We start from the raw sequence: 57,376 nt of genomic DNA, 5'->3' as shown, positions 1-57,376 counted from the left end.
CTCGGTGAGCGCGGCCACGGGGTGCCCGCGCACCTGCTCGTCGGTGATCTCGACGTCGGGGTTCTCGCTCCGGCACGGGTTCACCCGCGCCTGGGCCGCCCTCGCCTCCTCCTGGAAGGAGTCGGCCAGCAGGTGGCTGTAGGCCGCCCAGTACGGCGAGACCGCCGGCGCCTGCCAGGCGTAGACCACGTGCAGGCGGGCGCGGCGCGCACGGGCCTGCTCGACGGCGTACGCCATGGCCTGCCGCGACCCCGCCGAGCCGTCGTCGCCGGCCACCACCAGGTCGTGCCGGACGGCGACCACCCCGCGGACGACCACGACGGTCCCCGCGGCGTGCCCGGCCACCGCCCGGCCAACCGACCCCAGCACCATGCCGGCGAAGCCGCCCATGCCCCTGCTGCCCAGCACCAGGCTGTCGGCGGTGGCCGATTCGACGATCAGCGCGTCGATCACGTTGCCCGCCAGCATCTCGGCGGTGACCTCGACGCCCCCGCCGATCGCGCGGGCCCGGCCGGCGGCGGCCTCCAGCGCGCCCAGGCAGTACCGGGCGCCGTCCGCGCCGAGCACCCACTGCTCGCACACGTGCACGAGCCGGAGCGGCAGCCCTCTGCGCTGGGCGTCGCCGGCGGCCCACTCCACCGCGGCGGTCGATGACGCGGAACCGTCCACCGCGGCCACGATCCGTCCGCGCATCTTCCCTCCTTCGCGCCTTCGACATCCCCATACCCGCCATAACGGATATAAGGGGCGCAAACACACCAAAAGTCGCCGCCGTCCTCTCCAACTTCGGGACCCGGCGCGTGACGGGCAAGCAGGCTAGGCCAAGAGTTTCCTCCCCTGTGGGGCTCGTCCCGCCGGTCCGGGGAAGGCTCATCCGCGCAGGTAACCGGACAAAATTCGCTCCCGGAGGCGGCAGTGATCGACGCCCACGCCGGCCGGCCCGTGCTCGTCGGGTACGACGACTCGACCGAGAGCCGCCACGCGCTGCACTGGGCGGTCGCCGACGCGCGCCTGCGCGGGCTGCCCGTCCTGGTCTGCCACGCCCTGCACTGGCCCTACGCCCCCAGACCCGTCGCCCAGGAGATCATGCGGCACGTCGAACCGGTGGCGCTCGGCGTCGTGGACGAGGGCGTCCGGCGGGCCAGGGAGCTGGCGCCGGAGCTGGACGTGCAGCCGCTCCTGGGCCGGGGCACCCCCTCGGCGGTGTTGCTGGAGGCCGCGCGCGAGGCGGAGCTGACGGTGCTCGGATCGCGCGGGCAGGGCGGGTTCGAGGGCCTTCAGGTGGGGTCGGCCGCCGTCCAGGTGCCCGCGCACAGCGTCACGCCGGTCGTGGTCGTCCGGCCGCCGCTCCAGCCGCCCACCCGCCAGGACGTCAGGATCGTGGCCGGCCTGGACGGCTCACCCGCCAGCCTGGCCGCCTTCGACCTCGCCCTGGACGAGGCCGCCCTGCGCGAGGGCACCGTGACGGCCCTGTGCTGCTGGGCCGACTGCGGGTCGTCGTCCTGGCAGGAGCCGCTGCCCTTCGTGGACTCGCACGCGCTGCGCAAAGGCGCGGAGAACCGCTTCCGCGAGGTCGTCTCCCACCTGGCCCGCAGACGCCCCGAGGTGACGGTGGTCACCGAGTTCCTGACCGAACGCCCCCAGCGCGTGCTGATCGAGGCATCCAAGGACGCCACGCTCCTCGTGCTCGGCAACCGGGGGAACGAGGCCCCTCCCTGCCTGCTGCTCGGAGCGGTGACGCAGGCCGCCCTGCTGGAGTCCAGGTGCCCGGTCGCGGTGGCGCCCGCGGCCGTGCTGAACCCGCGGCTGCCGCCCGCGTCCGGGTGACGCGGGCAGCTCAGAGGCGGTCGCCCGGCACCACCGCGACCGGGCAGGGCGCGTGCTGCGGAAGAGAGCTCGCGGTGCCGAGATGCGCGGCCCGCGGCCGGCCGACCACGACCAGCGTCGCCCGCTCGTGGGGCTCACCCTGCTCCACCTGGACCTCCGGGCGGCGAGCCGCCCACTCCCCCAGGTCGGCGGAGGCCGCGAGCGGCAGCCCGCGCAGGGCCGCCTCGGCGAACGCGAACTCGACGACCGCCGCGTCCGGCTCCCGCTCGGCCAGGACGACCGGGCCGGGACGGGTGGCCTTCGGCAGCGGCCCCGGCCCGCGTACGACGATCACCGGGCACTCGGCGTGCGCGGCGGCGTACCCGGCCACCGAACCGACCACCACCCTGGGCAGCGCGCTCAGCCCCCGCGAGCCGACCACGACGAGCGTGGCGTCGGCGGACAGCTCCACCAGCCGCTGGGCGGCCGGGCCCTCGTACAGGTCGGTCTCCACGCGGACGCCCGAACTGGTGGAGCGGGCGCACTCGGCGCCGTGCCACAGGACGTGCTCGGCCGCCTTGCGCAGATGGGCCTTGGCCTCCTCCTCCGCCTCGCCGTACGGCCATTGCCAGGCGTGGACGACGGTCAGCGGCAGGTTCCTGAGCTCGGCCTCGTCCAGCGCCCAGTCCAGGGCCTGGACGGAGAAGTCCGAGCCGTCGTAGCCGAGCACGATGCGATCCATGTCCGTGATCCCTTCAGACGTCGCCAGCCTTCAGCCTCGGTCCCGCGAGGCCGGCCGCCCGTGGTGCGGCGGCCCGTCTTGACGGGACCTTGGCCCTCCTTTTCCGGCCGCGCGGGCCGGCGTCCTTCGCGCGTCACCAGGTCCAGTCGCGGACGGCGGGGGCGTCCTCGCCGTGCTCGCGGGTGTACGCCCGCGCTCGCAGCCGCTCGTCGGCCATGCGCTGGCGCAGGTGCGCCTGGGTGGCGCCCAGGCCGGGCACCCGGTCGATGACGTCGATGACCAGGTGGTAGCGGTCGATGTCGTTGAGCATGGCCATGTCGAACGGCGTGGTCGTGGTGCCCTCCTCCTTGTAACCGCGCACGTGGATGTTGGCGTGCCCGGTGCGGCGGTAGGTCAGGCGGTGGATGAGCGAGGGGTAGCCGTGGAAGTTGAAGACGACCGGCCTGCCGGTGGTGAACAGGGCGTCGAACTCGGCGTCCGGCATGCCGTGCGGGTGCTCCGACGGCGGTTGCAGCCGCATCAGGTCCACCACGTTGACGACGCGCACCTTCAGCTCGGGCAGGTGTTCGCGCAGGATGGCCGCGGCGGCCAGCGTCTCCAGGGTGGGCACGTCGCCCGCGCAGGCCAGCACGACGTCGGGCTCCGTGCCGTCGTCGGTGGAGGCCCACGGCAGGACACCGAGGCCGCGGGTGCAATGGGCGATCGCCTCGTCCATGGTGAACAGGTCCAGCACCGGCTGCTTGCCCGCGACGATCACGTTGACGTAGTCGCGCGAGCGCAGGCAGTGGTCGGCCACCGACAGCAGGGTGTTGGCGTCCGGCGGCAGGTAGACCCGCACGACCTCGGCCTTCTTGTTGACCACGACGTCGAGGAAGCCGGGGTCCTGGTGGCTGAAGCCGTTGTGGTCCTGCCGCCACACGTGCGACGAGAGCAGGTAGTTGAGCGAGGCGACGGGCCGCCGCCAGGGGATCCTCTTCGCCGACTGCAGCCATTTGGCGTGCTGGTTGAACATGGCGTCGATGATGTGGATGAACGCCTCGTAGCAGTTGAACAGGCCGTGCCGGCCGGTCAGCAGGTAACCCTCCAGCCAGCCCTGGCACAGGTGCTCGCTGAGCACCTCCATCACCCGGCCGCCCGGCGCCAGGTTCTCGTCCGTGGGCTCGACCTCGGCGTTCCAGGCCCGCGTGGTCGTCTCGAAGACGGCCTGCAGCCGGTTGGAGGCGGTCTCGTCCGGGCCCATCAGCCGGAAGTCGTGCGGGTTGGCGGCGATCACGTCCCGCAGGAAGGCGCCCAGCACCCTGGTCGGCTCGGTCGACTGCGCCGCGGGCGACTTGACCTCCACCGCGTGGTCGCGGAAGTCGGGCAGCGCCAGCGGGCGCAGCAGCTCGCCGCCGTTGGCGTGCGGGTTCGCGCTCATCCGCAGCGGCCCCTCGGGGACCGTCCCCAGCAGGACGGGCGCCGGGCGGCCGTCGGCGTCGAACAGCTCCTGCGGCCGGTACGAGCGCATCCACTCCTCCAGCATGGCCAGGTGCGCCGGGTTGTCGCGGACGCCCGACAGCGGCACCTGGTGGGCCCGCCAGGTGCCCTCGACCGGCTTGCCGTCCACCTCGCGCGGGCCGGTCCAGCCCTTCGGCGTGCGCAGGACGATCATGGGGAGGCGCTCCAGGCGGCCCTCCTTGTAGGCGGCGATCTCGTCGAAGACGGTGTCGAGCGTGCGCGCCATCTCCTCGTGGTCGGGGCCGACGAGGTGGGGGCGGTAGCCGTACCCCTCCATGAGCTTGACCAGCTCGTCCTGCGGGATGCGGGCCAGGACGGTCGGGTTGGCGATCTTGTAGCCGTTCAGGTGCAGGATCGGCAGGACGACGCCGTCGCGGTAGGGGTCGAGGAACTTGTTGGAGTGCCAGCTGGCGGCCAGCGGGCCGGTCTCGGCCTCGCCGTCGCCGACGACGCAGGCGACCACCAGGCGCGGGTTGTCGAAGGCCGCGCCGAACGCGTGCGCGAGCGAGTAACCCAGCTCGCCGCCCTCGTGGATGGAGCCGGGCGTCTCGGGCGCGACGTGGCTGGGGATGCCGCCGGGGAAGGAGAACTGCCGGAACAGCCGGCGCATCCCGGCGGCGTCCTGGGAGACCTCGGGGTACTTCTCCGAGTAGGAGCCCTCCAGCCAGGCGTGCGCGACGGCGGCGGGCCCGCCGTGGCCGGGACCGGCGACGTAGATCATGTCCTGCCGGCGTTCGGCGATGATCCGGTTGAGGTGGGCGAAGCAGAAGTTCAGCCCAGGGGTGGTGCCCCAGTGGCCGAGCAGCCGCGGCTTGACGTGCTCGGGGCGCAGCGGCTCGGTGAGCAGCGGGTTGTCCAGCAGGTAGATCTGTCCCACGGACAGGTAGTTCGCCGCGCGCCAGTAGGCATCGATGTGCTGCATCGTCGTCATGATGACGATGATTTCCGGCTGCGCTCCCGCGCCCTAGGGACCTTGGTCCCCTTCTCGGGGGGCGGAGGGCGGACGTCCGGCGGCGAGGGCGGCGGCCACCGTGCTGAACCGGTGGGCCCTGCGGTGCGTCGGGTGGGCGGCGGTGCGCCCGCCCCCGGCCAGGGTCTCCGGGGCGGCCCGGTAGAAACGGCGCTTGGCCAGCTCGACGAGGGCCAGGTAGGCGACCACCATCAGGCCCAGCACCGCGAAGAACGGGCCGGGCAGCGGCTGGAAGCCCAGGGCGCCGGCCAGCGGGGTGACCGGGATGACCGCGCCGAGCACCACGACGCTCAGGGCGGCGACCGTCAGCGGCAGGCTCGGACGGCTGCGGAAGAACGGCACCCGCCTGGTCCTGATCGCGAAGACCACCAGTACCTGGGTGGCCAGGGACTCGACGAACCAGCCGGTGCGGAACAGCGGCGGCCCGGCGTGCAGGACGCCGAGCATGACGGCGAAGGTGGCGAAGTCGAACAGCGAGCTGACCGGCCCGAAGAACAACATGAACCGCCGGATCGACGACACGTCCCACCGGGACGGGCGCCGCAGCTGCTCGGGATCGACGTTGTCGGTGGGGATGGCGAGCTGGCTGGAGTCGTAGAGCAGGTTGTTGAGCAGGATCTGGGACGGCAGCATCGGCAGGAACGGCAGGAACGCCGAGGCCGCGGCGGCGGAGAACATGTTGCCGAAGTTGCTGGACGTCCCCATCAGCACGTACTTCATGGTGTTGGCGAAGATCTGCCGGCCCTGGATGACGCCGTCGGCCAGGATGGCGAGGTCCTTCTCCAGCAGCAGCACGTCGGCGGCGTCCTTGGCGACGTCGGTGGCCGCGTCGACGGAGATGCCCACGTCGGCGGCGTGCAGCGCGAGCGCGTCGTTGACGCCGTCGCCGAGGAAGGCCACGTCCAGGCCGTTGCGCCGCTGGGCCCGCACGATGCGCGCCTTGTGCTCGGGGCTGACCCGGGCGAACACGACGGCCTGCTCGATGAGCGCGGCCAGCCGGGAGTCGTCGGCGTCCTCGACGTCCTGGCCGGTCAGCACCCGCCCGCCGGGCAGGCCGAGATCGGCGCACAGCTTGGCCGCGACCGCGGGGTTGTCCCCGGTGAGCACCTTGACGGTGATGCCGAGCCCGGCCAGGCGGCGCAGCGCCTGCTCGGCGCCGGCCTTGGGCGGGTCGAGGAAGACCAGCAGGCCGCGGAAGGCGAGGTCGTGCTCGTCGGCCTGGCTGAGGGTCGTCCGGCGGGCGGCGTCGCCGGTCAGCCGCCGGGTGGCCACCGCCACCACCCGGTTGCCGGCGGCGAACTCGGCCTCCAGGACGGCCCTGGCCCGGTCGGCGACCGAGGTGCAGCGCGCCAGCACGGCCTCCGGAGCGCCCTTGGTGACGATCATCCGGCCGTCGTCGTCCTCGACCAGGACGGAGGCGGTTCTGCGTTCGTGGTCGAAGGGCACGACGGCCAGGCGCCGGCCGGGCGGCCCGGGCCGGAGCGCGGCGGCGGCGGGCGCCTCCCACAGGGCGACGTCCAGGGGGTTGCCGCTCGCCGAGCGACCCGGTTCCCCGTCCTGGCCGCTGACGACGGCCTCGTTGCAGAGCAGGCCCAGCTCCAGGACGCGGTCGTCGGGGCTGCCGTCCGGCCCGAGTGAGCGCGTGAAGCTGATCCGTCCCTCGGTCAGGGTTCCGGTCTTGTCGGTGAACAGCACGTCGATGTCGCCCAGGTCCTCGATGCAGACCAGCCGCTTGACCAGCACCCGGTGCCGGGCCAGCCGGTGGGTGCCGGCGGCCAGGCTGGTCGAGACCACGGCGGGCAGGAGCTGCGGGGAGATGCCGACGGCGATCGCCAGCGAGAACAGCAGCGCGTCCAGCACCGGGCGGTGCAGCACGAGGTTGACGACGAAGATCCCGGCGGTGAGCGCGGCGGCGACGCGCACCAGCAGCATGGAGAACCGGCGCAGCCCGATCTGGAACTCGGTGTCCGGATGACGGTCGCCGAGCCGGAGCGCGATGCGCCCGAACTCGGTCCGTCCGGCGGTGGCCACCACCACGCCGGTGCCGGACCCGGCGTGCACGACGGTGCCCATCAGCGCGCAACTGGCCAGCTCGGCCAGCGCGCGGTCCGGGGCGACGGGCTCGACGGCCTTGGTCACCGGCAGCGACTCGCCGGTCAGCACCGACTCCTCGCACTCCAGCCCCGCCGACGACACCAGCCGCAGATCGGCCGGGACGATGTCGCCCAGCCGCAGCGTGACGACGTCGCCCGGGACCAGCGTGACCACGTCCACCAGCCGGGGACCGCCGTCCCGCAGGGCCAGGCAGCGGTGCCGGATCTGGGAGTGCAGCGCCTCGGCGGCCTTCTCCGCCCGGTACTCGTTGAAGAAGCCCAGCCCGACCGACACCGTCAGGATCACGCCGATGATGATCGCGTCCGTCGACTCGCCGAGGAAGAACGACGCGGCGGCGGTGACCGCCAGCAGGATCAGCAGGGGCGAGCGCAGCTGGCGGGCCAGCACCGCGACCCGCCGGGCCCGGTGGGTGCGCAGGGAGTTGGGGCCCACGGCGGCCAGGCGGCGCTCCGCCTCGGCCTGGCTCAGACCGCCGCCGGTGGCGCCCAGCCGGGCCATGACGTCGTCGACCGGCAGCGCGGCCGCGACCGCGACGTCCAGCGCGCCCTCTCCGGTCATGTCACTGTCCGGGCCGTCCCGCCCGGCCTCCCCCTGGTTCTGGTAACCGGCCCGTCGCCAAGACAAAGGCAAAGGCGCTCCACGCCCGTCCCAACGCCCGTCCCGACGCCCGTCCCGACGCCCGCCGACGCGGCGACGTGCCGTCAGTCCCGCGGCCGGACGACCGCCACCGGGCAGCGGGCGTGGTGCAGCACGCCGCGGCTGACCGACCCGAGCAGCGCCGATCCCAGCCCGCCGCGCCCGTGCGACCCCACCACCAGCAGGTCGGCGTGGTCGGAGGCCGCGGTGAGCGCGTCCACGGGGTGCGCCGACGGCGTCTCCCGCACGACGACGACCTCGGGGTAGTCGGCGGCGAACACGTTCACCCGATCGTCGACGACCTGCTGCTGTGCGGCGCGGACCTCGTCCATGGCGTAGGCGGCCTCCGGCGCGAACGCGTGCACGGGCAGCTGCCAGGCGTGCAGCACCCGCAGCGTGGCGGCCCGCAGCCGGGCCTGCTCGAAGGCGTGGGCCAGGGCGGGCTCGCACTCCGGCGAGTCGTCCACCCCGGCCACCACCTCGCCGCGCACCTGCTGCCGGTCGCCGCGCACCACCACGACGGGACAGCGGGCGTGCCCGGCGACGTGCGTGCTGACCGAGCCCAGCAGCGCGCCGGCGAACCCGCCGAGGCCGCGGCTGCCGAGCACGATCTCGGCGGCCTCCTTCTCCTGCCCGCGCAGCACGACCGCCGGCAGACCTTCGACGTCCTGCGTCGTGACCTCGACGGACGGCTGCCGTTCCCGGGCCAGCGCCTCGGCCTCCCGCAGGATCCGCTCGCCCTCGTCCGCCGGCAGGTCGGGCGCCCAGCCCGGGGAGAACCGGTGGATCTGGTACGGCGTGCGGTCCACGGCGTGCACGATCCGCAGCGGCAGCCGCATGCGGAAGGCGTCGTCGGCGGCCCATGCGACGGCGGCGCGCGAGGCCACCGAGCCGTCGGCTCCAACAACGATCATGATGTTCCCTCCTTCGTCACCTCCCATGAGACCCGGCCTCCCGCTGTCCCTCGCAGAGCCGAAGGTCGGCCGGGCCAGGGCCGAAGGGCCTTCCCCGATGCCGTCCGGCGAGGGCGGGCGGCCTCGACGGCGTCCCGCCGTCCGTCGCCGCGGCCTGCACCACGACCACGGGACACGGCGGCAGGCGCAGGCACGACAGCAGCACCGCGCCCAGCCGCCCGTCCCCGGCGGGCCGCGCGGCGGAACCGAGCACCAGCAGGCCGGCCCCGCGCGCCTGGTCCGCGAGCGCCGTCTCCGGGCGGCCCCGCACGAGCCGCGCCTCGACGGCGACGCCGGGGAACCGGTCCATGACCAGGGCCACCGCCTGATCGAGCACGGCGCTCGCACGCGCCTCCTCGAACCCGGCGGGCCGGGACGGGCAGGGCGCGTACGGCGCCCTGTGCTCGATCGAGGACTCCCAGGCGTGCACCACGACCAGCCGCGCCCCGCGACGGGCCGCCTCGTCGGCGGCCCACAGCAGCGCGGCCACGCAGTCCTCGGTGCCGTCGGTCCCGGCCACGATCAGGCGAATGCTCATATCTCCACGATCCGCCCGCACGACCTGGGCGGAACAGGGCCGAAGGCCCCGCTTCCGGTGACTTTCGACCCTGCCGCCGTCCGGCCGGTGTCCGGAGGCTGGAGGGGCGGGGAGACCTGCACGTTTACCGCCCTGAGCAGGGCGAAGACTAGATCCTGAAGACACCTCGCAGCGATTCCGCCGGCCCGAGGGCCACGGCGGGCAGGAAGGACATCCACGTGACGCCCTCGTCCTCTGGCCTGTCGTCGGCGGAGGCAGCCGTCCGCCTGGAACGCGACGGCCCCAACCTGCTCCCGCGCAAACCGCCCACCCCGCTGTGGCGGCGCGTCGTCACCCAGCTCCGCGATCCGCTGATCATCGTGCTGCTGATCGCGGCGGCGCTGACCGTCGGCACCGGCGACTGGACGGACGCCGCGGTGATCGCGCTGGTCATCGTGGTCAACACGGCCGTCGGCGTGACGCAGGAGGTGCGCGCCGACCGCGCCATCACGGCCCTGGCCGAGCTGGCCACCCCCGAGGCCCGCGTGGTGCGCGACGGCCACCAGCGGCGGATCCCGGCCGGTGACGTCGTGGTCGGAGACCTGCTGGTGCTCGCCGAGGGCGACATCGTCCCGGCCGACGCCGAGGTGGTGGAGTCGGCGGCGCTGCTGGTCGACGAGTCGGCGCTGACGGGCGAGTCCGTCCCGGTGGACAAGGACGCGGGCGCGGCGGTCTCCTCGGGCACCGTCGTGGCCCGCGGCAGGGGCCGGGCGGTGGTCACCGCGATCGGCGCGGCGAGCGCGAGCGGGCGCATCGCCTCCCTCATGGTCAAGGGGGCCGGGCTCACGCCGCTGCAGCGCCGCCTGGTCGGGGTCGGACGGCTGCTGGCCGGTGTCGCGGTGCTGCTGTCGGCGCTGGTGCTGGTCCTGGGCCTGGTCCGCGGCCAGCCGGTCGAGCTGATGGTGGTGACCGCGATCAGCCTGGTGGTCGCCGCCGTGCCCGAGTCGCTGCCCGCGGTCGTGACCCTGAGCCTGGCCCTGGGCGCCCGCCGGATGGCTGCCCGTGACGCGCTCGTCCGCAACCTGCCCGCCGTGGAGACGCTGGGCTCGGTGACGGTGCTCGCCACCGACAAGACGGGCACCCTCACCGAGGGCCGGATGGTCGCCCGGCACCTGTGGACCCCGGCGGCCGAGGCCGCGGTCACCGGCTCCGGCTACGCGCCCGACGGCAAGATCACCGGCGGGGACCCGGACGAGTTCGCCGAGCTGCTGACCGCCGCGGCGCTGTGCAACGACGCCCGCCTGCGCCCGCCCCAGGAGAACGGGGAGGAATGGACGGCGCTGGGCGACCCCACCGAGGCCGCGCTGCTGGCCGCCGCCGCCCGGCTCGGCCTCGACCGCGCGGACCTCCAGGAACGGTTCCCCAGAATCGCCGAGCTGCCCTTCGACAGCGACCGCAAGCGGATGAGCACGGTGCACCTGCTGCCGGGCGGCGGCGTCCGCCTGATCTGCAAGGGCGCCCCGGAGGCGCTGCTGCGCCCGGACGTGCTGGCCGACGACCCGGAGCTGCCGGCCCGCGCCGCCGAACGCGCCGACCGGTTCGCCCGGGACGGCTACCGCGTGCTGGCGGTCGCCGCCGCCGACCTCGACGCCGTCCCGCATCCCGTGCGGGAGGACGGGCTGAGGCTGCTCGGGCTGGTCGCGATCCTCGACCCGCCGCGTGAGGCGGCGGCCGCGGCCGTGGCCGACTGCGCGCGGGCCGGCATCAGGACGGTCCTCATCACCGGCGACCATCCGGGCACCGCCCGCGCGGTCGCCGCCGACCTCGGCATCATCCGCGTCGGCGACCGGGTCGTCGACTGCCGCGAACCCGGCGCATTCGACAACGGCCCGGCCGGCGTCTACGCGCGGGCCACCCCCGAGCAGAAACTCGACATCATCGAGAGCCTGCGCACCCGGGGCGAGGTCCTGGCGATGACCGGCGACGGCGTCAACGACGGCCCGGCGCTGCGCCGCGCCGACATCGGGGTGGCCATGGGCAGGCGCGGCACCGAGGTCGCCCGGCAGGCCGCCGACCTCGTGCTCGCCGACGACAACCTGGACACCGTCGTGGCGGCCGTCGAGGAGGGCCGCCGGGTCTACGCCAACATCCGCCGGTTCCTGGTCTACGGCCTGTCGGGCGGCGCGGCGGAGATCGCGGTGATGGTGCTGGGCCCGTTCCTCGGGTTGCCGCTGCCGCTGCTGCCCGCGCAGATCCTGTGGATCAACCTGCTCACCCACGGCCTGCCCGGCGTGGCGCTGGGCGGGGAGCCGACGGTGCCGGGAACCATGTCGCAGCCGCCGCGTCCGCCGGGTCAGAGCATCATGGGGGCGGGCCTGTGGCAGCGGGTCGTCCGCATCGCCGTGGTGCTCACGGCCGTCACCCTGGGCGTCGCCGTCTGGGGGGCGATGACCGGGCGGCCCTGGCAGAGCATGGCCTTCTTCGCCCTCGGCGCCACCCAGCTCGGCGTGGCGCTGGGCACCCGGACGCGTCCCGGCACCCTGGCCAACCCGATGCTGCTGCTCGCCGTGGGCGGCGCGTTCGTCCTGCAGCTGGCCGGGATCTACCTGCCGCCGCTGCGCGAGCTGCTCGGCACCCGGCCGCTGTCGCCGGGGGATCTGCTGGTCGTCGTCGCGCTGTCCACGCTGGGCTACGCGGCCGCCCGCCTGGACCGGATCCTGCACCCGTCCCCCACTCCCGCGCAGGACTGAGAACGGCGCCCGGCGGAGAACCGCCGGGCGCCGTTTCAACAGTCGTCAGGACGCGGGCACCGGGAAGGACGCCGCCAGGCTCTCGCCCCACTGCCTGGCCCGCTCCAGCTCGCCCGGCACCAGCGGCCCCTGCGTCCCGGTCACGTAGAAGCTGCACGGCGGCACGGCGAGCCGGACGCCGAGGCGGCGCAGCCGCTTGGCGACCGCCCGGCCCGCCGAGCCCGGCAGGCGGGGCTTGGCCACGCGGGTGTCGAACGCCGCCGAGCAGAGCCCGGCCGACGACGTGCTGAGCGTGGCCAGCCACTCGCGCACGCCCCTGCCGCGCGACACCAGCGGCCCGGCGGCCTGCTGGGCGGCCGACTCGCGGGTGGAGGCCCGGCTCATGGAGAAGGCGTGCGTCGGGCCGCCCACCACCAGGAGGGTGACCTCGTCCCCCACGTGCGCGGGGGCCGAGCCGACCTCCGCCACCTCGGCCCGCATCCGGGTGGCCAGCCCCTCGGCCACGGCCTGGGCGATCCGCTCGGTGTTGCCGTACATGGACTCGTAGACGACCAGTGCCTTCATCTCACGCCTCCCGCCGTTCCGGCAGGATGGGTTCGAGGTGGAACATCCCGGTCACCACCTCGCTCGGCTCGGGCCGCGGCGCGATCCGTCCGGCGACCGCCGACAGGACGTCCCGGGCGGTGATCAGGCCCACCAGGCCGTCGTCGGACAGCACGGGCACGGCGTCCACGTCGGCGTCCAGCATGGCGGCGGCGACCCTGCTCAGCGGGGTGTCCGGCCCCACCCGGGGCGTGCGCGCGCCGCCGAGCAGGTCCCGCACCTCGCGGCCGGCCTGCTCCTGCGGCCCGCCGGACCAGGACGCGGCCAGGCACTCCCTGGTCAGGATGCCCAGCAGCCGCCCTCCGTCGAGGACCGGCAGGTGGTGCACGCCGGCCCGGCGCATCAGCTCCCAGGCCATCAGCGGCGACTCCTCGGCCTTGACGGCCACCAGGACCCGGCTCATGACCTGTCCCGCCGTCGGCGACCCGTTCATGACCTGTCCAGCCGTCGATGACCCGTTCATGACCGCTCCTCCGCGTCCGGCCGGACCACGGCGACCGGGCAGGTCACGTGGTGCAGCACGCCGTGGCTGACCGAGCCGAGCACGGCGGAGGCGAACCCGCCCCGGCCGCGCGAGCCCACGACGACCAGGTCGGCCGATCCGGCCGCCTGCATCAGGGCGGTGACCGGGTGGGCGCACGGCTGCTCGTCGGTGATGACCAGGTCCGGGTTGGCCTCCCGCCAGGGCACGACCCGCTCGCGCGCCGCGCCGGTCTCCTCGCGCATCAGGTCCTCGATCAGGCTGTTGTACGTGACTGCGTACGGGGAGAAGACGGGCATCTGCCAGGCCGAGACCACGTGCAGCCGGGCGCCGCGGGCCCTGGCCTGCTCGACGGCGTACTCCATGGCCGCCTGCGCGTCCTGCGACCCGTCGTAGCCCACCACCACCCTGCCGTGCTCCGCGACGGCGGCGGGGGCGCGGACGACCACGACCGGCCCGGACGCGTGCCCGGCCACCGCCAGGCTCACCGAGCCGACCGTCATCCCGGCGAACCCGCCGAGCCCCCGGCTGCCCAGCACCACTCCACGGGCCGTCGCCGACTCGCGGATCAGCTCCCCGGCCACGTTCCCGGACAGCAGCTCCGTCGTCACCTTGACGTCGCCGGCCAGCGCGCGGGCCCGGTCGGCGGCCTCCGCCAGCAGGCGGGCGCAGTGCTCGGCGTTCGCTTCGTGCAGCCACTGCGGGCCGACGTGCACGAGACGCAGGTCCAGGCCCCGCCGCCGCGCGTCGGCGGCCGCCCATTCCACCGCTCCGGTCGCCGGGACGGACCCGTCCACACCGACGACGATGTGAGTGCTCATCGCGCATCTCCTTCACCGGTCGAAGCTCTCACCCTCAGGCTCCTACGGGCGGCGGCGCGGCGCCGGAGGAGGAAGTCCCGCCCGGCAGGGCCGTTGGTCCTCATCGGCGTCGCGGGGAGAAGATCTGGCACGATCCGGTCACGCCATCGGCTCACCCTCCCCACGCTCTGTAGTGTCGATGAGCGCCCCCTCCTCGCGCAGTAGCCCGCTCAACGTGAGGACGTCCTCATGACCGAAGAAGCGGTTCCCCCCGTCGCAGCGCCCGCCGCGCCCGCCCGCACCGGCGACCTGCTGGAAAGACCCCAGCTGGCGGAGATGTTCGCCCTGGCCAAGAAGTTGGACGGCACCTGGCCGGTCTTCGCTCGGAGCCTGGATCCCGCCGACGACCCGGCATCCCTGCGCGGCCGCTACCGGGCGGTGGCCGCGTCCACCGCCCGCTGGTCGGTGCGGCGCAAGCACGTCGAGGACTGCGTGAGCGCCTGGGTCCTGCTGCCCATGCTCGGCGCGGCCGTCGTCTTCGTGGTCTCGGTGTTCTCCGTCACCTCCGTGCAGAAGATCTTCCTGGCCGTCGTGGGTCTCACGGTCTTCATCTGGGGCTCCGTCTGGGTCGAGAACCGGCGGCATCGCCCGCTCTTCCGCTACCTCCTCGACCCGCTGATCACCATGCTGGGAATCGGCTGCTTCCCGGCCGCCCTGTACCTCCGCCACGCCACCGGCCCGGCGTGGGCGGTCGACCTGGCGGGCCGGGCATGGATGCCGATCCCCCAGAGCATCGGCACCGTCTGCTGCGCCCTGGTCCTCGGGATCATCCCGGTCAAGGCGGTGATGTGGCAGTGGGACCGCGAGTCCCGCGCCTCGCCCACCGAGCCGCTCTTCGAGCAGCTGGCGGCCATCCTGGCCCGCGCCGAACCCGACCGCCGCGGGCAGCTCCCGCCGGGGACGCGCAGGGAGATCCTCGCTCTCCTGGGCAAGGTCTCCTTCCTGCTGCGGGTCGGCATCCCGACCGCCGCCCGCGGCGGGACGCCGCTGACCAGGGCCGTGGTCCGCGCCCGCGCGGTCGAGGCGTCCAGGGCCGTCATCGACCTCCAGCTGTGGGTGGCGCTGCCGTCCCCGACCGCCTTCGACGACCTCCGCACCCGCGTCGCCGAGCTGACCCGCACGGTCATCACGGGCGAGTACGACCGGCTCCCCACCCGCGACACCACCCCGGAGGAGACCCGCCGGACGTGGCACGCCCGCGTCCTGGAGACCGTCCGGACCCTGGTCATCGCCCTGCTGCCGGTGGCCGGCCTGGTGGCCGCCGACCGGCTGGGCCTCAGGCTCCCGGCCCCCTTCGACGACGGCGCCATGATCGCCGTCGTGGCCTGGGCCGTCGTGCTCCTCCTGGGGTTCCTCGACCCGAACTTCGCCTCCCACCTCGCCGCCGCCCGCGACATGACCACGCTCCCGACGTTCAACCGGAACACCGACAAAGGCGCGTAGCGCGGCCCGGTCCCGTCAGGAGGACGTCAGCCGCGCGAGCGTCTGGTGGGCGATCTCCCACTCCTCGTCGGTGGGGATGACGAGCACGGGCACCTCGGCGCCGGGGACGGACACCGCACGCTCGCCGGACGCCCCCGCGGCGTTGAGCACGGGGTCCACCGCGATGCCGAGCCGCTCCAGCCCCGCCAGGCAGGCGGCGCGGGTGGCGGCGTCGTGCTCGCCGACGCCGCCGGTGAGCACGATCGCGTCCACCCGGCAGCCGAGCAGCGCGTGGTAGGCGCCGACGTACTTGCGGATGCGCCGGGTGTAGATCTCCAGGGCCAGCCTGGCCTCGTCGTCGTCGCGGGCGCGTACCTGGCGCATGTCGCCGGACCCGGTGAGCGCGAGCAGGCCGCCGCGGTGGCTGAGCTCGTGCTCCACCTGCTGGGCGTCCAGGCCGCCGGTGCGGGCCAGGTACGCGGCCAACGCCGGATCGACGTCGCCCGAGCGGGTGCCCATGACCAGCCCTTCCAGCGGCGTCATGCCCATGGAGGTGTCGACGCTGCGCCCGCCGGAGATCGCGGTGGCGCTGGCGCCGTTGCCGAGGTGGAGCACGATCAGGTTGAGCCCGGCGAGGTCGCGGCCCAGGACGGCGGCGGCGCGGCGGGAGACGTACGCGCACGAGGTGCCGTGGAAGCCGAAGCGCCGCACGCCCTGCGCCCGCCACTCGCGCGGCACCGCGTACGTGTACGCCTCGGGCGGCAGCGTGCGGTGGAACGCGGTGTCGAACACGGCCACCTGCGGCACGTCAGGGAACACCTTGAGCGCCAGCCGGATGCCGGTCAGGTTGACCGGGTTGTGCAGGGGCGCGAGCGGGGCCAGCTCCTCGATCGCGGCGATGACGTCGTCGTCGATCAGCACCGCGTCGGTGAACCGGGTGCCGCCGTGCACCACCCGGTGCCCGACCGCGACCGGCGCCGGCTCGGGCCCGGCGGCGGCGAACGCCGCCAGCATCGCCTCCAGCCCGTCCCCGTGGCTGGGGAAGGGACGTTCCCGGACGTACGGCGGCCCGTCCCCGCCGTGGTGCGTGATCCGCCCGCGGTCCTCGCCGATGCGCTCGACCAGCCCTCGGGCGGCGCGCTCGCGGGTGTGCGGATCGACGAGCTCGTACTTGATGGAGGAGGATCCCGTGTTCAGCACGAGAATGGGGTCGGCCATGCCCATGACCCTAAGTCCGTTCCGGGGGTCGGGTGGCGGCACGGATCTCGTTCGGGACTTCCGGCCCTACCGGCCCGGTCGCGTCCCGCGTTGTGATGGGAGAGCCACGAGGCCGCCACCCCGGACGGAGCGGGCCGTGGGACGACCGTCGTGGCAAGCTGACCTGGAAGACCGACGACTTCGAGTGGGAGGCCAGACAGCGATGCTCGTCCGCGAGGTCATGAGCAGCCCGGCCGTCACCGTCCGCGACACCGATCCGGTGCGGCGGGCCGTGCGGGTCCTGCACGGCCACGACATCACCGCCGCGCCCGTCGTCGGCGACGACGGCCGGCTCGTCGGCGTGGTCAGCGAACTGGACCTGCTGCGGGGGGAGTTCGAGCCCGATCCCCGCGCGACCGTCCGCCCGGCCGCGCCGGCCGACGAGCCGCCGCCCCGCCAGGTCATGGACGTCATGAGCCGCGACGTCGTCACGGTCACCGAGACCACCGACGTCACCGTCGCCGTCGATCTCATGGTCCGCGAGCGGGTCAAGAGCCTGCCCGTCGTGACCGGCGGCCGGATCGCCGGGATGGTCAGCCGCCGTGACCTGATGGCCATGCTCGCCCGCCCCGACGAAGACCTGCGCCAGGCGGTCGAGGCCGCGCTGCGCGAGCAGTACCCGGCGGGCCCGAGCTGGGACGTCTCCGTCCGCGACGGCGTGGCCGAGCTGCGCGGGCCGTCCCGGCAGCAGGCCGACCACATCGCCGGCGTGCTGGCCCGCACGGTGCCCGGCGTCGTCCGGGTCAGACATGTCCGGCCGTCGCCGTGAAACGGGCCGTCAGTGTGAAACTGGCCGTCGCCGTGAATCCGGCCCGCACGGTCAAGACCGCCGTCGCTGTGACGACCGGCCGTCCATGACGTGGTCGCCTTCTCGGCCGGGTCAGCCGACCAGCACGTCGTCGCCGGCGCCGACGCCGATCGCGGCCAGGCCGTCGCGCATCGACCGCGGGGTGACGTCGTCGTCGAAGCGACGCCGGTCGACGACGCGGCCCGTGCGGGCGTCGAGCTTGACCAGTGTCGTCGTGTCCTCGGCGACGTAGGTGTGCACGCCGTCCGTCAGCACGGTGCCATCGCGCGCCGCGTCCAGGTCACGCCGCCAGGTGAGCGCGCCGTCGGCGATCCGGTAGGCGGTCACCGCGGTCTTCGAGCGCACGGTCAGCAGCTCGTCCGACACCCCCCATGGCGTTCCCGTACGGGTTGTCCCGCAGCCCCGCCGACGGGACGCCCTCGCCGCGGACCCCGAGGCCTGCGTCCCCCGTGGGGCAGGAGGCGGACGATCCGGAGGGGAAGGACCAGCGGCGACCAATGCCGCAGAACCGAAAGATCACCCGGCTGCCGCCAGTTCCGGACGCCCACCCCTGCAAGGGGCTCGGTGGCCTGCCCGGGGCTGTGATCCGGGTCGTTTGTGTCCGCCCCAGGGGCAGGGTCCATACTCGGGCGGTGTCCGATCTGATGACCACTGGACAGTTCGCCGCGCGGTCCAACCTGACGCTCAAGGCGCTGCGGCTCTACGACGCCAAGGGGCTGCTGCCGCCCGCCGAGGTCGATCCCCGCACCGGTTTCCGCCGTTACGGCCGGGCGCAGCTCGCCGTGGCCCGGCGCATCACGCTGCTGCGCGCCATCGACATGCCGCTCGCCGAGGTCGGCAGGGTGCTGCGGCTGGACGGCCCCGCGGCGGTCGAGGCCATCGCGAAGCACTGGAGTCACCGCGAGGAGCAGTGGCGGGCACGTCAGTCGCTGCTGACCTACATCCGGCAGGTCTTCCTGGAGGAGGCGACCCCCGCGTACGAGGTGCGCCTGCGGGACGTGCCCGAGCAGCGCGTGATCTTCATCCACGGCCATGCGCGCGCCTCCGGCCTGGCGGACTTCATCACGGACGCCTCGGCCGCGCTCTTCGCCCACCTGGGGGCGGCCGGCGGCTGCCTGTCCGGGCCGCCGTTCGCCGTCTTCCACGGCACGGTGGGCGAGGACTCCAACGGCCCGGTGGAGGTGTGCCTGCCGACCGGGAGCCCGATCGAGCCCGCCGGCCGGATCGGCGTCCGGCTGGAGCCGTCCCACCGGGCCGCGTACGTCGAGGTCAGCAAGGAGCGGTCGCACTACCCGGCGATCCTGCCGGCGTACGACACGCTCAAAGCCTGGCTGGACGACCACGGGCTGGTCCCGGCGCTGTCCATGCGCGAGATCTACCACCCGAACCGGGAGACGGCGGCCCCGGCGGAGCACGTCACCGACGTGGTGGCCCCGTTCGCGCCGCCCTCCTGAGCGACGGCCCTCGGCGCGGCTCGGGCCGGGCCGCGCCGAACAGCCAGGGTCATCGTGTCCAGGTCCGCCTCTGGTTGGTTCCGTCGGAGTCTCGCTTCATGGTTCCGCCCGTTCGTGTGTCAACGCCAACAAGTCGCGGTGCCCGCGGGACGGAGCAAATACGAGCCCGACGACCCCGTCAAGAGGCCCCGAAGCCCGAAGCGCCCGAAACGCGCCCTCACCTCGGACCGGCCGCCGCCCGCCCCCGTGAAACTTTCACGACCCGTCGGCCGAAAACTTTCGACAGCTAGCGGCCCTGGATGACATGCCCACACCAGCAAGACGGCTCCGAAAGTTTTACCCGAATCTTGACAACTTTCGGCGAGATCCACACACTGAGTGCCCGAGCCCGGCTCCCCCTACCCGCTCCCGAACGCCCTGGGCGCACCCCTCCGAAGTGCGTCCGCACGACCTTCCCCCCCATGATTCGCGTACGGAGGCTCAAGCATGCGTGTCAACGCCATGTCCCCACCGACCGCCGGACGGCCGCTCCGCGCGCGCCGCCGGGCGCTGATCACCGGCGCACTCGGCGCGCTCGGCCTGCTCACGGCACTGGCGACGGCGATTCCGGCCGATGCCGCGGCGAGCACGCTCGGCGCGGCCGCCGCGCAGAGCGGCCGCTACTTCGGCACCGCCATCGCCGCGGGCAAACTCGGCGACTCCGCCTACACGACGATCGCCAACCGCGAGTTCACCATGGTGACGGCCGAGAACGAGATGAAGATCGACGCCACCGAGCCCAACCGGGGGCAGTTCACCTTCACCAACGGCGACCGGGTCTACAACTGGGCCGTGCAGAACGGCAAGCGGGTACGCGGCCACACCCTGGCCTGGCACTCCCAGCAGCCCGGCTGGATGCAGTCGTTGTCGGGCAGCTCGCTGCGCCAGGCGATGATCGACCACATCAACGGCGTCATGTCCCACTACAAGGGCAAGATCTACGCCTGGGACGTGGTCAACGAGGCCTACGCCGACAGCGGCGGCGGCCGGCGCGACTCCAACCTCCAGCGCACCGGCAACGACTGGATCGAGGTGGCCTTCCGCACCGCACGCGCCGCCGACCCGGCCGCCAAGCTGTGCTACAACGACTACAACATCGACAACTGGACCTGGGCCAAGACGCAGGGCGTCTACAACATGGTCAAGGACTTCAAGGCCCGGGGCGTGCCGATCGACTGCGTCGGCCTGCAGTCGCACTTCAACGGCAACAGCCCGTACAACAGCAACTACCGCACGACCATCCAGAGCTTCGCCGCGCTCGGCGTGGACGTGCAGATCACCGAGCTGGACATCCAGGGCGGCTCGGCCACCACGTACGCCAGCGTCGTCAACGACTGCCTGGCGGTGCCGCGGTGCGCCGGCATCACCACCTGGGGCGTGCGCGACACCGACTCCTGGCTCGGCTCCGGCGCCGCCGCGCTGCTCTTCGACGGCAACGGCAACAAGAAGGCCGCCTACACGGCCGTGCTCAACGCGCTGAACGGCGGCGGCACGACACCGCCGCCCGGCGGCGGCGCGGGGCAGATCAGGAGCACGGCCGCCGGCCGCTGCGTGGACGTGCCCGGCTCCAGCACCACCGACGGCACGGCCGTCCAGCTCTGGGACTGCAACGGCCAGAGCAACCAGCAGTGGACCCAGACCTCGGCAGGGGAACTGAAGGTGTACGGCAACAAGTGCCTGGACGCCGGAGGCACGGGCAACGGCGCCAAGATCCAGATCTACTCCTGCTGGGGCGGCGACAACCAGAAGTGGCGCGTCAACACCGACGGCACGATCGTGGGCGTGCAGTCCGGGCTGTGCCTGGACGCCGTGGGCGGCGGCACCGGCAACGGCACGGGGCTGCAGCTGTACACCTGCTGGGGCGGCAGCAACCAGAAGTGGACCTACAACGCGGGCGCCGCGTGAGCGTCACCGGCCCGTCGCGCCGGGGCCCGGCACCCCGGCGCGACCTCGCCCGCTGACCACCCCCTTCCCCGGCCCGGCGAGGCCGGGGAAGGGGGCCCGGGTGACGCCCGTGAAACTTTCATGGTGACGGGCCGTCTCCTTGGAGACAGAACTCCAGGCGGGAAGGCACGCACAGGACGAAGCCCGGCTCGGCCGGCAATCCCCTCGTTGACACCGGAACGGACCGTCGGTTGTACTCCCTCACTACGGAGTAGTCCCATCGGCAAGACGATGTTAGCGCTAACAGTCCCATTCAGCCCAAGGAGCCCCGACATGTCACAACCGCCGGCACGGGACACGACGGTGACCCGATCGGCTAGTTGTTAGCGCTAACAACGCCGGCCGAAAGACCAGGCAACGGCCCTTCGAAGGCCCTGACCTGCTGCCCCCGTGACCGGCCCCGGCCGTTCACCGCCCCCCATCCCAAGGAGCTACGCATGTCCTTGAGCCGCCGTCAGCTCTTCCAGGCCACGGGCGCGACCGCCGCGCTCTCCGTCGTCGGTCAGATGGCCGGCGCGTCCCCCGCCCTGGCCGCAGTCCCCTGGAGCAGGCCCGACCTCGGCGTCTCAGCCTACGAGTTCGACCTCGGCCAGGTCCGGCTGACCTCCGGCCGCCTGCTGGACAACCAGAACCGCGCCCTCGCCTACCTGCGCTTCGTCGACGTCGACCGGCTGCTGTACGTCTTCCGCGCCAACCACCGGCTGCCCACCGGCGGCGCCGCGCCCAACGGCGGCTGGGACGCGCCCGGCTTCCCCTTCCGGTCGCACGCGCAGGGCCATTTCCTGACGGCCTGGGCGCAGGCGTACGCCGTGCTCGGTGACACCGCCTGCCGCGACAAGGCGCGCTACATGGTGGCGGAACTGGCCAAGTGCCAGGCGAACAACCCGGCCGCCGGGTTCACCGGCGGTTACCTGTCCGGTTTCCCGGAGTCGGACTTCACGGCCCTGGAGAACCGCACGCTGACCAACGGCAACGTGCCCTACTACTGCGTCCACAAGACCCTGGCCGGGCTGCTGGACGTCTGGCGGCTGATCGGCGACACCCAGGCCAGGACCGTGCTGCTCGCCCTGGCGGGCTGGGTGGACGCCCGGACGTCGCGGCTGTCCGCCGCCCAGGCGCAGGCCATGCTCGGCACCGAGTTCGGCGGCATGAACGCCGTGCTGACGGACCTGTACCAGGCGACCGGCGACCCCCGCTGGCTGGCCACGGCCCAGCGGTTCGACCACGCGGCCGTGTTCGACCCGCTGGCCGCGAACCAGGACCGGCTCAACGGCCTGCACGCCAACACCCAGGTGCCCAAGTGGATCGGCGCGGCCCGCGAGTACAAGGCGACGGGCGCCACCCGCTACCGCGACATCGCCGTCAACGCCTGGGCCATCACGGTCGGCGCGCACACGTACGTGAACGGCTCCAACAGCCAGGCCGAGCACTTCCGCGCGCCCGGCGCGATCGCCTCCTACCTGACCAGGGACACCGGCGAGGCGTGCAACACCTACAACATGCTCAAGCTGACCCGGGAGCTGTGGCTGCTGTCCCCCGACCGGGCCGACTACTTCGACTACTACGAGAACGCCCTGCTCAACCACCTCCTCGGCCAGCAGAACCCGGCCGACGCGCATGGGCACGTCACCTACTTCACCCCGCTCAACCCCGGCGGACGGCGGGGCGTCGGACCGGCCTGGGGCGGCGGCACCTGGAGCACGGACTACGGCACGTTCTGGTGCTGCCAGGGCACCGGGATCGAGACCAACACCAAGCTCATGGACTCGATCTACTTCCACGACGACACCACCCTGTTCGTCAACCTGTTCGTGCCCTCCGTCCTCGACTGGAGCCGGCGCGGCATCACGGTCACCCAGACCACCTCCTATCCGGTCAGCGACACCACGTCGCTGCAGGTCACCGGCAACGTGAGCGGATCGTGGACGATGCGCGTCCGGATCCCGGCCTGGACGCAGGGCGCGACGATCAGCGTCAACGGGGTCCGGCAGGACATCGCGGCCGCGCCGGGCAGCTACGCCGGCCTCACCCGGTCGTGGTCGTCCGGCGACACCGTGACCGTGCGCCTGCCCATGCGGGTGGTCATGAAGGCCGCCGCGGACAACCCCGGCGTGCAGGCCGTGACCTACGGCCCGGTCGTGTTGTCGGGCGACTACGGCGACACCGTCCTGTCGTCGGCCCCGGCCCTGAACCCCTCCTCGATCACCCGGACCGGCGGCTCCTCCCTGGCCTTCACGGCCACGGCCGACGGCGCGCCGGTGCGGCTCGGGCCCTTCCACGACGCCACCGGCCACAACTACGTCGTCTACTGGAACGTCCAGGGCGGGACCGGCACGGCGAGCTTCCGGCTGGTCAACGCGGCCAGCGGGCTCGTCCTGGGCATCAGGGACATGTCCACCGCCGACGGCGGCGCGGCCCTGCAGTGGACGGACAGCGGCACCGCCGACCACGACTGGGTCCTGATCGTCGACGGGAACGCCCTGCGGTTCCGCAACGCGCACAGCGGCAAGGTGCTCGGCGTCGAGAACATGTCGACCGCCGCGGGCGCCCGGGTGCTCCAGTGGGGCGACACCGGCACCGCCGACCACCGCTGGACGGTCACCGACGCCGGCGACGGCTCCGTCAAGATCCGCAACGTCCACAGCTCCAAGCTGCTCGGCATCCTGAACGGCTCGACCGCGAACGGCGCCCAGGTGGTCCAGGACGCCGACGACGGCAGCCCGGACAACCAGTGGCGGTTCCTGCCGAACGGCGCGCGGCGCCTGCAGAACGTGGGCACCGGGATGGTGCTCGGGGTCACCGGCATGTCCACGGCCGACGGCGCGCTCGTCGTCCAGTGGGGCGACAACGGCACCGCCGACCACCTGTGGACCGCCATCAACGACACCGGCGGCTACCTGCGGCTGCGCAACTCCCACAGCCAGAAGGTGCTGGGCGTGGAGAACATGGGCACCGCCGCCGGGTCGCGGGTCGTGCAGTGGGCCGACAACGGCACCGCCGATCATCGCTGGCGGCTGCGCCACGGGTCGGGCGCCGCCTTCCGCGTCCAGTGCGCGAGCGGCGGGCGGGTCCTCGGCGTCGCCGGCGCGTCCCAGGGCGCGCAGGTCGTGCTCGCCGACGACAACGGCTCGGACGACAACCTCTGGAGGTTCCTGTGAGACGTGTCCTCGCGGCCGTCACGGCCCTGCTTCTCGTGGGCGTGCTGCTCACCGCCCAGGAGGCGTCGGCCGCGACGGTCGACACCAACGCCTGGTACGTCCTGGTCAACCGCAACAGCGGCAAGGCCCTGGACGTCTACAACCTGTCCACCGCCGACGGCGGCCGCATCACCCAATGGACCAGGAACAACCAGAACCAGCAACAATGGCAGTTCGTCGACTCAGGCGGCGGCTACTACCGCATCAAGTCCCGCCACTCCGGCAAGGTCCTGGACGTCTACAACTTCTCCACCGCCAACGGCGGCCCCATCGTCCAATGGACCGACCTCAACGGCGCCAACCAGCAATGGAAACTCGCCGACAGCCCCGACGGCTACGTCAGACTCATCTCCCGCCACAGCAACAAGGCCCTGGAGGTCCAAGGAGCCTCCACCGCCGACGGCGCCAACATCGTCCAGTACGACGACTGGGGCGGCGCCAACCAGCAATGGCAACTCGTCCCGGTCAGCGGCAACGGCGGCGGCAATTACGCCAATCCGGTCGTGTGGCAGGACTTCGCCGACGGTGACATCGTCCGGGTGGGCGACGCCTACTACTACTCGGCCTCGACCATGCACTACTCGCCGGGCGCGCCGATCCTGCGTTCGTACAACCTGGTCGGCTGGGAGTACGCCGGGCATTCCGTGCCGAGGCTCGACTTCGGCTCCGGCGCCTACGACCTCAACGGCGGCCGGGCGTACGTGAAGGGCATCTGGGCCTCGGCCTTCAACTACCGGCCCGGCAACGGCACCTTCTACTGGCTCGGCTGCGTCGAGTTCAACCGGACCTACGTCTACACCGCCTCCGCCGTGGACGGCACGTGGACCAAGCGCTCACAGATCAACAACTGCTACTACGACGCCGGCCTGCTGGTCGACTCCGACGACACCATGTACGTCGCCTACGGCAACAGCACCATCAGCGTGGCCCAGCTCTCGGCCGACGGTCTCAGCCAGGTGCGCGCGCAGCAGGTGTTCCAGACGCCGAGCAACGTCGGCACCCTGGAAGGATCCCGCTTCTACAAGCGGAACGGCTACTACTACATCTGGCTGACCCGCCCCGCCAACGGCCAGTACGTGCTCCGCTCGACCTCGCCATGGGGCCCGTACGAGATGCGCCAGGTCCTGCTCGACCTGCCCGGCCCCGTCGCCGGCGGCGGCGTCCCGCACCAGGGCGGGCTCGTCCAGACGCAGAACGGCGACTGGTACTACATGGCGTTCGTCGACGCCTACCCCGGCGGACGCGTCCCGGCTCTGGCGCCGATCACCTGGACCGGCGACTGGCCGGTCGTGCAGACCGTCAACGGCGGCTGGGGCGTGAACTACCCGAAGCCGAACATCCAGACCAGCCGGACCGTGACGTCCATGATCGGCCCCGACGCCTTCACCTCGGCCACGCTCGGCCCCCGCTGGGAGTGGAACCACAACCCCGACACCAGCCGCTACTCCACCGGCAACGGCCTGCGCCTGCAGACCGCGACCGTCACCGGCGACCTCTACGCCGCCCGGAACACGCTGACCCACCGCATCCAGGGCCCGTCCTCGACGGCGACGATCGAGCTCGACCCCTCACAGATGGCCGACGGCGACCGCGCCGGGCTGGCGATGCTGCGCGACCAGTCGGCCTGGATCGGCGTCAAACGCGACAACGGCGTCAACCGGGTCGTGATGACCAACGGCCTGACCATGAACGGCTCGTGGCAGACCACCGGCACCGGCGTCGAGGCGGCGAGCGCGAACGTCCCGGGCGGCCGGATCTGGTTGCGGGTCACCGCCGACATCCGGCCCGGGTCCGGCCGTCAGGCCCGTTTCTCCTACAGCACCGACGGCAGCACCTTCGTGGGCCTCGGCCCGGCCTTCACGCTGAACAACGCCTGGCAGTTCTTCATGGGTTACCGCTTCGGCATCTTCAACTACGCCACCAAGTCCCTCGGCGGCGCGGTCACCGTGCGCCGCTTCGACCTGACCACCCCCTGACACGGCATCGGAGCACATGGTGAAACTCAGTCCCCTGACCGTCCTCGCAACGGTGGCCGCGTTACTGGCGAGCCTGCTGGTCGCCGTCCAGCCCGCCGACGCGGCCACCGTCGACACCAACGCCTGGTACGTCCTGGTCAACCGCAACAGCGGCAAGGCCCTGGACGTCTACAACCTGTCCACCGCCGACGGCGGCCGCATCACCCAATGGACCAGGAACAACCAGAACCAGCAACAATGGCAGTTCGTCGACTCAGGCGGCGGCTACTACCGCATCAAGTCCCGCCACTCCGGCAAGGTCCTGGACGTCTACAACTTCTCCACCGCCAACGGCGGCCCCATCGTCCAATGGACCGACCTCAACGGCGCCAACCAGCAATGGAAACTCACCGACAGCCCCGACGGCTACGTCAGACTCATCTCCCGCCACAGCAACAAGGCCCTGGAGGTCCAAGGAGCCTCCACCGCCGACGGCGCCAACATCGTCCAGTACGACGACTGGGGCGGCGCCAACCAGCAATGGCAACTCGTACGGACGGACGGTGGCAACCCCGGCATGTGTGACCTCCCCTCGACCTACCGCTGGACCTCGACCGGCCCGCTGGCGACCCCGAAGGCGGGCTGGGTCTCGCTCAAGGACTTCACCGTCGCCCCCTACAACGGGCGGCATCTGGTCTACGCCACGACCCACGACACGGGGACGAAGTGGGGGTCGATGAACTTCAGCCCGCTCGCCAGCTGGTCCGACATGGCCTCGGCCACACAGAACACGATGTCCTTCTCAGCCGTCGCCCCCACGCTCTTCTTCTTCGCCCCCAAGAACGTCTGGGTGCTCGCCTACCAGTGGGGCGGGCCCGCCTTCTCGTACCGGACCTCCACCGACCCCGCCAACCCCAACAGCTGGTCGGCGCCGCAGACGCTCTTCTCCGGCAGCATCTCGGGGTCCGGGACGGGCCCCATCGACCAGACGGTCATCGGCGACAACACTGACATGTACCTGTTCTTCGCCGGGGACAACGGCAAGATCTACCGGGCGAGCATGCCCATCGGGAACTTCCCCGGCAGTTTCGGCACGGCCTCGACCGTGGTCATGAGCGACACGACGAACAACCTGTTCGAAGCCGTCCAGGTCTACAAGCTCCAGGGCCAGAACCGGTACCTGATGATCGTCGAGGCGATCGGCGCGCAGGGCCGCTACTTCCGCTCGTTCACCGCCACCAGCCTGAACGGTTCCTGGACGCCCCAGGCCGCGACCGAGGGCAACCCGTTCGCCGGCAAGGCCAACAGCGGCGCCACCTGGACGAACGACATCAGCCACGGCGAGCTGGTCCGCACCGGCGCCGACCAGACGATGACCGTCGACCCGTGCAACCTGCAACTCCTCTACCAGGGCCGCAGCCCCAGCTCGGGCGGCGACTACGGCCTCCTGCCCTACCGGCCGGGGGTGCTGACACTGCAGCGCTGACGCCGTGAGCCGGTGACCCTCGCGGCTCCCACCTGAAATGCCACGGGCCCACCCCTCCGCCGAGGGGTGGGCCCGTGACGGGTCCGAGCTACCTGAGCCAGGCGTTGCGGCGGACGATCGGCAGGTTGCCCAGCCCGAGCGTGGCGCCCGCGCCGGCCATGGCCAGGCCGATCAGGACGATGGCGTAGACGATGTGCTCGTCCAGGAACGGATTGTTGGCCAGCGGGAGCTCGGCCGCCCACATCAGGGTCAGCATGAGCGTGCCGGCGACCGCCGCGATCCGGGTGCCCACGCCCAGCACCAGCGCCAGGCCGATGCCGGCCAAGCCGGCCATGAACAGCCAGTCCACCCACGCCTGACCCGCCAGGGTCGAGAACAGGCCGCCCAGCGCGTTCTCGCCGGTGCCCTTGAGGAAGCCCGTCGTCGGGCTGCCGCCCGCGATCCACGCCTTGCCCGCCGGGGTCGCGAACCCCCACCCGAACGTCTTGTCCAGGAACGCCCACAGGAAGATCCAGCCGATCGCGATCCGGGCGACGGCCCAGACGTAGTCGACCGGGGTACGCGCCGCCTGCACGGGGGCGACGTCCATCACGGGCCGGTTGATGGTGGTGGCCATGGCGGGCCTCCCTTTCGGTGGGGGGTGTACGTCCTTGTCTCACCCCTATTCCACTGCGGGCGCCCGCTCCCGGTCAGTGTCGTACGCCCCTCGCTGGAAGGACCTTGGTCCTCAGGGCCGTCCGTTCCGTGGCCGCCCGGCCGGGCCCGGTCCTTCGGCTGCCGGAGGTGGGACTTTGGGCCCTGTCCCGGTGGCCGGCGTTCTCGTAGCTTCGCTTCGGGGGCATCGTGCTTCCGCTGACGAACGCCGGCCACCGGCCGCCCGCCGAAGGTAAGGAGACGGACATGGGTTCTCAGGCGCGGCCTGGCACGGGCAGGCGGGCGGTGCTGAAGGTCGTCGGCGACCTGGACCTGGCCACGCAGGCGGGGTTCCGCGCCCGGATCGCCGCCGCCCTCGCCGAGCAGGGCACGCGGCTCGTCCTCGACCTCAGCGGGGTGACCTTCATGGACGCCCGCGGGCTGGCCGCGCTGGTGGCCGCGCGCGACCTGGCGGCCGCCCGCCACGGCAGCCTCCGGCTGACGGGGGTGACGCCGGCCGTCCTGCGGTTGCTGGAGGTGACCCGGCTCGACCGGACCTTCTCCCCGGTCTCCCTCGCGGACGTCCGCCCCGCCGCGTGAACGGCGCTCAGCGGGGTGTGCGGGTCTGTTCCCAGCGGTGCAGCAGGCCGGGCAGCTCGGCGAGCAGGAACCGGTAGAAGTCGCGCATCTCGGCCAGCCGGGTGTGGACCGGGTCGCCGGAGGCGGTGGTGGCGACGCCGGTCTCGGCGAGCGGCAGCGGGAATCGTTCGAGCACTTCGGCGAGCTCATCGCGGAGATCTTCAAGCTGGCGGCGCTGCTGGTGTTCGGAGCGCTGATCACGCCGTCGCTGCTGGGCTCGGTGGGCTGGCAGGGGTGGCTGTTCGCGATCCTGGCTCTGATGGTGGCGCGGCCGGCGGCGATCTGGCTGTCGTTCCTGCGTTCCGGGCTGACGGTGCGCGAGCAGGCGGCGGTGGCGTGGTTCGGCCCGAAGGGGTTCGCCTCGGTGGTGTACGGGCTGCTCGTGCTCGCCTCCGGGATCGCCGCCGCGCAGCAGGTGTTCCAGATCGTCGCCGTCACCATCGTGGCCTCGATCCTGCTCCACTCCTCCACCGACATCGTGGTGGCCCGCGGCTTCGACGACGAGCACGACGTCCCGGCCTGGTTCGGACGGCTGCGCAGACGCGACCAGCCGCCCTGAGACGCCTTCGCCCGCAAGAGCGGGAGATCGCCGCTATCGCAGGCCCGTGAGCAGCGCGTCGAGGCCCGCCTTCACCGCGGAGGCCGTACGGCCCCGGTGGACGACCAGGTTGGCCGCGACCGGCGCGAGCAGGGCGTCGGCGAGGAAGCCCGCGTCCGCCTCCGGCTCGATCTGCCCGATCAGCATGACCAGGTGCTGGTGGTACGCCTCGTAGGCCCCGCCGAAGCGGGTGAACTCCCCCGCGGTCTCGGCCATCAGCAGCAGGTCAAGCTGGGCGAAGGTGCGATCGGTCAGCGCGTGCAGGAAGGCGCGTAGCCGCTCGATCTCCGGCGCCCCGGGGCCCAGCGGCGGCGGGCCGGTCAGGAACGCCTGCTGGAACTCGCGTTCCTTCTCGTCGATGAGCGCGTACGCCAGGCCCGACCTGTCGCCGAACCGCCGGTACAGGGTGCCGATGCCGACGCCCGAGGCGGCCGCGACGTCGGCCATCGCCAGCCCCTTCATTCCCGCGGTGGCGACGATCTCCGCGGCCGCCGCGAGGATCTTCGACCGGTTCCTGGCGGCGTCAGCCCGTTCCTGTGCCACGGGTTCACCTTATCGGCTGGAAAAACGGAACTGGTTCCGTATATCCTCAACCGGAATCAGTTCCGTATAGTGGAGGACACATGCTCGACGGCAAGGGCGTACTCGTCACCGGCGGCAGCAGGGGCATCGGCGCGGCCATCGCCCGCCGCCTGGCCGCGGCGGGCGCCGATGTGGCGATCACCTACGCGACGGCGGCGAGCCGCGCGGAGGGCGTGGTGAAGGAGATCGAGGCGCTCGGCCGGCGCGGCCTGGCCATGGCCGCCGAGGCGACCGACGCCGAGGCGCTCCAGTCGGCCGTCGCCCGCACCGTCGCCGCCTTCGGCCGGCTCGACATCCTGGTGAACAACGCCGGAATTGCGCCCTTCGGCCCGCTGGAGGACGTCTCCCTGGACGAACTCGACCGCACCCTCGCCATCCACGCCAGAGCCGCCTTCGTCACGTCGCAGGCCGCCGCACGTCACCTGCGGGCCGGCGGGCGGATCGTGAACATCGGCAGCAGCCTGGCCGAACGCGTCCCCTACCCCGGCTGGACCCTGTACTCGATGAGCAAGTCCGCGCTGATCGGCCTGACCAAGGGCCTCGCCCGCGATCTCGGCCCCCGTGACATCACGGCCAACCTCGTCCACCCCGGCTCCACCGACACCGAGATGAACCCCGCCGACGGCCCCGACGCCGACGCCGAACGCTCCTACACCGCCCTCGGCCGCTACAGCACGCCGGACGACATCGCCGCCACCGTCCTCCATCTGGCGGGCCCCGCCGGCCGCACCATCACCGGCACGTCCATCACCGTCGACGCCGGCACGACGGCCTGACCTGCGACGGCCACTCGATGGCGGCGCGGCGAAGCTAAGGCTGCGGGGTCCGCTGCTGCGATCTCACCCGGGCGGTGAAGGCCTCGATGGCGTCCACGAGCGCCTCGAAGCGGACCGAGTGGTACAGGTCGAAGGCGTGGTTGCCGCCACGCAACTCGGCGTAGACGACGGGGGCGGCCGACGTACGGCGGAGCTGGTCGGCGAAGTGCCTGGCCTCGGCCACCGGCACCAGCGGGTCCAGATCGCCGTGGGCCACGAAGAACGGCGGCGCGTCCGCGGTGGCGTGGGCCAGCGGCGCGGACTGCGGGTCCCCGTCGAAGTAGGTGCCGTACCAGCCGTTCAGGTAGACGGCGCCGGTCACGGAGGTGTCGGCCTGCTCGAAGCCCGGCTGGTAGGCGGGGTCGTTGGGGGTGAGCGCGGCCAGCGCCGCCATGTGCCCGCCCGCCGAGCTGCCCGCGACGAACAGCGTCGCGGGGTCGGCGCCGTACTCGTGGCCGTGCTCGCGCACCCAGGCGATGATCTTCTTGAGGTCGATCAGGTGGTCCGGGTGCTGGGACTGGGGCCGCAGCCGGTAGTTGGCGCTGACGCACACCCACCCCTGGGAGGCGAGCCGGTAGAGCAACGGCAGCGACTGGCTGTTCTTGTGGCCGCTGTCGTAGTGGCCGCCGTGCAGGTGGATCATGACGGGCGCGTCCTGCGGACGCGAGCGGTGGTGGTAGACGTCGAGCAGGTTGCGCCGGCCTGCTTCGCCGTAGGACAGATCGGCCACCCGGCGGACGTCCGCGCGGCGCTTGAGGATGGGCAGGAACAGGATGCGACCCCACGGCGGACGACGGCGCAGTCCGGCGGCGAGGTCGGCGTCGATGGCGGCGCGCCAGCCCACGCCCAGGCCGGCGTCCATCGCGCGCCAGATCCTGGCCCGCTCCCCCAGGCCGCGGCAGGCGATGGCGGTGAGCCCGATCGTCGTCACGGCGGCCAGGGCGACGACCGCCCAGCCGCCCGGCGTGCGGATGTCCCCCTCGGCGAACGCCAGCGCCGTCGGGGCCAGCAGCAGCCAGAAGAAGGCCGCGAACGGCAGTTCGTTGGCGGCCAGCCCGAAGAAGTAGCTCACCCGGCCGAGCGCGCTCCACCCCGGCAGCGGCCGCAGCGCGAACAGCGTCCCGATCGCGACGAGTGCCACAGGGATCAGATATCCGACGGGCACCGAACCTCCAAAGCCGCACGTTTTTCGAACGCGCCAAGCCTCTCCCGCCCGGCCGCCCCGCATCTACGACGGATCCGATAACGTCCTTTAACCCTGAGATGAAGAATGCGGAGGCCCGCCCGTGGAGATGCGGGAGATCGAGATCTTCCTGACGCTGGCCGAGGAGCTGCACTTCAGCCGTACGGCCGAGCGGCTGGGCATCAGCCCCGCCCGCGTCAGCCAATCGATCAAGAAGCAGGAGCGGCGCATCGGCGCGCCCCTGTTCGACCGCACCACCCGAGCGGTCCGCCTCTCACCGCTCGGTGAGCAGCTGTACCAAGCGCTCAAGAGCGGCCACCGGCAGATCACGCAAGGGATCGCGACCGCTCAGGCCGCCGCCGACGGCACCGCGGGCACACTGACCCTCGGCACGATCGGCCCGCTCTCCACGCAGATCAAGGACGTTCTCGACCTGTTCCTCGCCCGCCACCCGAACGCCCGGCTCCAGCACCGCGAGATCCAGCCCGCCTCTCCGCTGGACCTGCTGAAGTCGGGCGAGGTGGACGTGGCGCACCTGTGGCTGCCGATCCGCGAGCCCGACATGACCATCAGACCGACCTCGCACGCCTCCGACGTGGTGTTGATGGTCTCCGCCGACCACCCCTACGCGGGACGAGACTCCATCTGCCTGGAGGACCTCGGCGACTGCACCGTGGTCGAGGGCCAGTCGATCCCCTCCTGCATGGAGGAGGTCTTCAACCCGTACCACACCCCTTCCGGCCGCCCCGTCCGCCGCGGGCACAAGGTCACCACCTGGCAGGAGACCCTCAGCGCCGTCGCCACGGGTCAGGCCACCGCCGGGGTCACCGCCGAGGCCGCGGCCTTCTACCCCTGGCCCAGCCTCGCCTTCGTCCCGATCCGCGACGCTCCGCCGTGCCGGTGGGCGTTCGCCTGGCGTACGGCGGCCGAGACCCCGCTCATCCGCGCCTTCGCCCGAGCAGCGGCCGACACCTCATGAGGGAGCCCGCACGGGGCGCGGGCTCAGGACAGGGGCACCTGCAGGGGGCGCCAGGTGGCCACCTTGACGGTCAGCGCGTCAGCCTGGGCGGGCAGGGCGTACAGCGACCAGAACTCCCTCGTCTCCCCCGCCTCGAAGTTCATCGCCGACAAGGCCACCCCTGAGGTGTTCGTGCATGCGCAGTACGTGCCCGGCTCCTCCCCCTCGGCCACGATCACGCGGGCCGGGCGGTACAGGCGGCGCGCGGCGGGGTCGGTCACCTGGATGTTCGTCGCGGCGTGGTGCTTGAAGGCGTTCCAGTCGTCGGCCCAGTTGAGGTCGTGGTACCACGCCTCGCCGTCACCCCGGTTGGTGATCGTGTAGCGGAGCAGGCCCAGGTCACCGGGCATCCGGCGGAAGGACGTCACCTTCAGGTCGAAGGGCACCCCCTTCGCGCGCACGGTCGCCGTCGTCCCCTCGCCCTCGGGCAGCGGGGACGCCGTGGTGCCGGCGGCCGGCACGTCAGCCGGCGCGGGCTTGGCGAACGTGATCGTCACCCGGCGGTTGCGGCGCCGTCCCTCGTCGGAGCTGTTGCTGTACAGCGGGCGGCGGGAGCCGTATCCACGGGCCCTGAACGTCACCTGGTCGCGCGTGATCAGAGGCATGAGGGCCCGGCGCACCGCCTCCGCGCGGCGGCGGGACAGCGGCTCGTTGACGGCGTCGGTGCCGGAGGAGTCGGCGTGGCCGTCGACCTCGATCGTCGTGTCCGCGGACGCGTCGATGAGCTTGGCCGCCTTGGCCAGCACCGTGCGGGCGCGCGGCGTGAGCGTCGCCTTGTTCAGCGCGAACAGCACGTCGGAGGAGAGGCTGACCTTGAGGTCGGCGCCGTCGTCGGTCGTCTCCTCGGTGCGGTCGAGCGACTGCGACGGCGTCTCGATGAGGTGGCTGACGGTCTCGACCTGGGACGCGTCAGGGTCGGGCAGTTGCTGACCGGGCGGCGGCATGGGCGGGTCGTCACTGATCGGGACGTCGACCATCGGCGGGCCGATCGGTGTGACGATCGTCGTGGTCGCCGGGTTGCCGGACGGCGCGGGCAGCACGGCGTAGACCGTCAGCGACTCGCCGGGGTCGATGATCGCTTCGAGGTCGTCGCGGTCGGGGTCGCTGCACAGGCATTCGCCGTCGGTGGGCTTGTACGGCATGAGCCATCGATGGGCCGGGGCGTCGAGCACCGCGATGCCGGCGGGCCCGCGCCACTTGAGCGGCCGCATCGGGTCGGCGAGCGGCGCCTGCCAGTGCAGCGGCTTGCCGGTGCCCGCGGACAGGCGCAACTGCACGATCAGGTGCTTGCCGCCGACGCGGTTGAGCCCGACGAGTTCGGCCTTGTAGTTCGGCTCGACGGTCCCCTGGACGGTGGCCAGCGCGGGCCGGGTGTCGCCGCCGCCGGACGTCGCGCTCACACTCGCGGAGGGCGAAGGAGCGCCGGCCGAAGGCGCGGGAGGCGGTGGGGTGGTCCCGCTCGCCGAGGGCGCGAGTGGTGGCTGACCACATCCGGCGGCTGTCAAGGCGACGGCGGCCAGGGCCATGATCCGGATACGCATGCCGGGCATTGTGCCATGACCACCCCAAAGGCGATCAGTCAAGGACAGCGTGGACGGACGCGCGCTCCTCGCCGAGCACCCTGGACTGGCCTCCATCGCGCGCCCGGTCACGGGCGGCGCAGCGCTCCTCCGCTCTACCGCGGCGGCGGAACACTGACCAGGTCGTCGTGGTCGGCGGTCACCTCGCTGGTGACGTCGACGACGCCCTCGACGGCGCGCACGGCCTCCACCGCCGCGATCGCCTGCGACCGGCGTTCCACGCGCCCGCCGAGCTTCACCACGCCCTGCTCGATCTCCACGGAGATCGCCCCGGACGCCGGGAGCACGGCCCGGACCTCGGCCTCCAGCTCCGCCCGCGGACGGGCGAAGACGCGCAGCACGTCGCGCTGGTGCAGGGTGCCGACGATGCGCCCGCTCGCCGGGTCGATCACCGGGAGCTGCTTGATGCGCCGGTCGTGCATGATCCGGGCCGCCTCGCGCACGGACGTGCCCGGCGTGACGGTGATCGCCGGGGTGGACATGAGCCGGGCCGCGGTGACGGCCGTCGCCCGGTGGTGCTCGTCCCGCCGGCGGTGGGGTTCGTACATCGACACGCTGTGCCGTACCGGGTCGATCTCCTTGAGCAGCAGGTCGTCCTCGGAGACCACGCCCACCGGGCGCCGGTCGGCGTCTATCACGGTGACCGCGCCCACCGCGTACCGTTTCATCGCGTTGAGGACGTCGGCGAACGACGCGTCCGCCAGCACGGCGATGGCCACCCGGCCCATGACGTCCTTGACCTCGATCGACATGGTGTACCTCCTTGCCACTCTCTCTCCATACTGCGCCTGTCCGGAGCGGTCCACGCAGGAGCGAACGTCCCCGGCGGCGGGGCCGAAGGCACTCACGTGACGGGGCTTTCGTCCCTGCGTGCCCGGCACGGCCCACGGTGACGGCGGAACGCCCACCCCGGGGTGCGGGGTGGGCGTCCGCGTCCGGGCACTACCTGAGCCAGGCGTTGCGGCGGACGATCGGCAGGTTGCCCAGCCCGAGCGTGGCGCCCGCGCCGGCCATGGCCAGGCCGATCAGGACGATGGCGTAGACGATGTGCTCGTCCAGGAACGGATTGTTGGCCAGCGGGAGCTCGGCGGCCCACATCAGGGTCAGCATGAGCGTGCCGGCGACCGCCGCGATCCGGGTGCCCACGCCCAGCACCAGCGCCAGGCCGATGCCGGCCAGGCCGGCCATGAACAGCCAGTCCACCCACGCCTGACCCGCCAGGGTCGAGAACAGGCCGCCCAGCGCGTTCTCGCCGGCGCCCTTGAGGAAGCCCGTCGTCGGGCTGCCGCCCGCGATCCACGCCTTGCCCGCCGGGGTCGCGAACCCCCACCCGAACGTCTTGTCCAGGAACGCCCACAGGAAGATCCAGCCGATCGCGATCCGGGCGACGGCCCAGACGTAGTCGACCGGACGGCGGCCGGCGGCGGTGATGCTCGGGTAGGTGACGGGCCTGTCGATCGTGGCGGCCATGACGATCCCCTTTCAGCGATGGTTCGTCGTTCTCTTCCGCGCCTCCATCGCACCGTTTTCCGCGCGCCGCGGGCAGTGTCCTACGACCGTCGGTCGAAGGACCTTGGTCCTCACCGCCGTGCCGCCGCGATGGCCGCGACCCCGTCTTCGGTGCAGCGCCCAGACGCCGCCGCCACACCCCGTAAATGACGACAATATGGCCATTTACCGACGCCGAAGTGACCGGGCCGTAATGGCACCTTTCTCCCGAATTTTCCCACGGAAAAACGTGTGGATCTTGTGTCTTGACCTGGGTGATGGCGCGTGTAAGGCTTCGTGCCAAATGATCTAGCGCCCGCGATCTGCCACGAAAGGCTGGGGCTTAATGGCGCATTTATCCTCTCTTCGTACCGTCAAGAATTCTGTCCTCCAACTGGAGGTCGAGGACGCCGAGGCCGCCTCGCTGGCCTCCTGGACCGGCCACGTCCGCTACACCCCGAAATACGGGTCGCGGAAGACCACCGCGGAAACCTGGGGGCTCGAACTCGCTCCCCTGTCCTCCCTCACGGCAGGCGTCAACTCGGTCCGCGGACGCGAACGAGAGCGCTTCTCCCTGGCGGGCGGCGAGGTCGTCGTCTACGACTGCGAGGACCCGTCCGACGCCAGGTGGGCCGCCTGGCTCGGCCCCTGGCACATGGCGCACGGGCTCTTCTACTCCCCCGAATGGGAGTCGGCCGACATCGTCGACATGTTCAGCCGCGTGACGTGGCAGGACACCCCCGAGGGCATGATGGCCGACGGCGGCAAGCGGTTCGACGTCTCCATGGAGCTCTACGCGATCTCGATCGCGGGGGTCGGCACCATGACGGTCGAGCCGAAGCAGGCGGGGATCAACCGCATTCCCAAGTGGCGGGGCTACGGGGCGCCCTCGGGCGAGCTGTGGCGGCTGCCCGCGCCCCCGTCCGACTCGGTGGCCCCCTTCCTGCTGGTCACCGACACCGCCATCGTCACGCTGCATCCCTGGAACGCCCCGAGCTACAACAAGGCGGGCGTGGCGGCCCGCTCGGGCGCGGGCACCCCGGAGACCGCGGCCGACTTCCTGAACAAGGTCAAGCGCGTCGAGTGGCGAGCCTGACGTGGAACCGCTGACCGCGGTGGTCATCATCCTGGCCGTCCTGGTCGCTCTGCTGTTCGCGGCGGGGGCCGGACTCTACCGGCGGGTACGCGAACTGGAACTGGCCACCTACAACGGGGTCGGCGTGCGCTTCGCCGTGGCCGGGTCCGAGACCCAGGCGAACGGGCTGGGCGTGCCCGGCGCCACGACCATGGTCATCAAGGTCAACCGTCGCTGCCCCATCTGCGACGACGTCCTGCGCGCCGCCGCCGGGATGGCGCCCGGCCTGCCCTCGGACCTGTCGTTCACGGTGTTGTCGGACGACCCCGGGTTCGACAAGTCCCTGCCCGATTCCATCCGGGTGATCAAGGATCCGGCGATCTGGCGCGCGGCGAGCGTGCCCTACAGCCCGGCCCTGCTCGTCGTGGACGAGAACGGCGTCGTGGTGTTCACGGCTCCGGTGGGGTCGGGAGAGGCGCTCACGGAGATCGTCGAGCGAGCGGTTGCGAACAGAAAGGGAGTGAAGCTGTGAAGGCCGAGAAGCGGACCTCGATACTCGACCAGATACCCAGCGCCGAGGAGATGCCCGCGCAGGCGTTGCCGACGCGGGTGGGCACCACGCGCGAGGGCTGGAGCAGGCGGCGCGTGCTCGGCATCGCCACCGGCGCCGCCGTGGCGACGGGGCTGGGCGTTCTCGACCTGCTGCCCTGGTCCAAGCCGCGCGGCGCGACGGCCGCCGCCTACACCGCGTGGGAGACCTGCCACGGCTTCGCCAACGCCAGCTCCGTCTGCGTGCCCTCGACCGCGCTCTACTCGGGCAACTGCTCCGGCTCCTGGCACCGCAACGACGGCGCGTCCGGCACCTGCTACAACCTCCGCTACACCCACAACCCCTCCAGCTGTGACGGCAACAACGCCTGGAAGTGGTACGGCGGCACCACCACCAGCACCCGCCGCATGTGCTCCGACGGCTGGTACGAGTACCACGACTGCGGCGGCGGCAACGTCTCCCGCTTCTCCATCTGCCGTACGGCGATCTGACCCGGGTCCATGAGCGACTCCGCCACCAGAAAATCCGTCCGCCTGCTGGTGCCCGGACTGGCACTGATCGCGGCGGCGGAGGCCCTGGTGCTGTGTTCGAGGGTTGCGGGCGCGGACACGAAGGGCTTCACCTGGCTGGTGGCCGCCCTCGTCGCCGGCTTCTCCCTCTCGGGCTCCGTTTGAAGCCTGAACAGCGCCTGGGTGCTGTCCTCGTCGGTCCGGCGGGGTGCTGATGTCGCCGGCTTCATCGCCGGATTGTTCGTGGGAGCGGGCGCCGTCACGTTCGTGCTGGTGGTCGTCGGCTCCGTGCTGCGGGCTCCGTTCCCCGCAGTGGTTCTGCAGATCATGGTCGCCGCGGCTGCGGTGATCTTCCTGCTGCGCGAGCTGGACGTGTTGTCCTTCCCGTTGCTCCAGAACGCGCGGCTCGTGCCGCAGTTCGTCACCAGGATCCCCTTCTGGGGCGCCGTGCAGTTCGGCGCCGAGATGGGCACGGGGATGCGCACGTACTCGCCGACAGGGCTGCCGCACATCATGGCGGTGGCGATCTTGTTCCTGGCGTCCTGGCAGGAGGCGCTCCTGGCGGGCGCCGGCTTCGCGGCGGCGCGGGCGATGATGCTCCTGACCTTCGCCCTCGCGCGGGACCGGATGGAGGCGGACACGGCGTTCTACTTCACACTGCCGAAGATGAAGGTCCTGTTCGTCGTGCTCGCGATGCCCGTGGTGGCGATGCTGGTGATCGGATGATCGCCCTCGTCGCCCGCTACGGGCTGGGTCTCGTCCTGGTGCTGGCGGTGCTCGGGAAGGCGCGCGACCTCGGCGCCTTCCGGAGCGGCCTGGCGGCCTTCGGGCTCCATGGACGGGTGGCCCGGGCGGGCGCCTTCACGGTGGTGACCGTGGAGGCGCTCGTCGCCCTCGCCGCCTTCTCCCCCGTCGCCGGCGACGTGCTCGTGGGCGTGGCCGGGACGTGTCTGGGCCTGTCGTTCACGGTGGCGCAGACGTATCTTCTGGTCATGGGCGAGCAGGCGGCTCCCTGCCTGTGCTTCGGCGCCGCGGAGCGGGCCTCGGCCCGCACGTTCGGCCGGGCGGCGCTGGTCCTGCTGATGGGGCTGGCGCTGTGGGGCGCCGCGGTCTGAGAACCGGCCCGACCCTCCGCCGGCCTCGCCGGGTGTTGCAAGTGAGGCGTCCACGACGGAGGGTTGGGCCGGTGACCGACGACGGGTTCGGCGAGAAGGTCATGATCGATCGGCTGCGCACGTGGCGACGGCCCCGCGGGCCGGCGTTCGTCCCGCGCAGGGCGCTGGTCGCCGGGTCGGCCGCCGTCATGGTGGTCGTCGGCGGTCTCACCGTCTTCCAGGCGCGTTCGCCCGCCGGTCCGGACACCGGCGTGACGGTGGCCTCGCCGCCGCACACCGTCCGGCCGCCCGCCCAGGCGCCGGCGCTGCCCGTCACCGGCCCGGCCGGGCGGGGCGTCCTGGTCTACACCGCCTGCCAGTCGCAGTGCCCCACCTTCCTGCTGCTCGCCGACGGCCGGCAGTTCCTGCTGGGCGCGCGGACCGTCAGCCCGCCGGGCAACATCACGCTCTCCCCCGACGGGCGCTGGCTCGGGCAACCCGTCAGAGGCGGGTACGAGGTCAGAGACCTGCTGGGCGTCGCGGTCCACCGGCTCGAACCGCCGGCCGGCGGCGGCGCGGACAGCGCGTACAGCCCATGGGCGTGGTCGGCGGACTCCCGGCGGCTGATCGTCGGCTACCACGCCAGCGGGGACGTGCGCTCCTACCGGACGCTGGAGCTCCCGAGCGGCAATGCCCGCGAACTCGACCTGCCGCCCGGACGGGAGCCGGTCGGCCTGCCGCCGTCGGGCGAGCCGCTCCTCCTCGACACCGGACGGCACGACAGGCCGCCGCTCGACCGGGTCACGCTGGAGCACGCCGGCACCGGCCGCGCCCTCACCCTGACGTCCGGCGCGGGCGTCCTCAGCGACACCGACCACGGGCTGTCCGTCCAGGTGAGCGGCGAGCGGATCTTCACCCTGGAGTACTCTGGCGACCGGATCACGGTGCTGGAGTTCGACGTCACGGGACGGCAGGTGGCCCGCCTGCCGCTGCCGGCCGGCCGGTTCCCGGTCGGGCCGGTGGACGGCGGCTTCGCCGTCGTCCAGGTGCCCCAGGACCAGGTCCGCGGGCGGCAGGAGCTGGCGGTGCTCTCCCCGTCGGGCGGCCGGCCGCTGTTCGACGTGCCCGGCCTGGCGGCCGTCGTCCTGCCGGGCGGGGCCCGGCACTAGACGGCCGTGGGGTTTCGCCCGGCGTCGGCGTTCAGGGACGGATGACGACGGTGTGCCCGGTGTGCTCGATCAGCTCGCCGACCACCGGGGCGCCGGGGATCTCCCCGGCGACCAGCAGCCCCCCTGAGGTCTGCGCGTCGGCGAGCAGCAGCAGGGTCTCCTCCGGGACGTCGCCGGGGTCGAGATGCGGGGCCACCCAGTCGAGGTTGCGCCGCGAGCCGCCGGGGACGAACCCCTCCTTCACGGCCTGCGCCGCGCCGTCCAGCATCGGCACGGCCGAGGCGTGCAGCACGGCGGTGACGCCGGAGGCGCGGGCCAGCTTGTGGAGGTGGCCCAGCAGGCCGAAGCCGGTGACGTCGGTGGCGCAGCGGATCCCGGCGGCCACGGCCTGGCGCGAGGCGTCCGCGTTCAGCCGGGTCATGGTCTCCACGGCGTGCGGGAACACCTCGCCGGTGTTCTTGTGCCGGTTGTTGAGCACGCCCAGGCCGAGCGGCTTGGTCAGGGACAGCGGCAGGCCGGGGCGGCCGGCGTCGTTGCGCAGCAGCCGGTCGGGGTCGGCGACGCCGGTGACGGCCAGGCCGTACTTGGGTTCGGCGTCCACGACGCTGTGCCCGCCGGCCAGGTGGCAGCCCGCCTGGGCGGCCACCTCCGCGCCGCCCCGCAGCACCTCGGCGGCCAGGTCGTAGGGCAGGAGGTCGGGGGGCCAGCACAGGAGGTTGAGCGCGACCACGGGCCGCCCGCCCATGGCGTAGACGTCGGAGAGGGCGTTCGCCGCGGCGATGCGGCCCCAGTCGTAGGGGTCGTCGACCACCGGGGTGAAGAAGTCGGCCGTGCTGATGAGCACGGATCCGTCCTGGGTGCGGACCACGGCGGCGTCGTCGCCGGATTCCAGCCCCACCACGAGCTCCGCCTCGGGATCTCGGGGGAACGGCATGCGTGCGTCGCCGAGCAGCGATTCCAGGTCCGCCGCGGGGATCTTGCAGGCGCAGCCGCCGCCTTGGGCGTACTGCGTGAGCCTCTTCATGATCACACCTTAGGACGATCACGGCCGCCATGATCGCTTTTCTGGCGGTTGATCATATGATGCCTGATCGGCCCCGGTACGAGACCTGGAGACACCGTGCTTCTCACGCCGAACGGACGTCCCTAGCATGACCGACCATCGTCGATCCATCCCGCGGACGGACACGCTGCTCGCCGACCCCCGGCTGGTCGAGGCCCGGCGGCGGTTCGGCCACGCCCAGGTCAAGGCCGTGATCGTCGCGGCGCAGCGGCGGGCCAGAGAGGGCGAGCTCGCGCCGGAGGACGTCCTGACCGCGGCGCTGGCGGCCCTGCCCGCCTCCGCCGCCGGCCTGCGGCCGGTGATCAACGCCACCGGCGTGCTGCTGCACACCAACCTGGGCCGCGCCCCGCTGTCGGACGCCGCCCGCCAGGCGGTGCAGCTGGCCGCCGGGGTCACCGACGTCGAGCTCGACCTCGACACGGGCGACCGGGGCAGACGGGGACGTACGGCGCTGGCCGCCCTGGCCGCCGCCGTGCCCGCGGCCGAGGCGGTCCACGTCGTGAACAACAACGCGGCGGCGCTCGTGCTGGCGGCCACCGCGCTGGCGGCGGGCGGCGAGATCGTGGTCAGCCGGGGGGAGCTGATCGAGATCGGGGACGGCTTCCGCCTTCCCGACCTGCTCGTCTCCACGGGTGCCCGGCTGCGCGAGGTCGGCATGACCAACCGCACCGCCCTGGCGGACTACGCCGACGCGATCGGGCCGCGGACGGGCCTGGTGCTGAAGGTGCACCCGTCCAACTACCGGATCGAGGGGTTCACGGCCGACGTCCCGGTGTCGCGGCTGGCGGCGTTGTGCCGCGAGCGGGGCGTTCCCCTCGTCGCCGACGCCGGCTCGGGGCTGCTGGCCCACGAGCCGCTGCTGCCCCGCGAGCCCGACGTCACGAGCTGGTTGACCGAGGGCGCGGACCTCGTCACCACCAGCGGGGACAAACTGCTCGGCGGCCCTCAATGCGGGCTGCTGTTCGGCCGCGCCGACCTCGTGGACCGGCTGCGCCGCCATCCCCTCGCCCGCGCGCTGCGGGTGGACAAGATCACCCTGGCGGCGCTGGAGGCCACGGTCGCGGGCCCGCCGACGCCGACCTGGGAGAGCCTGCACGCCGATCAGGCCACGCTGCGCTCCCGCGCCGAGGACCTGGCGGCCCGGCTGCGCGACAAGGGGATCGACGCCGAGGCCGTCGACAGCCGGGGCGTGGTCGGCGGCGGGGGCGCGCCAGGGGTGTCCCTGCCGAGCGCCGCCGTCGCGCTGGACCGGCGGGCGGCCGCCGCGCTGCGCCGGGCGCAGCCGCCCGTGCTCGCCCGGGTGGAGAACGGCCGCTGCCTGCTCGACCTGCGCGCGGTGCCGTCCGGCCACGACGGGACGCTGCTGGCCGCCGTCCTCACCGCGTGGCCGGAGGGCTGACCGGGCCCGCCGTGCACGACCGGGGCGGCGGCGTGACCGGGTAGCTCCGTGCCACCAGGGCCGCGTCGTGTCCCACCCAGCCGAGCAGGGCGGAGCCGCGGTTGCGCTGGAAGGGCAGTCCGACGTACGTCAGGCCGGGCACCGGGCTGATGCCGCCGGTGTGCAGCGGCACGCCGCCGGCCAGGGCGCCGGGCACCCGCAGCCAGCCGTAGTCGGGCCGGTAGCCGGTCGCCCAGATCACGACGGACGGCGTGACGGTCTGCCCGCCGGCCGTCCGCAGCCGGCCGCCGTCGGCGGAGACGACGCCGTCGACGACGCGGACGCCCAGGCGGCGCAGTCGTCCTGGGCCGATGCCGATCAGCGGGTCGCGCTCGCGGACGAAGCGGCCGAACCGCCCGCCGACCGGGGCGGTGACCACCCCGAGGGCCCGCAGCCAGGCGAAGACGTCGCGGCCGAGGACACGCTGGGGCAGCACCGGCTGACGCTTGCCGACCGCGAGCGTGACCTGCCGGTCCCGGCTCAGCTCGGCGGCGATCTGCAGGCCGGAGTTGCCGCCGCCGACCACGAGCACGGGCCCGTCGGGCAGGAGGCCCGGGTTGCGGTAGTCGGCACTGTGCAGGGCGACGATGTCCGGCCCGAGCGGCAGGGCGGGGACGTGCGGCCGCTGGAAGGGGCCCGTCGCGACCACGACGCCGTCGGCGGTGAGGACGTCCCGGTCGGTGACCGCCTCGAACCTCCCGTCCGCGGCGCGGCGCAGTCGTGAGACGGAGGCGCCGAGCCGGACGGGCAGCTCGAAGTGCGCCGCGTAGTCCTCCAGGTAGCCGGCCACCTCGTCCTTGCCGGGGTGGCGGTCGCCGTCGCCGGGCAGCGGCAGGCCGGGGAGCGAGCTGAGCCGGGCGGGGGTGAACAGGCGCAGGGAGTCCCAGCGCCGCCGCCAGGACTCTCCCACGCGGGAATGGGCCTCAAGGAGGAGCACGTCGTGCCCGGCCAGGCGCAGTTCCCGGCCTGCGGCGAGCCCTGCCTGACCGGCGCCGATGATGATGATCACACGCACCAGCCTGGCCTGGCCGGGGCCCGGCGGGCTTGAACGAACCTGCTAACCCTCCAGCCAGCGCACCCCGGTGGCCAGCGCCGAGGGCGCGTCGCCCATCATGCGGCGCACGGTCCGGGTCAGGTGGGCGGCGTCGGAGAAGCCGGCCGCGTGCGCGGCGGCGGTCAGCGTGGCTCCCCGCGACAGTGAGGAGAGCGCGACCCGCAGCCTCGTCCACAACACGTACGGCCGGAACGGCAGGCCCGCCTCCTGCCGGAACAGGTGGGCCAGCCTGCTCTCCGACAGGTGCACGGCGCCGGCCACCGTGGCGAGCCGCACCTGCGCGGGCAGGGCCGCCTCGACCAGCCGCATCGCGTGCGCCAGAGCGGGGTGGAGGGGTGGCGGCGGCGCCGTGCCCGTCAGCTCGTCGGCCAGGGCGGCCAGGCCGGGCAGGTCACGACGGGCCGGCGGGCGCACGTCGAGGCTCCACGAGGCGGCCGGACCGGCGGCCTGTCCGCGGGACGGCCGCCCGGCCTGGGCGGGGTCGATCAGGACGAGCAGGGCGTCGTCGGCGCCGCGCACGATCTCATGCGGGGTGTCGGCCGGGATGAGCGCGGCCCGCACCTCGTGCGCGGGCCCGGTGCCGCCGCGCAGGACCAGGCCGTCGCCGACCAGGAGCTGCACGGCGTGGTGGGCGTGCAGGCCGCCCGCCCCGACGTGCCCGGCGTAGTACAGGCGGCCGGGCGTGATCGCCGCCCATCCCCGCCGCCGGCTCGGCGCGTTCACAGGCCGCCATGGTGATCGATCGCCATGTGGCGATGATGCCATGCGATCGGCTATGCCGGATGACCGAGCGAATGCCAAGCGATATAGCCTGTGTCAACCAACATAGAGACGAAGGAGCTCCCCCATGCGTTGGGTGACCTACGCGACCGGCGCCGGCGACCGCGTCGGCGTGCTCGGCGAGGACCTGATCCACCCCGTCGCGCCCGGTGTCCGGCTGCTCGATCTCATCGGCGGCGGCTCCGAGGCGCTGCGCGCGACGGGCGAGCGGGCGCTCGCGTCGTCGGCGGAGACGGTTCCGCTGGCCCAGGCGAGGCTGCGGGCGCCCGTCCCGCGCCCGCCCTCGATCCGCGACTGCCTGTGCTTCCTCGACCACATGCGCAACTGCCGGCAGGCCGCCGGTCAGCCGCGCACCCTGCCGGACGCCTGGTACCAGGTCCCGGCCTTCTACTTCGCCTGCCCCTCGACGGTCGTCGGCCCGTACGACGACGTGACGATCTCGCCGGGCAGCGCCTGGTTCGACTTCGAACTGGAGATCGCCGCGGTCATCGGGCCGGGCGGCCGGGACCTCACGCCGGAGGAGGCCGAGGAGCACATCATCGGCTACACCGTCTACAACGACTGGTCGGCGCGGGACCTGCAACTGCGGGAGTCCCCGCTGGCGATCGGCCAGGCCAAGGGCAAGGACGGCGCGACCACGCTCGGCCCGTTCCTGGTCACCCCGGACGAGCTGACGCCCTACCGCCGCGACGGCCGGCTCGCCCTGCGCGTCGAGGCCGCCGTCAACGGCGAGATCGTCGGCTCGGGCCGCACCGACAGCATGGACTGGAGCTTCGGCGAGGTCGTCTCCTACGCCTCGCGCGGCGTGGACCTGCTGCCCGGCGACGTGTTCGGCTCCGGCACCGTGCCCGGCTGCTGTCTCGTCGAGCACCTGTCGATGGCCGACCCGTCCGCGTTCCCCGGCTGGCTGGGGGACGGCGACGTCGTCGAGCTGACGGTCGAGGGGCTGGGCCGGACCCGTCAGACCGTCCGGGCGTCCGCCAGGCCGTACCCGTTGACGCCGCGGCACGACCCCGACCGCCGCCCGCCGCGCCCGCGCGTCAACAACGCCCGGTCCAGGCTGCCCTACACCCGCGGCCTGCACGAGGTCGGCGCGGGCGTGTGGGCCTGGCTGCTGCCCGACGGCGGGTACGGCCTGAGCAACGCCGGGCTCGTCACCGGCGAGGGCGCGTCGCTGCTGGTGGACACGCTGTTCGACCTGCCGCTGACGGCCGAGATGCTGGCCGCCATGCGGGAGGTCACCGACCGGCATCCGCTGACCCACGCCGCCCTCACGCACTCCAACGGCGACCACTGCCACGGCACCCAGCTGCTGGGCGAGCGCGTCGACATCGTCTCCGCGGCGGCCACCCGCGCGGAGATGCGGCACGAGATGCGCCCCGACCTGCTGACCGCCGCCCAGGTGATGGACATCGGCCCGGCGACGCCCTACTTCCGCGAACGCTTCGGCGCCTTCGACTTCGGCGGCATCCGCCTGCGGCTGCCCACCCAGACGTACGACCGGGAGCTCACCCTCGACATCGGCGGCCGGGAGGTGCGCCTGATGGACCTCGGCCCCGCCCACACCGGCGCCGACACCGTCGTGCACGTGCCGGACGCGGGCGTGCTCTTCGCGGGCGACCTGCTGTTCGTCGGCTGCACGCCGATCGTGTGGAGCGGCCCCATCGCCAACTGGATCGACGCCTGCGACAGGATGCTCGCCACCGGCGCCCACACGATCGTCCCCGGCCATGGCCCGGTCACCGACCCCGACGGGATCCGCGCGGTGCGCGGCTACCTCGCCCACGTGGTCGACCAGGCGGACGCCGCCCACGCCCGCGGCCTGTCCTTCCCCGAGGCGGTCGGCGCGGTGGACCTGGACGAGTACGCCACCTGGCTGGACGCCGAGCGGATCGTGGTCAACCTGCACCGCCGCTACCGCGAGCTCGACCCCGCCGCCACGCCCCCGCTGGACCAGATGACGCTGATGGCCATGATGGCCGAGAGGGCGCTCGCATGAGGCCGCCGGAGACCGCCCCGGGAGAGGGAGCGGCATCCCCCTCGCGAGGGAGCACACCGGACGGCTCCCGGGAAAAACTGGCAGGCATGAGCACCTCCTCCCCGCTCGCGACGGCAACACCGCCGGACCGGCTCACCAGCTGGGCCGGGCGAGCCATGATCTTCATCGCCCTGGCGCACACCGCCGTGTTCGCCCCCCTCGCCCCCTGGGCGAGCTGGCTCGCCGGAGACCTGCGCAACGGCCTCGCGGACGGCGACTCGCGGGCGGTCTTCTGGGCGCTGCCCGGCGGGTTCGTCGTGGTGCTGGCGCTGCTGGGCCTGCTGGTGGCGCGGGCGGGGCGGCAGGGGCAGCAGGTTCCCGGATATGTCGGGTGGGCGATCCTCCTCTGGGGGGCCATAGGCGTCGGCCTGATCGGAATGAGCGGTTTCATTACCGCGATCGTGCCTTCCGGGCTGCTCATCGCGGCGAACGTCATCGCGGTGCGGGAAAAGCGCGACCGGCGTGCCGGGCGCGGCGGCCATGACCGCGCCGACGGCATCGCTCGACGTCAGACCCCCTGAGAGGGCGCGATGGCCCGCCGTCGTTCCGGCGGGCCCGTTTTTCGGACGTGTCGTTATCGGGTTTTCGCTTATGCAGCCGCTTAACGGCCTTAAGGCGGCATAGTAATTTTCTCAAATGCCTCAATCACGTGGTAGGCGACGGCCGGTCATCGCACGATGGCTGGCCGTCCTCGTCATCGCCGCCGTCGTCCCGGCGGGACCGGGCTCAGCAACCGCGTACGCGTCGGGCTCACAACCGCCCGAGAACGCCGTCGTCGTCTGGGACCGCAACGCCCAGACCGCCATCTGGGACGTCGCCCGCCAGCAGCCGCAGGTCCAGGCGCGCAGCTTCGCCATGGTGCACGGAGCCGTCTACGACGCGGTGAACGCGATCGCCGGCACCCCCTACCAGCCGTACCTGATCGCGCCGCGGGCCGACGGCGGGGAGTCGACGGAGGCCGCCGTCGCCACCGCGGCCTTCCGCGTGCTGAACCAGCTCTTCCCCGCCCAGCAGGCCCGGCTGACGACCCAGTACGACGAGTACCTCGCCACGATCGCCGACGGCGACGCGAGACGACGCGGCGTCGCCGTGGGCGAGCAGGCGGCGGCCGCGATGATCGCCGCCAGGGAGAACGACGGCGCGTTCGGCGACCAGACCTGGCCGATCGGCACCCAGCCCGGCCAGTGGCGGCCGACGCCGCCCACGAACGCCTCGGACGGGGCCTGGGTCGGCGACCTCAAGCCGTTCCTCATCCCCAGCGCGTCGATGTTCCGCACCTCGGGCCCGCCCGCGCTGACCAGCTCCCGCTACGCCAAGGACGTCAACGAGCTGAAGCGCATCGGCGGTGCGGACAGCACGGTCAGGACGCAGGACCAGACGCAGGCCGCGATCTGGTGGCACGACCGGCACCTGGCCGAATGGGAGATCAAACGCCAGCTCGCCACGACCCGGCAGCTGAACCCGCTCCAGGCGGCCCGCATGTTCGCCATGGTCGACCTGGCCGAGGCCGACGCCACGACCGCCTGTTACAACGAGAAGGCGGCGTGGGCCTTCTGGCGGCCGGTGACGGCGATCCGCCTGGCCGACACCGACGGCAACCCCCGCACCACGGCCGACCCGGACTGGACGCCGCTGCTCGTCACCCCGCCGCACCCCGACTACACCTCCGGGCACACGTGCTTCACGGCGGCCAGCATGTCGGCGCTGGCCCACTTCTTCGGCAGGGACGACATCCCCTTCAGCGGCCACAGCTCCGACTCGGGCACCACCAGGAGCTTCCGCGGCTTCTCCCACGCCCTGGCCGAGGTCATCGAGGCCCGCGTGTGGGGCGGCATCCACACGCGCACGGCGGACGTGCAGGGCGCGAAGATCGGCGCCCAGGTCACCGCCTACATGGTGAGGCACTACTTCCGGCCGAAGCGGTGAGGCCGGAAGGAGTGAGTCCGGGCGACCCGCCCGCCCTCCGCTGAGACCGGAATCGCAGTGATCTCGAGACCTCCCCGTGCTCGTCGCGCACGGGGAGGTCTTCCTGATCCCGGCCCTGACAGGACGGGGGCCGACGGCTGTCAGCACCCCGCGAGGCCGCTGCCAGCGGGATGACCGCCGATCTGACCGATATGGAGAATCGGACCCGACTCAATCAGTCAATAGGGACAGAGACCCCTTCAAACGACAGGACCGAAACCCTAATTACGGGCATTCCATAGAGGGACAAGATCATCACGCAGGGTGGCAGAACCCCAGAACGCGAGGGCAGGCAGAGATCATCCGCCCAGCCGGGGAGGTCCACCGCCCGTAGACGCACCCGCCGGAAGCGGGTTTTGTCGATGGCCGAAACCAGCATTCCATCGTTGGTTTAAATTTCATCCCTTGACTGACTTTCGGACAAAATAATAGGAATGGCGTGGCTTCAGCCGTGAGCCGCCCCTCGCCAGGTCGAACCCTGACGAGCGGCCCATATTTCCTGCTGCCCGCGCGACGACCTCGCCCGGCGCGGCAGACCTGCCGGAGGGTGACTTCGCGTCGCGATGCCAGAAGAACAGCCGCTGTCCGAGACACCGTTCGCCTCGCTGACGCGATACCCGCCCGGCGCTCGGACCCTCTTCTGCCTCCCCTACGCCGGTGGGGACGTCACCGCCTTCTGGGCCTGGCGGCAGGCGTTCGACGGCGTCCTGGACGTGCGGGTGGCCATGCTGCCCGGCCGGGAGGGCCGGGTGGCCGAGCCCGGAGCCCTCTCCCCCGAGCTGATCGCCCGGTCCATCGGCGCCGTCGTCGCCCGGCAGCGCACGCCGTACTCGATCTACGGGCACAGCATGGGCGGCCGGGTCGCCTTCGAGGTGGTCCGCGAGCTGCGGCGGCTCGGCGTGCGGGCGCCCGAATGCCTCTACGTCGGCGCCGCGCACCCGCCGGAGCGCCAGGAGACGCTGGGACGGTGGACGGGCCTGGGCGACGAGGACCTGGTCGACGAGCTCATCCTGCGGCTCGGCGCGCCCCCGGAGTTACGCACGCAGCCCGAGGTCAAGGCCCTGCTCATCCCCGCGCTGCGGACGGACATGGAGTGGCTGCGCCGCTACCGCTTCACCCGCCAGGAGCCCCTGGACGTGCCCATCGTCGCCTTCGCCGGCGCGCACGACCGGGAGGTCACCCACCCGACCATGCTCGCCTGGGCCCGCCACACCTCCTCGGCCTTCCGCCTGCACACGCTCGACGCCGCCCACCTCTTCCTCGCCACGCACGGTGAGGAGGTGGCGCGGACGATCGCGGCCGGCCCGGAGCGGAGCCTGGCCGCGGACGAGGTGCACGTGTGGCTGGCCGACCTCGACGAACTGCCCGAGATGTGCGCGTCCCTCGACGAGCTGTCGCCGCGGGAGGCGGCGCGGGCGGCCAGGTTCCGGCAGGAGGACGGCCGGCGCGGCTTCGTCGGCAGGTCGGTGCTGCTGCGGCGGCTGCTCAGGGAGTACGGGGTCGAGCCGGGCCTCGCCGAGCCGCCCGGCCGGTCCGGCGGCCTGCCGTACGGCGGGACCGAGCTGACCTACAGCGTCGCCCAGTCGGGCGGGCTCGTGCTGGTCGCGCTGACGACCGGCCGGGAGGTGGGCGCCGACCTGGAGCGCTTCCGCCCGCCGGCGGACGAGCAGACGTTCTTCGAGCGGATGCTGGACGAGCGGGAGCGCGACGAGTTCGCCGCGCTGCCCGAGGAACTGCGGTTGCACAGCGCGTTGCGCACGTGGACGGCCAAGGAGGCGCTGCTGAAGGCGTCCGGTGACGGGCTGCGGGTGGACCCGGCGCGGTTCGGGTTCGCCGGGCAGCGTCCGGGCCGGACGTGGGTGCCCGAGGCGTCCCCCGAAGCAGGTGCTGAGGCGGAGTGGCTGGCGGGGTGGCGGGTGACGCACCTGCCGCTGGGCCGGGCGATGGCCGCGATCGCCCTGCGCGCGCCGAGCTTCCTGCTGCGTTTCGAGACGGTACGGCGAGGCCGGCTGGTACGGCCGGGTGTGGAGGCCGCAGGATGACACTCCTCAGCAGTCTGATCACGGCTCAGGCCGCGCGGACCCCGGACGCCCCGGCGGTCCGGCAGTGGGAGAACGTGCTCACCTACGCCGAGCTGGTCGAGCGGGCGTGGGCGCTGGCGGCCCGGCTGCGCGAGCTCGGCGTCGGGCCGGAGTCGCGGGTGGGGTTGTGCACCCGCCGCACCCCGCTGATGCCGGTGGCGGTGCTGGCCGTGCATCTGGCGGGCGGGGCGTACGTGCCGCTCGACCCGGGGCATCCGCGCCGGCGGCTGGATGAGGTGCTGGCGGACGCCGGCATCGCGGTGGTCGTCGTGGACGAGCGCGGCCACGAGCTCCTGGACGGCTGCGCCGCCACGCTCGTCGACGCCTTCCAGCCGGGGCCGGCCGAACCCCGGGAGAGCGGCGCCGTCGCGGGCAACGCGGCGTGGGTGATCTACACCTCCGGCTCCACCGGACGGCCCAAGGGCGTGGTGGTGAGCCACGCCAACGCGGTCTTCTTCGTCACCGCGACCGTCGCGCGCTTCGGCCTGGACGCGAGCTGCAGCTCGATGGCCTTCTCCGCGCTGGGCTTCGACGCCTCGATCATGGACATGGTGCTCCCGCTGACCGTCGGCGGCTGCGTGCAGCTCGTGCCGGACGAGGACCGCGTGGACCCGGCCCGGTTGCAGCACTTCCTGGAGGGGCACGACGTCACCTGGGGCTACCTCCCGCCCGCGCTGCTGCCGCTGGTGGACCCGAGCCGGCTGCCGCACCTGCGGGACGTGGTGACGGCGGGCGAGCCGCCCCCGCCCGAGCAGGTGGCGCGCTGGTCGGCGCACACCCGCTTCCACAACCTGTACGGCCCGACCGAGCTGACCGTCGTCGTGGTGGGCGGCGAGTTCCACGGCGTGTGGGAGCGTCCGCTGCCGATCGGCCGGCCGTTGACCGGCTGCCGGGCGTACATCGTGGACGAGGACATGAACGAGTGCCCGCCGGGCGTCCCCGGCGAGCTGCTGATCGGCGGCCCGCAGGTCAGCCGCGGCTACCTGGACCGGCCGGCGCTGACGGCCGAGCGGTTCGTGCCCGACCCGTTCTCGGACGAGCCCGGCGCGCGGCTGTACCGGACCGGCGACCACGTGGCGTGGCAGGAGGACGGCCAGATCGCGTTCATGGGCCGCCTCGACCGCCAGGTCAAGGTCCAGGGGCAGCGCGTGGAGATCGGCGAGGTGGAGACGACGCTGCGCGCCCATCCCGGGGTGCGGCAGGCGGTGGTGGACTTCGCGGGCGAGCTGGTCGCCTACGTGACGCCCGAGGACGCGCCCGACCTGGCCGCCCTGCGCGAGGACCTGGCGGTGCGGCTGCCGCCGTACATGCTGCCGACCAGGCTGGTCCGGCTGCCGCTCCTCCCGCTGAACGCCTCGGGCAAGGTGGACCTGGCCGCCCTGCGGGCGCGGTCGCAGCGGGAGCGGGGAACGGCGAGCGGGCTGGCCGGGATCTGGGCGCGGGTGCTGGAGGCGCCCGTCCCCGACGACGAGGACGACTTCTTCCAGCGCGGCGGCCACTCGCTGCGGGCGATGCGGCTGGTGGCCGCGGTGCGCGCGGAGCTGGGCCGGGCGGTCTCGGTCCAGGACGTGTACGAGGGCCGGACCTACGGCGCGCTGCGCGCGCTGGTGGCGGGCGCGGAGCGGGCGTCCGCCGCCGCGCCGCCCACCGGCAGCCCGGCCGCGTTCTCCCCCGCCCAGCGCCGGATGTGGTTCGTCGAGCAGCTGGCGCCCGAGTCGGCCGCGCACAACATCGCGATGGCCGAGCGGATCCGGGGCCCGCTCGACGTCGCCGCGCTCCGCCGGGCGCTCACCGCCGTGGTGGCGGCCCACGAGGCGCTGCGCTGGCGGGTGGCCTCGCGCGACGGGATCCCCGACGTGACGGTCGCGCCGCCGCGCGAGGTGCCGCTGCCGATCGACGACCTCTCCCCCGCCGAGCTGGACGCGGCGCTGCAGAAGGAGGCGCGGGAACGGTTCGACCTGGCCGCCGGGCCGCTGTTCCGGGCGCGGCTGCTCCGGCTGGCCCCCGACGAGCACGTGCTCTGCCTGACGGCGCACCACCTGGTGTTCGACGGCTGGTCGCAGGACGTGCTCTTCCGCGGCCTGTCGGCCGCCTACCGCGGCGAGCCGGTCGAGGCGGGCGAGCACACGTTCGCCGACTACGTGCGCTGGCTGCGCGCGAACGGCGACGGCCAGGCGCTGGGCTGGTGGCGCGAGCGCCTGCACGACGCCCCGCTGGTGCTGGACCTGCCCAGGGACGCGGCCAGGCCGCCCGCGCAGACCTTCCGCGGCGCCGCCGTCCGGGGCGAGGTGGACGCTGAACTGGCCGGCCGGGTGGCCGAGCTGGCGGCGGAGCTCGGCACCACCCCGTACGCGGTGCTGCTGGCCGCCTTCGGACGCCGCCTGGCCACCCTGGCGGGACGGGACGACCTGGTGGTGGGGGCGGCCTACGCCGACCGGCCGCACGTGGCGTTCGAGTCGCTGGTGGGGATGTGCGTGCAGGTCCTGCCGCTGCGGCTGCGCCCCCGGGGCGACTTCGCCGGGCAGGTGACGGCGTGCGCGGCCGAGCTCAACGCCGCGATCAGGCACCGGGACGTGCCGCTCGGGCAGCTGCTGGAGTCGCTGCGGCTGCCGCGCGACCTGAGCCGCAACCCGATCACGCAGGTCATGTTCAACATGTACAACTTCGCGCAAGCCCATCTGGACCTGGACGGCTGCGCCAGTGAGACGCTGCGGCCAGGGCTGCCCGGGGCGCTGTTCGACCTGACGATGTACGTGGGCGAGCAGCGCGGCGGCTACGCGCTGGAGCTGGTCTACAACCCCGACCTGTTCTCCGCCGAGCGCATGACGGCGCTGGTCGACGGCTATGTCGAGCTGCTCGGCGAGTCGCTGACCGGGCAGGTGCGCCCTGAGCCCCCCGACGCCGAGCTGCCGGCCTGGGACGGGCCCGGCCTGCTGGAGCTGGCCGGCGACGCGCACGCCGGGGCGCGGCGGCGGACCGAGGCGGCGCTGCGCGGCGCGGGGGTCGAGCCGGGGGCCGTGGTGGCCGTCGTCGCCTCCCGGGTGCCCGAGCTGCCGGGGATCCTGCTCGGCGTGCTGGCGGCGGGGGCGCGGTGGGTGGTGATCGACTCGGCCTATCCCGCCGCTGTCCAGGAGCGGCAGATCGCCGCCGCCGGAGCGCGGGCCGTCCTGCGGGACGGCGCGGTCGAGCTGCGCGAGGGCGGCGCCCTGCTGCCGGGACCCGGCTACCTCTCGATGACCTCGGGCACCACGGGCGACCCCAAGGCGGTGGTCACCGGCGAGCGGCCGCTGGCCCATTTCCTGTCCTGGTACGTCCGCGCCTTCGCCGTCGGGCCGCACGACCGGTTCGCGCTGCTGCACGGGCCGGCCCACGATCCGGCGCTGCGCGACATGTTCGTGCCGGCCGTGGCGGGCGCCGAGCTGTTCGTGCCCGAGCACGAGCTGGTCCGCGATCCCGGCAAGCTCGTCACCTGGCTGCGCGAGCACGCGATCACCGTCCTGCACCTGACGCCGCAGCTCGCGGCGATGCTGGCGGGCACCGGCGGCACGCTGCCCGACGTGCGGCTGGCCGGCGTGGGCGGCGACCTGTTCACCGGCGTCCAGGCGGCCCGGCTGCGGGGGCTCGTGCCCGATGCCCGGATCGTCGCCTTCTACGGCACGACCGAGACGCCGCAGGCGCACGCGTGGCACGAGCTCGCGGAGCCGTACCCGGAGGTCGTGCCGATCGGGCGGCCCGTCGAGGGCAGCGAGATCATCGTCGTGACGCCGGACGGCAGGCGGGCCGGTGTGGGCGAGCTCGGCGAGGTGGTCGTCCGCAGCCGCCACCTGGCCGACGGCTACCTGGATCCGGCGCTGACCGGCCGGCGCTTCGCCGGCGACCGGTTCCGCACCGGCGACCTCGGCCGGCGCAACCCCGACGGCACGATCACCCCGGCCGGGCGCGCCGACGACCAGGTGAAGGTGCGCGGCTTCCGGGTCGAGCTGGGCGAGGTGGAGGCCGCGCTCGCCGCCTGCCGGGACGTGCGCGCCGCCGCGGCCAGGGTCGAGGACGGCACGCTCATCGGCTACGTGGTGCCCGCCCGGCCTGGCCTGGCGGCGCACCGCATCCTGGACGAGCTGCGCGGCGCGCTGCCCGAGCACGCCGTCCCCAGCGAGGTGGTGGCGCTGCCCGCGCTGCCGCTGACGCCCAACGGCAAGGTGGACCGCGCCGCGCTGCGCGGCCGGCCGGTCGAGCAGCCGAAGGCCGGCGGCGGCCTCGACGGCCCCACCCAGAAGACGGTCGCCCAGGTGTGGCGCGCCGTGCTGGGCGTGCCGCGGCTCGGCCCCGACGACAACTTCTTCGAGATCGGCGGCCACTCGCTGGCCGTGGCGGCGGTCCAGGCCCGGCTGCGGGCGGCGACCGGCCGCGAGATCCCGATCACGGAGCTGTTCAGGCATCCCACGATCCGGACGCTGGCCGCCCATCTCGATGGAGCGGGCGGCAGTCCGGGGCTGGACCGGGCGGCGCGCCGCCTGGCCTCACGGCGAGACAGGTTGAGGAACCGCAACGAGAAGGGGATTGCCCCATGACGGACGAGCCCACGGCCGAGCCGATCGCGATCATCGGCTTGTCGTGCCGAGTCCCGGGAGCGGGTGACGCGCAGCAGTTCTGGCGCAACCTCGCCGACGGCGTCGAGTCGCTGACCACGTACACCCTGGAGGAGCAACGGGCGCTGGGCACGGCGGAGAGCCTGCTGGCCGACCCGAACTTCGTGCCGGCCGCCATGACGCTGGACGACTACGAGGGCTTCGACGCGGCGTTCTTCGGCATGTCGATCAGGGAGGCCGAGGTCCGCGACCCGCAACACCGGCTGTTCCTGGAGCTGTCGCACACGGCGCTGGAGGACGCGGGCTACGACCCGTTCCGCTACCCGGGCGAGATCGGCGTCTACGCCGGGACCGGGACGGACACCTACCAGTGGCGCAACATCCGCAGCAACGCCCAGGCCCACAAGAACGCCGGCTGGCTGGCGGTCATGGTGGGCAACCACGTCGACTACTGCGCCACCCTCACCTCCTACAAGCTCGACCTGCGCGGCCCCAGCTACACCGTGCACACGGCGTGCTCGACCGCGCTGGTGGCCTTCCACATCGCGTGCGAGGCGCTGCGCAACGGCGAGTGCGACATGGCGCTGGCCGGCGCGGCCATGCTGGACCTGCCGCAGGGCGAGGGCTACATCTACGACCAGGACGGCATCGTCTCCCCCGACGGGCACACCCGCTCCTTCGACGCCGACGCCGGCGGCACGACCTGGGGCAGCGGCGGCGGCGTCCTGGTGCTGAAGCGGCTGTCGGAGGCGATCGAGGACCGCGACAACATCCGCGCGGTGGTCCTGGGCAACGCGATCAACAACGACGGCGCGGGCAAGGTCGGCTTCTCCGCGCCCAGCCTGGACGGCCAGGCCGCGGTGATCGCGCAGGCGCTGGGCGTCGGCGGCGTGGATCCCCGTACGGTCACCTACGTCGAGGCGCACGGCACCGGCACGGCGCTCGGCGACCCGATCGAGGTGGCCGCGCTGTCCAGCGTGTTCGCCCAGCACACGAGCGACACCCAGTGGTGCGGCATCGGCTCGGTCAAGAGCAACATCGGCCACCTCGGCCAGTCGGCCGGCATCCCCAGCCTGGTCAAGACGGTGCTGGCGCTGGAGAACAAGCTGATCCCGCCGACGTTGCACTTCAAGAGCCCCAACCCGAAGATCGACTTCCCGGCGAGCCCGTTCTACGTCGTCTCCTCGCCGACGAAGTGGGAGCGCGAGGAGTTCCCGCGCCGCGCGGGGGTCAGCTCGTTCGGCATCGGCGGCACGAACGCGCACGCCGTGCTGGAGGAGGCCCCGCCGCGCCCGTCGCTGCCCCGTGAGCGGCCCGCGCACCTGCTGAAGCTGTCGGCCAGGACGGAGTCGGCGCTGGCCGCCGCGCGCGAACGGCTGGCCGCGCACCTGGCCGCGCACCCCGAGACGGACCTGGCCGACGCCGCGTTCACGCTGCGCGTGGGCCGCCGGGAGCTCAAGCACCGGGCCGTCGTCGTCGCCACCTCGCCGGGCGACGCGGTGGCCGCGCTGTCCGACCCCAGGCGGACCGTCACCGGCGCCAAGCCGAAGCGGCCGGCGCAGGTGGCCTTCCTCTTCTCCGGCCAGGGCGCCCAGTACGGCGGCATGGCCGCGGAGCTGTACCGCAACGAGCCGATCTTCCGCGAGGCGGTCGACGAGTGCGCGGCCGTCCTGGACGTGCGCGACCAGATCTTCGCCACCGGCGAGGAGGCCGACGAGGCGCTGCGGCAGACCTCGCTCACGCAGCCCGCCCTGTTCACGGTGGAGTACGCGCTGGCCAGGCTCTGGCTGTCGCTGGGCGTCGAGCCCGCCGCGATGATCGGCCACAGCATCGGCGAGTACGCGGCGGCCACCATCGCCGGCGTCTTCACCCTGCCCGACGCGATGCGGCTGGTCGCGGCGCGCGGCCGGCTGATCCAGGCGCTGCCGCCGGGCTCCATGCTGGCC

The 57,376-nt window shown here is 73.0% G+C and carries 48 protein-coding genes (2 of these 48 running past the window's edge); 27 read left to right on the top strand and 21 right to left on the bottom strand.

The window, feature by feature from the left end; all coding sequences use genetic code 11:
- Positions 1-693, bottom strand: the 5' portion of a protein-coding gene (locus tag ACFYUV_RS35260; RefSeq protein ID WP_387676478.1) for a universal stress protein. It extends 147 nt beyond the left edge of the window; only the first 693 of its 840 coding nucleotides appear in the window; it begins with the start codon at positions 691-693; its stop codon lies beyond the left edge, outside the window.
- Positions 694-915: 222 nt separating this feature from the next.
- Here ACFYUV_RS35260 and ACFYUV_RS35255 point away from each other — a divergent pair, with 222 nt between their 5' ends.
- Complete coding sequence (locus tag ACFYUV_RS35255; RefSeq protein WP_387676475.1) at positions 916-1,827, top strand: universal stress protein; 912 nt, start codon at positions 916-918, stop codon at positions 1,825-1,827.
- Between the two features lie 10 nt (positions 1,828-1,837).
- Here the strand turns inward: ACFYUV_RS35255 and ACFYUV_RS35250 are convergent, their stop codons facing one another.
- The 5 genes from ACFYUV_RS35250 to ACFYUV_RS35230 all read right to left on the bottom strand — a co-directional run bounded on the left by ACFYUV_RS35250 (position 1,838) and on the right by ACFYUV_RS35230 (position 9,257).
- The gene (locus ACFYUV_RS35250) at positions 1,838-2,548 is read right to left on the bottom strand and encodes a universal stress protein (RefSeq protein WP_387676473.1); all 711 of its coding nucleotides are present in this window, start codon (positions 2,546-2,548) and stop codon (positions 1,838-1,840) included.
- A 133-nt stretch (positions 2,549-2,681) separates the two neighbouring features.
- A complete protein-coding gene (locus ACFYUV_RS35245; RefSeq protein ID WP_387676470.1) occupies positions 2,682-4,967 on the bottom strand; it encodes a phosphoketolase in 2,286 nt (761 codons plus the stop codon).
- 42 nt (positions 4,968-5,009) lie between these two features.
- A complete protein-coding gene (gene mgtA, locus ACFYUV_RS35240; RefSeq protein WP_387676467.1) occupies positions 5,010-7,688 on the bottom strand; it encodes a magnesium-translocating P-type ATPase in 2,679 nt (892 codons plus the stop codon).
- Positions 7,689-7,831: 143 nt separating this feature from the next.
- Positions 7,832-8,680, bottom strand: coding sequence for a universal stress protein (locus ACFYUV_RS35235; RefSeq protein ID WP_387676464.1), 849 nt, complete (start codon positions 8,678-8,680; stop codon positions 7,832-7,834).
- 16 nt (positions 8,681-8,696) lie between these two features.
- Positions 8,697-9,257 (bottom strand): universal stress protein, encoded by a 561-nt coding sequence (locus tag ACFYUV_RS35230; RefSeq protein ID WP_387676461.1) that lies wholly within the window; start codon positions 9,255-9,257, stop codon positions 8,697-8,699.
- Between the two features lie 218 nt (positions 9,258-9,475).
- On the opposite strand from ACFYUV_RS35230, the gene ACFYUV_RS35225 reads away from it, so the two are divergent.
- Positions 9,476-11,986 carry a cation-translocating P-type ATPase gene (locus tag ACFYUV_RS35225; RefSeq protein ID WP_387676458.1) on the top strand — a complete coding sequence of 837 codons (2,511 nt, stop codon included), beginning with the start codon at positions 9,476-9,478 and terminating at the stop codon, positions 11,984-11,986.
- Between the two features lie 45 nt (positions 11,987-12,031).
- On the opposite strand, the gene ACFYUV_RS35220 is transcribed toward ACFYUV_RS35225, so the two are convergent.
- From ACFYUV_RS35220 to ACFYUV_RS35210, 3 genes are read right to left on the bottom strand one after another with little or no spacing between them, the layout of a single operon-like run.
- On the bottom strand, positions 12,032-12,550 hold the full coding sequence (locus ACFYUV_RS35220) for a flavodoxin family protein (RefSeq protein ID WP_387676455.1): 519 nt from the start codon (positions 12,548-12,550) through the stop codon (positions 12,032-12,034).
- 1 nt (position 12,551) lies between these two features.
- Complete coding sequence (locus ACFYUV_RS35215) at positions 12,552-13,052, bottom strand: HPP family protein (protein WP_387676452.1); 501 nt, start codon at positions 13,050-13,052, stop codon at positions 12,552-12,554.
- On the bottom strand, positions 13,049-13,891 hold the full coding sequence (locus tag ACFYUV_RS35210) for a universal stress protein (RefSeq protein ID WP_387676449.1): 843 nt from the start codon (positions 13,889-13,891) through the stop codon (positions 13,049-13,051). Before ACFYUV_RS35210 ends, ACFYUV_RS35215 begins: the two co-directional genes overlap by 4 nt.
- Before the next feature lie 228 nt (positions 13,892-14,119).
- Here ACFYUV_RS35210 and ACFYUV_RS35205 point away from each other — a divergent pair, with 228 nt between their 5' ends.
- A complete protein-coding gene (locus tag ACFYUV_RS35205; protein WP_387676447.1) occupies positions 14,120-15,373 on the top strand; it encodes a hypothetical protein in 1,254 nt (417 codons plus the stop codon).
- 15 nt (positions 15,374-15,388) lie between these two features.
- Here ACFYUV_RS35205 and ACFYUV_RS35200 read toward each other — a convergent pair whose 3' ends face one another.
- Positions 15,389-16,570, bottom strand: coding sequence for an acetate/propionate family kinase (locus ACFYUV_RS35200; RefSeq protein ID WP_387676445.1), 1,182 nt, complete (start codon positions 16,568-16,570; stop codon positions 15,389-15,391).
- A gap of 202 nt (positions 16,571-16,772) precedes the next feature.
- On the opposite strand from ACFYUV_RS35200, the gene ACFYUV_RS35195 reads away from it, so the two are divergent.
- Positions 16,773-17,378 carry a CBS domain-containing protein gene (locus ACFYUV_RS35195; RefSeq protein WP_387676442.1) on the top strand — a complete coding sequence of 202 codons (606 nt, stop codon included), beginning with the start codon at positions 16,773-16,775 and terminating at the stop codon, positions 17,376-17,378.
- 111 nt (positions 17,379-17,489) lie between these two features.
- On the opposite strand, the gene ACFYUV_RS35190 is transcribed toward ACFYUV_RS35195, so the two are convergent.
- On the bottom strand, positions 17,490-17,915 hold the full coding sequence (locus ACFYUV_RS35190) for a PQQ-binding-like beta-propeller repeat protein (RefSeq protein WP_387676439.1): 426 nt from the start codon (positions 17,913-17,915) through the stop codon (positions 17,490-17,492).
- Between the two features lie 134 nt (positions 17,916-18,049).
- Between ACFYUV_RS35190 and ACFYUV_RS35185 the strand changes: the two genes are divergently transcribed.
- The 5 genes from ACFYUV_RS35185 to ACFYUV_RS35165 all read left to right on the top strand — a co-directional run bounded on the left by ACFYUV_RS35185 (position 18,050) and on the right by ACFYUV_RS35165 (position 27,492).
- Positions 18,050-18,871 (top strand): MerR family transcriptional regulator, encoded by an 822-nt coding sequence (locus ACFYUV_RS35185; RefSeq protein ID WP_387676436.1) that lies wholly within the window; start codon positions 18,050-18,052, stop codon positions 18,869-18,871.
- Between the two features lie 486 nt (positions 18,872-19,357).
- Positions 19,358-20,815, top strand: a complete 1,458-nt coding sequence (locus tag ACFYUV_RS35180; protein WP_387676433.1) for an endo-1,4-beta-xylanase — start codon at positions 19,358-19,360, stop codon at positions 20,813-20,815.
- Between the two features lie 476 nt (positions 20,816-21,291).
- Positions 21,292-24,012 (top strand): beta-L-arabinofuranosidase domain-containing protein, encoded by a 2,721-nt coding sequence (locus ACFYUV_RS35175; protein ID WP_387676430.1) that lies wholly within the window; start codon positions 21,292-21,294, stop codon positions 24,010-24,012.
- On the top strand, positions 24,009-26,027 hold the full coding sequence (locus tag ACFYUV_RS35170) for an RICIN domain-containing protein (RefSeq protein WP_387676427.1): 2,019 nt from the start codon (positions 24,009-24,011) through the stop codon (positions 26,025-26,027). The genes ACFYUV_RS35175 and ACFYUV_RS35170 overlap by 4 nt, the downstream gene beginning before the upstream one ends.
- A 52-nt stretch (positions 26,028-26,079) precedes the next feature.
- Complete coding sequence (locus ACFYUV_RS35165) at positions 26,080-27,492, top strand: non-reducing end alpha-L-arabinofuranosidase family hydrolase (RefSeq protein WP_387676424.1); 1,413 nt, start codon at positions 26,080-26,082, stop codon at positions 27,490-27,492.
- 88 nt (positions 27,493-27,580) lie between these two features.
- Here ACFYUV_RS35165 and ACFYUV_RS35160 read toward each other — a convergent pair whose 3' ends face one another.
- Entirely contained in the window at positions 27,581-28,108 is a 528-nt protein-coding gene (locus ACFYUV_RS35160; RefSeq protein ID WP_387676421.1) for a hypothetical protein, read from the bottom strand.
- A gap of 284 nt (positions 28,109-28,392) precedes the next feature.
- Between ACFYUV_RS35160 and ACFYUV_RS35155 the strand changes: the two genes are divergently transcribed.
- On the top strand, positions 28,393-28,725 hold the full coding sequence (locus ACFYUV_RS35155; RefSeq protein WP_387676418.1) for an STAS domain-containing protein: 333 nt from the start codon (positions 28,393-28,395) through the stop codon (positions 28,723-28,725).
- A 7-nt stretch (positions 28,726-28,732) separates the two neighbouring features.
- On the opposite strand, the gene ACFYUV_RS35150 is transcribed toward ACFYUV_RS35155, so the two are convergent.
- Positions 28,733-28,900 carry a hypothetical protein gene (locus ACFYUV_RS35150; protein ID WP_387676639.1) on the bottom strand — a complete coding sequence of 56 codons (168 nt, stop codon included), beginning with the start codon at positions 28,898-28,900 and terminating at the stop codon, positions 28,733-28,735.
- On the opposite strand from ACFYUV_RS35150, the gene ACFYUV_RS35145 reads away from it, so the two are divergent.
- The gene (locus tag ACFYUV_RS35145) at positions 28,829-29,323 is read left to right on the top strand and encodes a cation:proton antiporter (protein ID WP_387676633.1); all 495 of its coding nucleotides are present in this window, start codon (positions 28,829-28,831) and stop codon (positions 29,321-29,323) included. The two genes, ACFYUV_RS35150 and ACFYUV_RS35145, sit on opposite strands and share 72 nt — an antisense overlap.
- Positions 29,324-29,356: 33 nt before the next feature.
- Here ACFYUV_RS35145 and ACFYUV_RS35140 read toward each other — a convergent pair whose 3' ends face one another.
- Positions 29,357-29,905 carry a TetR/AcrR family transcriptional regulator gene (locus ACFYUV_RS35140; protein ID WP_387676415.1) on the bottom strand — a complete coding sequence of 183 codons (549 nt, stop codon included), beginning with the start codon at positions 29,903-29,905 and terminating at the stop codon, positions 29,357-29,359.
- Positions 29,906-29,985: 80 nt separating this feature from the next.
- Between ACFYUV_RS35140 and ACFYUV_RS35135 the strand changes: the two genes are divergently transcribed.
- On the top strand, positions 29,986-30,720 hold the full coding sequence (locus tag ACFYUV_RS35135; RefSeq protein ID WP_387676411.1) for an SDR family NAD(P)-dependent oxidoreductase: 735 nt from the start codon (positions 29,986-29,988) through the stop codon (positions 30,718-30,720).
- A gap of 34 nt (positions 30,721-30,754) precedes the next feature.
- Here the strand turns inward: ACFYUV_RS35135 and ACFYUV_RS35130 are convergent, their stop codons facing one another.
- The gene (locus ACFYUV_RS35130; protein WP_387676408.1) at positions 30,755-31,900 is read right to left on the bottom strand and encodes an alpha/beta hydrolase; all 1,146 of its coding nucleotides are present in this window, start codon (positions 31,898-31,900) and stop codon (positions 30,755-30,757) included.
- A 151-nt stretch (positions 31,901-32,051) separates the two neighbouring features.
- Here ACFYUV_RS35130 and ACFYUV_RS35125 point away from each other — a divergent pair, with 151 nt between their 5' ends.
- Positions 32,052-32,921 (top strand): LysR substrate-binding domain-containing protein, encoded by an 870-nt coding sequence (locus ACFYUV_RS35125; RefSeq protein ID WP_387676631.1) that lies wholly within the window; start codon positions 32,052-32,054, stop codon positions 32,919-32,921.
- A 23-nt stretch (positions 32,922-32,944) separates the two neighbouring features.
- Here the strand turns inward: ACFYUV_RS35125 and ACFYUV_RS35120 are convergent, their stop codons facing one another.
- The 3 genes from ACFYUV_RS35120 to ACFYUV_RS35110 form a co-directional block, all read right to left on the bottom strand.
- A complete protein-coding gene (locus tag ACFYUV_RS35120; RefSeq protein ID WP_387676405.1) occupies positions 32,945-34,360 on the bottom strand; it encodes an OmpA family protein in 1,416 nt (471 codons plus the stop codon).
- A gap of 275 nt (positions 34,361-34,635) precedes the next feature.
- Entirely contained in the window at positions 34,636-35,292 is a 657-nt protein-coding gene (locus ACFYUV_RS35115; RefSeq protein ID WP_387676402.1) for a CBS domain-containing protein, read from the bottom strand.
- A gap of 190 nt (positions 35,293-35,482) precedes the next feature.
- Positions 35,483-36,010 carry a hypothetical protein gene (locus ACFYUV_RS35110; protein ID WP_387676399.1) on the bottom strand — a complete coding sequence of 176 codons (528 nt, stop codon included), beginning with the start codon at positions 36,008-36,010 and terminating at the stop codon, positions 35,483-35,485.
- A 364-nt stretch (positions 36,011-36,374) separates the two neighbouring features.
- On the opposite strand from ACFYUV_RS35110, the gene ACFYUV_RS35105 reads away from it, so the two are divergent.
- From ACFYUV_RS35105 to ACFYUV_RS35075, 7 genes are all read left to right on the top strand, one after another.
- On the top strand, positions 36,375-37,124 hold the full coding sequence (locus tag ACFYUV_RS35105; protein ID WP_387676396.1) for a hypothetical protein: 750 nt from the start codon (positions 36,375-36,377) through the stop codon (positions 37,122-37,124).
- Position 37,125: 1 nt separating this feature from the next.
- A complete protein-coding gene (locus tag ACFYUV_RS35100; RefSeq protein WP_387676393.1) occupies positions 37,126-37,635 on the top strand; it encodes a hypothetical protein in 510 nt (169 codons plus the stop codon).
- On the top strand, positions 37,632-38,144 hold the full coding sequence (locus tag ACFYUV_RS35095; protein WP_387676390.1) for a hypothetical protein: 513 nt from the start codon (positions 37,632-37,634) through the stop codon (positions 38,142-38,144). Before ACFYUV_RS35100 ends, ACFYUV_RS35095 begins: the two co-directional genes overlap by 4 nt.
- Positions 38,145-38,153: 9 nt before the next feature.
- Entirely contained in the window at positions 38,154-38,327 is a 174-nt protein-coding gene (locus ACFYUV_RS35090) for a hypothetical protein (RefSeq protein ID WP_352328893.1), read from the top strand.
- 18 nt (positions 38,328-38,345) lie between these two features.
- Positions 38,346-38,888 (top strand): hypothetical protein, encoded by a 543-nt coding sequence (locus tag ACFYUV_RS35085; RefSeq protein WP_387676387.1) that lies wholly within the window; start codon positions 38,346-38,348, stop codon positions 38,886-38,888.
- Positions 38,885-39,277 carry a MauE/DoxX family redox-associated membrane protein gene (locus tag ACFYUV_RS35080; RefSeq protein ID WP_387676384.1) on the top strand — a complete coding sequence of 131 codons (393 nt, stop codon included), beginning with the start codon at positions 38,885-38,887 and terminating at the stop codon, positions 39,275-39,277. Before ACFYUV_RS35085 ends, ACFYUV_RS35080 begins: the two co-directional genes overlap by 4 nt.
- 71 nt (positions 39,278-39,348) lie before the next feature.
- Entirely contained in the window at positions 39,349-40,425 is a 1,077-nt protein-coding gene (locus ACFYUV_RS35075; RefSeq protein ID WP_387676382.1) for a hypothetical protein, read from the top strand.
- 31 nt (positions 40,426-40,456) lie between these two features.
- Here ACFYUV_RS35075 and selD read toward each other — a convergent pair whose 3' ends face one another.
- On the bottom strand, positions 40,457-41,449 hold the full coding sequence (gene selD / locus ACFYUV_RS35070) for a selenide, water dikinase SelD (protein ID WP_387676379.1): 993 nt from the start codon (positions 41,447-41,449) through the stop codon (positions 40,457-40,459).
- A gap of 127 nt (positions 41,450-41,576) precedes the next feature.
- On the opposite strand from selD, the gene selA reads away from it, so the two are divergent.
- Positions 41,577-42,887: an L-seryl-tRNA(Sec) selenium transferase gene (selA, locus tag ACFYUV_RS35065; protein WP_387676376.1), complete on the top strand. Its 1,311-nt coding sequence runs from the start codon at positions 41,577-41,579 to the stop codon at positions 42,885-42,887.
- Here selA and ACFYUV_RS35060 read toward each other — a convergent pair.
- Together ACFYUV_RS35060 and ACFYUV_RS35055 are read right to left on the bottom strand one after the other, a co-directional pair.
- Entirely contained in the window at positions 42,865-43,935 is a 1,071-nt protein-coding gene (locus ACFYUV_RS35060) for a flavin-containing monooxygenase (protein ID WP_387676373.1), read from the bottom strand. The genes selA and ACFYUV_RS35060 overlap by 23 nt on opposite strands.
- 48 nt (positions 43,936-43,983) lie before the next feature.
- On the bottom strand, positions 43,984-44,703 hold the full coding sequence (locus tag ACFYUV_RS35055; protein WP_387676370.1) for a helix-turn-helix domain-containing protein: 720 nt from the start codon (positions 44,701-44,703) through the stop codon (positions 43,984-43,986).
- Between the two features lie 124 nt (positions 44,704-44,827).
- Between ACFYUV_RS35055 and ACFYUV_RS35050 the strand changes: the two genes are divergently transcribed.
- The 6 genes from ACFYUV_RS35050 to ACFYUV_RS35025 form a co-directional block, all read left to right on the top strand.
- The gene (locus ACFYUV_RS35050; RefSeq protein ID WP_387676367.1) at positions 44,828-46,759 is read left to right on the top strand and encodes a fumarylacetoacetate hydrolase family protein; all 1,932 of its coding nucleotides are present in this window, start codon (positions 44,828-44,830) and stop codon (positions 46,757-46,759) included.
- 86 nt (positions 46,760-46,845) lie between these two features.
- Positions 46,846-47,319: a DUF6463 family protein gene (locus tag ACFYUV_RS35045; RefSeq protein ID WP_387676364.1), complete on the top strand. Its 474-nt coding sequence runs from the start codon at positions 46,846-46,848 to the stop codon at positions 47,317-47,319.
- Between the two features lie 115 nt (positions 47,320-47,434).
- Positions 47,435-48,724, top strand: a complete 1,290-nt coding sequence (locus tag ACFYUV_RS35040) for a phosphatase PAP2 family protein (protein ID WP_387676361.1) — start codon at positions 47,435-47,437, stop codon at positions 48,722-48,724.
- A gap of 602 nt (positions 48,725-49,326) precedes the next feature.
- The gene (locus ACFYUV_RS35035) at positions 49,327-50,805 is read left to right on the top strand and encodes a thioesterase domain-containing protein (protein WP_387676359.1); all 1,479 of its coding nucleotides are present in this window, start codon (positions 49,327-49,329) and stop codon (positions 50,803-50,805) included.
- A complete protein-coding gene (locus tag ACFYUV_RS35030; RefSeq protein WP_387676356.1) occupies positions 50,802-55,412 on the top strand; it encodes an amino acid adenylation domain-containing protein in 4,611 nt (1,536 codons plus the stop codon). Before ACFYUV_RS35035 ends, ACFYUV_RS35030 begins: the two co-directional genes overlap by 4 nt.
- Positions 55,409-57,376: the 5' end (the start) of an SDR family NAD(P)-dependent oxidoreductase gene (locus ACFYUV_RS35025; protein WP_387676354.1), read on the top strand. 3,441 nt of this gene lie beyond the right edge of the window; only the first 1,968 of its 5,409 coding nucleotides appear in the window; its start codon is at positions 55,409-55,411; its stop codon lies off the right edge, out of view. The genes ACFYUV_RS35030 and ACFYUV_RS35025 overlap by 4 nt, the downstream gene beginning before the upstream one ends.

The sequence above is a fragment of the Nonomuraea sp. NPDC003560 genome, assembly GCF_042878785.1.
Taxonomy (GTDB): domain Bacteria; phylum Actinomycetota; class Actinomycetes; order Streptosporangiales; family Streptosporangiaceae; genus Nonomuraea.
This window is presented reverse-complemented; position numbering and strand designations above follow the sequence as displayed.

What these genes read in the sequence shown, in the direction of transcription:
- ACFYUV_RS35250 (WP_387676473.1), bottom strand. Translation starts at nt 2,548, where the DNA reads ATGGATCGCATCGTGCTCGGCTACGACGGCTCGGACTTCTCCGTCCAG.
- ACFYUV_RS35245 (WP_387676470.1), bottom strand. Translation starts at nt 4,967, where the DNA reads ATGCAGCACATCGATGCCTACTGGCGCGCGGCGAACTACCTGTCCGTG.
- mgtA (WP_387676467.1), bottom strand. Translation starts at nt 7,688, where the DNA reads ATGACCGGAGAGGGCGCGCTGGACGTCGCGGTCGCGGCCGCGCTGCCG.
- ACFYUV_RS35235 (WP_387676464.1), bottom strand. Translation starts at nt 8,680, where the DNA reads ATGATCGTTGTTGGAGCCGACGGCTCGGTGGCCTCGCGCGCCGCCGTC.
- ACFYUV_RS35230 (WP_387676461.1), bottom strand. Translation starts at nt 9,257, where the DNA reads ATGAGCATTCGCCTGATCGTGGCCGGGACCGACGGCACCGAGGACTGC.
- ACFYUV_RS35220 (WP_387676455.1), bottom strand. Translation starts at nt 12,550, where the DNA reads ATGAAGGCACTGGTCGTCTACGAGTCCATGTACGGCAACACCGAGCGG.
- ACFYUV_RS35215 (WP_387676452.1), bottom strand. Translation starts at nt 13,052, where the DNA reads ATGAACGGGTCATCGACGGCTGGACAGGTCATGAACGGGTCGCCGACG.
- ACFYUV_RS35210 (WP_387676449.1), bottom strand. Translation starts at nt 13,891, where the DNA reads ATGAGCACTCACATCGTCGTCGGTGTGGACGGGTCCGTCCCGGCGACC.
- ACFYUV_RS35205 (WP_387676447.1), top strand. Translation starts at nt 14,120, where the DNA reads ATGACCGAAGAAGCGGTTCCCCCCGTCGCAGCGCCCGCCGCGCCCGCC.
- ACFYUV_RS35200 (WP_387676445.1), bottom strand. Translation starts at nt 16,570, where the DNA reads ATGGCCGACCCCATTCTCGTGCTGAACACGGGATCCTCCTCCATCAAG.
- ACFYUV_RS35195 (WP_387676442.1), top strand. Translation starts at nt 16,773, where the DNA reads ATGCTCGTCCGCGAGGTCATGAGCAGCCCGGCCGTCACCGTCCGCGAC.
- ACFYUV_RS35180 (WP_387676433.1), top strand. Translation starts at nt 19,358, where the DNA reads ATGCGTGTCAACGCCATGTCCCCACCGACCGCCGGACGGCCGCTCCGC.
- ACFYUV_RS35175 (WP_387676430.1), top strand. Translation starts at nt 21,292, where the DNA reads ATGTCCTTGAGCCGCCGTCAGCTCTTCCAGGCCACGGGCGCGACCGCC.
- ACFYUV_RS35160 (WP_387676421.1), bottom strand. Translation starts at nt 28,108, where the DNA reads ATGGCCACCACCATCAACCGGCCCGTGATGGACGTCGCCCCCGTGCAG.
- ACFYUV_RS35155 (WP_387676418.1), top strand. Translation starts at nt 28,393, where the DNA reads ATGGGTTCTCAGGCGCGGCCTGGCACGGGCAGGCGGGCGGTGCTGAAG.
- ACFYUV_RS35135 (WP_387676411.1), top strand. Translation starts at nt 29,986, where the DNA reads ATGCTCGACGGCAAGGGCGTACTCGTCACCGGCGGCAGCAGGGGCATC.
- ACFYUV_RS35125 (WP_387676631.1), top strand. Translation starts at nt 32,052, where the DNA reads ATGCGGGAGATCGAGATCTTCCTGACGCTGGCCGAGGAGCTGCACTTC.
- ACFYUV_RS35115 (WP_387676402.1), bottom strand. Translation starts at nt 35,292, where the DNA reads ATGTCGATCGAGGTCAAGGACGTCATGGGCCGGGTGGCCATCGCCGTG.
- ACFYUV_RS35110 (WP_387676399.1), bottom strand. Translation starts at nt 36,010, where the DNA reads ATGGCCGCCACGATCGACAGGCCCGTCACCTACCCGAGCATCACCGCC.
- ACFYUV_RS35105 (WP_387676396.1), top strand. Translation starts at nt 36,375, where the DNA reads ATGGCGCATTTATCCTCTCTTCGTACCGTCAAGAATTCTGTCCTCCAA.
- ACFYUV_RS35090 (WP_352328893.1), top strand. Translation starts at nt 38,154, where the DNA reads ATGAGCGACTCCGCCACCAGAAAATCCGTCCGCCTGCTGGTGCCCGGA.
- ACFYUV_RS35080 (WP_387676384.1), top strand. Translation starts at nt 38,885, where the DNA reads ATGATCGCCCTCGTCGCCCGCTACGGGCTGGGTCTCGTCCTGGTGCTG.
- selD (WP_387676379.1), bottom strand. Translation starts at nt 41,449, where the DNA reads ATGAAGAGGCTCACGCAGTACGCCCAAGGCGGCGGCTGCGCCTGCAAG.
- selA (WP_387676376.1), top strand. Translation starts at nt 41,577, where the DNA reads ATGACCGACCATCGTCGATCCATCCCGCGGACGGACACGCTGCTCGCC.
- ACFYUV_RS35050 (WP_387676367.1), top strand. Translation starts at nt 44,828, where the DNA reads ATGCGTTGGGTGACCTACGCGACCGGCGCCGGCGACCGCGTCGGCGTG.
- ACFYUV_RS35045 (WP_387676364.1), top strand. Translation starts at nt 46,846, where the DNA reads ATGAGCACCTCCTCCCCGCTCGCGACGGCAACACCGCCGGACCGGCTC.
- ACFYUV_RS35040 (WP_387676361.1), top strand. Translation starts at nt 47,435, where the DNA reads ATGCCTCAATCACGTGGTAGGCGACGGCCGGTCATCGCACGATGGCTG.
- ACFYUV_RS35035 (WP_387676359.1), top strand. Translation starts at nt 49,327, where the DNA reads ATGCCAGAAGAACAGCCGCTGTCCGAGACACCGTTCGCCTCGCTGACG.
- ACFYUV_RS35030 (WP_387676356.1), top strand. Translation starts at nt 50,802, where the DNA reads ATGACACTCCTCAGCAGTCTGATCACGGCTCAGGCCGCGCGGACCCCG.